The sequence below is a fragment of the Psychromonas aquimarina ATCC BAA-1526 genome, assembly GCF_000428725.1.
GTDB lineage: Bacteria > Pseudomonadota > Gammaproteobacteria > Enterobacterales > Psychromonadaceae > Psychromonas > Psychromonas aquimarina.
Map to the genome: position 1 here is coordinate 57,672 of NZ_AUAM01000009.1, position 57,671 is coordinate 115,342.

51 protein-coding genes and 1 riboswitch (2 of these 52 cut by a window edge) are annotated in these 57,671 nt (G+C 43.2%); of the genes, 31 read left to right on the forward strand and 20 right to left on the reverse strand.

The window, feature by feature from the left end:
- Both G337_RS0102285 and ribB read left to right on the forward strand, forming a co-directional pair.
- A protein-coding gene (locus G337_RS0102285) for a multidrug efflux RND transporter permease subunit (RefSeq protein ID WP_028862434.1) crosses the window boundary here: on the forward strand, positions 1-2,920 show its 3' portion. 194 nt of this gene lie to the left of the window's left edge; only the last 2,920 of its 3,114 coding nucleotides appear in the window; the start codon falls outside the window, past its left edge; its stop codon occupies positions 2,918-2,920.
- 118 nt (positions 2,921-3,038) lie between these two features.
- Positions 3,039-3,182: riboswitch (FMN riboswitch) on the forward strand.
- Between the two features lie 105 nt (positions 3,183-3,287).
- On the forward strand, positions 3,288-3,941 hold the full coding sequence (gene ribB, locus G337_RS0102290) for a 3,4-dihydroxy-2-butanone-4-phosphate synthase (protein WP_028862435.1): 654 nt from the start codon (positions 3,288-3,290) through the stop codon (positions 3,939-3,941).
- Positions 3,942-3,954: 13 nt separating this feature from the next.
- On the opposite strand, the gene G337_RS0102295 is transcribed toward ribB, so the two are convergent.
- The 5 genes from G337_RS0102295 to rsmC form a co-directional block, all read right to left on the reverse strand.
- The gene (locus G337_RS0102295; RefSeq protein WP_051302899.1) at positions 3,955-4,863 is read right to left on the reverse strand and encodes a M15 family metallopeptidase; all 909 of its coding nucleotides are present in this window, start codon (positions 4,861-4,863) and stop codon (positions 3,955-3,957) included.
- A 77-nt stretch (positions 4,864-4,940) separates the two neighbouring features.
- A complete protein-coding gene (gene glgA, locus G337_RS0102300) occupies positions 4,941-6,413 on the reverse strand; it encodes a glycogen synthase GlgA (RefSeq protein ID WP_028862437.1) in 1,473 nt (490 codons plus the stop codon).
- 279 nt (positions 6,414-6,692) lie between these two features.
- Positions 6,693-7,916, reverse strand: coding sequence for a glucose-1-phosphate adenylyltransferase (gene glgC / locus G337_RS0102305; RefSeq protein ID WP_028862438.1), 1,224 nt, complete (start codon positions 7,914-7,916; stop codon positions 6,693-6,695).
- Between the two features lie 33 nt (positions 7,917-7,949).
- Positions 7,950-9,230 carry a glucose-1-phosphate adenylyltransferase gene (gene glgC / locus G337_RS0102310; protein WP_028862439.1) on the reverse strand — a complete coding sequence of 427 codons (1,281 nt, stop codon included), beginning with the start codon at positions 9,228-9,230 and terminating at the stop codon, positions 7,950-7,952.
- 149 nt (positions 9,231-9,379) lie between these two features.
- A complete protein-coding gene (rsmC, locus tag G337_RS0102315; RefSeq protein ID WP_028862440.1) occupies positions 9,380-10,423 on the reverse strand; it encodes a 16S rRNA (guanine(1207)-N(2))-methyltransferase RsmC in 1,044 nt (347 codons plus the stop codon).
- A 137-nt stretch (positions 10,424-10,560) separates the two neighbouring features.
- Between rsmC and G337_RS0102320 the strand changes: the two genes are divergently transcribed.
- Positions 10,561-12,474 (forward strand): EAL domain-containing protein, encoded by a 1,914-nt coding sequence (locus G337_RS0102320; RefSeq protein ID WP_028862441.1) that lies wholly within the window; start codon positions 10,561-10,563, stop codon positions 12,472-12,474.
- 152 nt (positions 12,475-12,626) lie between these two features.
- Here G337_RS0102320 and G337_RS0102325 read toward each other — a convergent pair whose 3' ends face one another.
- Positions 12,627-13,601, reverse strand: coding sequence for a 1-aminocyclopropane-1-carboxylate deaminase/D-cysteine desulfhydrase (locus G337_RS0102325; protein WP_051302900.1), 975 nt, complete (start codon positions 13,599-13,601; stop codon positions 12,627-12,629).
- A 179-nt stretch (positions 13,602-13,780) separates the two neighbouring features.
- Between G337_RS0102325 and G337_RS0102330 the strand changes: the two genes are divergently transcribed.
- Genes G337_RS0102330 through G337_RS0102370 form a run of 9 tightly spaced genes read left to right on the forward strand, consistent with a single transcriptional unit; the run spans position 13,781 to position 22,957 of the window.
- A complete protein-coding gene (locus G337_RS0102330; protein WP_157619173.1) occupies positions 13,781-14,590 on the forward strand; it encodes a hypothetical protein in 810 nt (269 codons plus the stop codon).
- Entirely contained in the window at positions 14,587-15,195 is a 609-nt protein-coding gene (locus G337_RS0102335; protein ID WP_028862444.1) for a hypothetical protein, read from the forward strand. Before G337_RS0102330 ends, G337_RS0102335 begins: the two co-directional genes overlap by 4 nt.
- Positions 15,192-15,857, forward strand: coding sequence for a hypothetical protein (locus G337_RS0102340; protein WP_028862445.1), 666 nt, complete (start codon positions 15,192-15,194; stop codon positions 15,855-15,857). The genes G337_RS0102335 and G337_RS0102340 overlap by 4 nt, the downstream gene beginning before the upstream one ends.
- Complete coding sequence (locus tag G337_RS27520; RefSeq protein WP_051302901.1) at positions 15,850-16,176, forward strand: hypothetical protein; 327 nt, start codon at positions 15,850-15,852, stop codon at positions 16,174-16,176. Before G337_RS0102340 ends, G337_RS27520 begins: the two co-directional genes overlap by 8 nt.
- Before the next feature lie 32 nt (positions 16,177-16,208).
- Positions 16,209-17,882 (forward strand): pilus (MSHA type) biogenesis protein MshL, encoded by a 1,674-nt coding sequence (gene mshL / locus G337_RS0102350; protein WP_028862446.1) that lies wholly within the window; start codon positions 16,209-16,211, stop codon positions 17,880-17,882.
- Complete coding sequence (locus G337_RS0102355; RefSeq protein WP_084605264.1) at positions 17,879-18,784, forward strand: ExeA family protein; 906 nt, start codon at positions 17,879-17,881, stop codon at positions 18,782-18,784. Before mshL ends, G337_RS0102355 begins: the two co-directional genes overlap by 4 nt.
- Positions 18,781-19,887, forward strand: a complete 1,107-nt coding sequence (locus G337_RS0102360; protein WP_028862448.1) for a tetratricopeptide repeat protein — start codon at positions 18,781-18,783, stop codon at positions 19,885-19,887. The genes G337_RS0102355 and G337_RS0102360 overlap by 4 nt, the downstream gene beginning before the upstream one ends.
- 8 nt (positions 19,888-19,895) lie before the next feature.
- Positions 19,896-21,737 carry a GspE/PulE family protein gene (locus G337_RS0102365; protein WP_028862449.1) on the forward strand — a complete coding sequence of 614 codons (1,842 nt, stop codon included), beginning with the start codon at positions 19,896-19,898 and terminating at the stop codon, positions 21,735-21,737.
- Entirely contained in the window at positions 21,737-22,957 is a 1,221-nt protein-coding gene (locus G337_RS0102370) for a type II secretion system F family protein (protein WP_028862450.1), read from the forward strand. The genes G337_RS0102365 and G337_RS0102370 overlap by 1 nt, the downstream gene beginning before the upstream one ends.
- 34 nt (positions 22,958-22,991) lie before the next feature.
- Here the strand turns inward: G337_RS0102370 and G337_RS0102375 are convergent, their stop codons facing one another.
- From G337_RS0102375 to G337_RS0102420, 10 genes are all read right to left on the reverse strand, one after another.
- Positions 22,992-23,978, reverse strand: coding sequence for a homoserine kinase (locus tag G337_RS0102375; RefSeq protein WP_028862451.1), 987 nt, complete (start codon positions 23,976-23,978; stop codon positions 22,992-22,994).
- Positions 23,979-24,052: 74 nt separating this feature from the next.
- The gene (gene manA / locus G337_RS0102380) at positions 24,053-25,243 is read right to left on the reverse strand and encodes a mannose-6-phosphate isomerase, class I (protein ID WP_028862452.1); all 1,191 of its coding nucleotides are present in this window, start codon (positions 25,241-25,243) and stop codon (positions 24,053-24,055) included.
- Between the two features lie 171 nt (positions 25,244-25,414).
- Positions 25,415-26,695: a hypothetical protein gene (locus tag G337_RS28855; protein WP_028862453.1), complete on the reverse strand. Its 1,281-nt coding sequence runs from the start codon at positions 26,693-26,695 to the stop codon at positions 25,415-25,417.
- Positions 26,696-26,787: 92 nt separating this feature from the next.
- A complete protein-coding gene (locus G337_RS0102390; protein ID WP_028862454.1) occupies positions 26,788-27,927 on the reverse strand; it encodes a hypothetical protein in 1,140 nt (379 codons plus the stop codon).
- Between the two features lie 47 nt (positions 27,928-27,974).
- A complete protein-coding gene (locus G337_RS0102395) occupies positions 27,975-28,907 on the reverse strand; it encodes a DUF1861 family protein (RefSeq protein WP_028862455.1) in 933 nt (310 codons plus the stop codon).
- A gap of 9 nt (positions 28,908-28,916) precedes the next feature.
- Positions 28,917-29,981, reverse strand: a complete 1,065-nt coding sequence (locus G337_RS0102400; RefSeq protein ID WP_037026952.1) for a glycoside hydrolase family 130 protein — start codon at positions 29,979-29,981, stop codon at positions 28,917-28,919.
- Complete coding sequence (locus tag G337_RS0102405) at positions 29,978-31,549, reverse strand: alpha-glucosidase (RefSeq protein ID WP_028862457.1); 1,572 nt, start codon at positions 31,547-31,549, stop codon at positions 29,978-29,980. Before G337_RS0102405 ends, G337_RS0102400 begins: the two co-directional genes overlap by 4 nt.
- Before the next feature lie 9 nt (positions 31,550-31,558).
- Positions 31,559-32,386 (reverse strand): carbohydrate ABC transporter permease, encoded by an 828-nt coding sequence (locus tag G337_RS0102410; protein WP_028862458.1) that lies wholly within the window; start codon positions 32,384-32,386, stop codon positions 31,559-31,561.
- A 1-nt stretch (position 32,387) separates the two neighbouring features.
- Positions 32,388-33,266, reverse strand: coding sequence for a carbohydrate ABC transporter permease (locus tag G337_RS0102415; protein ID WP_028862459.1), 879 nt, complete (start codon positions 33,264-33,266; stop codon positions 32,388-32,390).
- Between the two features lies 1 nt (position 33,267).
- Positions 33,268-34,542 carry an ABC transporter substrate-binding protein gene (locus tag G337_RS0102420; RefSeq protein ID WP_028862460.1) on the reverse strand — a complete coding sequence of 425 codons (1,275 nt, stop codon included), beginning with the start codon at positions 34,540-34,542 and terminating at the stop codon, positions 33,268-33,270.
- A 347-nt stretch (positions 34,543-34,889) separates the two neighbouring features.
- Between G337_RS0102420 and G337_RS0102425 the strand changes: the two genes are divergently transcribed.
- The 3 genes from G337_RS0102425 to G337_RS0102435 are packed head-to-tail and all read left to right on the forward strand — an operon-like array spanning position 34,890 to position 38,401.
- Positions 34,890-35,924 carry a LacI family DNA-binding transcriptional regulator gene (locus G337_RS0102425; protein WP_028862461.1) on the forward strand — a complete coding sequence of 345 codons (1,035 nt, stop codon included), beginning with the start codon at positions 34,890-34,892 and terminating at the stop codon, positions 35,922-35,924.
- A gap of 15 nt (positions 35,925-35,939) precedes the next feature.
- Positions 35,940-37,304: a phosphohexomutase domain-containing protein gene (locus tag G337_RS0102430; RefSeq protein WP_028862462.1), complete on the forward strand. Its 1,365-nt coding sequence runs from the start codon at positions 35,940-35,942 to the stop codon at positions 37,302-37,304.
- 26 nt (positions 37,305-37,330) lie between these two features.
- Positions 37,331-38,401, forward strand: coding sequence for an ABC transporter ATP-binding protein (locus G337_RS0102435; protein ID WP_028862463.1), 1,071 nt, complete (start codon positions 37,331-37,333; stop codon positions 38,399-38,401).
- Between the two features lie 72 nt (positions 38,402-38,473).
- Here the strand turns inward: G337_RS0102435 and lipA are convergent, their stop codons facing one another.
- From lipA to G337_RS0102455, 4 genes are all read right to left on the reverse strand, one after another.
- Positions 38,474-39,442, reverse strand: coding sequence for a lipoyl synthase (gene lipA, locus G337_RS0102440; RefSeq protein WP_028862464.1), 969 nt, complete (start codon positions 39,440-39,442; stop codon positions 38,474-38,476).
- Positions 39,432-40,085 (reverse strand): lipoyl(octanoyl) transferase LipB, encoded by a 654-nt coding sequence (lipB, locus tag G337_RS0102445; protein WP_028862465.1) that lies wholly within the window; start codon positions 40,083-40,085, stop codon positions 39,432-39,434. Before lipB ends, lipA begins: the two co-directional genes overlap by 11 nt.
- Before the next feature lie 45 nt (positions 40,086-40,130).
- Entirely contained in the window at positions 40,131-40,400 is a 270-nt protein-coding gene (gene ybeD / locus G337_RS0102450) for a DUF493 family protein YbeD (RefSeq protein ID WP_028862466.1), read from the reverse strand.
- A 93-nt stretch (positions 40,401-40,493) separates the two neighbouring features.
- A complete protein-coding gene (locus tag G337_RS0102455; RefSeq protein ID WP_028862467.1) occupies positions 40,494-41,651 on the reverse strand; it encodes a D-alanyl-D-alanine carboxypeptidase family protein in 1,158 nt (385 codons plus the stop codon).
- Positions 41,652-42,033: 382 nt separating this feature from the next.
- On the opposite strand from G337_RS0102455, the gene G337_RS0102460 reads away from it, so the two are divergent.
- The 16 genes from G337_RS0102460 to fliP form a co-directional block, all read left to right on the forward strand.
- On the forward strand, positions 42,034-42,372 hold the full coding sequence (locus G337_RS0102460; RefSeq protein ID WP_028862468.1) for a P-II family nitrogen regulator: 339 nt from the start codon (positions 42,034-42,036) through the stop codon (positions 42,370-42,372).
- Positions 42,373-42,404: 32 nt separating this feature from the next.
- A complete protein-coding gene (locus G337_RS0102465; protein WP_028862469.1) occupies positions 42,405-43,622 on the forward strand; it encodes an ammonium transporter in 1,218 nt (405 codons plus the stop codon).
- A gap of 196 nt (positions 43,623-43,818) precedes the next feature.
- The gene (locus G337_RS28095; protein WP_169719602.1) at positions 43,819-46,623 is read left to right on the forward strand and encodes a bifunctional diguanylate cyclase/phosphodiesterase; all 2,805 of its coding nucleotides are present in this window, start codon (positions 43,819-43,821) and stop codon (positions 46,621-46,623) included.
- 105 nt (positions 46,624-46,728) lie between these two features.
- Complete coding sequence (locus G337_RS0102475) at positions 46,729-47,304, forward strand: LPP20 family lipoprotein (RefSeq protein WP_028862471.1); 576 nt, start codon at positions 46,729-46,731, stop codon at positions 47,302-47,304.
- 114 nt (positions 47,305-47,418) lie between these two features.
- Complete coding sequence (fliE, locus tag G337_RS0102480; RefSeq protein ID WP_028862472.1) at positions 47,419-47,748, forward strand: flagellar hook-basal body complex protein FliE; 330 nt, start codon at positions 47,419-47,421, stop codon at positions 47,746-47,748.
- A gap of 35 nt (positions 47,749-47,783) precedes the next feature.
- Positions 47,784-49,502, forward strand: a complete 1,719-nt coding sequence (gene fliF / locus G337_RS0102485) for a flagellar basal-body MS-ring/collar protein FliF (RefSeq protein ID WP_028862473.1) — start codon at positions 47,784-47,786, stop codon at positions 49,500-49,502.
- Positions 49,495-50,565: a flagellar motor switch protein FliG gene (fliG, locus tag G337_RS0102490; protein WP_028862474.1), complete on the forward strand. Its 1,071-nt coding sequence runs from the start codon at positions 49,495-49,497 to the stop codon at positions 50,563-50,565. The genes fliF and fliG overlap by 8 nt, the downstream gene beginning before the upstream one ends.
- A gap of 49 nt (positions 50,566-50,614) precedes the next feature.
- Positions 50,615-51,511 (forward strand): flagellar assembly protein FliH, encoded by an 897-nt coding sequence (fliH, locus tag G337_RS0102495; RefSeq protein ID WP_028862475.1) that lies wholly within the window; start codon positions 50,615-50,617, stop codon positions 51,509-51,511.
- Positions 51,504-52,835, forward strand: a complete 1,332-nt coding sequence (gene fliI, locus G337_RS0102500; protein ID WP_028862476.1) for a flagellar protein export ATPase FliI — start codon at positions 51,504-51,506, stop codon at positions 52,833-52,835. The genes fliH and fliI overlap by 8 nt, the downstream gene beginning before the upstream one ends.
- A 78-nt stretch (positions 52,836-52,913) precedes the next feature.
- Positions 52,914-53,360 (forward strand): flagellar export protein FliJ, encoded by a 447-nt coding sequence (gene fliJ / locus G337_RS0102505; protein WP_028862477.1) that lies wholly within the window; start codon positions 52,914-52,916, stop codon positions 53,358-53,360.
- Between the two features lie 158 nt (positions 53,361-53,518).
- Entirely contained in the window at positions 53,519-54,883 is a 1,365-nt protein-coding gene (locus tag G337_RS0102515; protein ID WP_028862479.1) for a flagellar hook-length control protein FliK, read from the forward strand.
- Between the two features lie 87 nt (positions 54,884-54,970).
- The gene (gene fliL / locus G337_RS0102520) at positions 54,971-55,498 is read left to right on the forward strand and encodes a flagellar basal body-associated protein FliL (protein ID WP_028862480.1); all 528 of its coding nucleotides are present in this window, start codon (positions 54,971-54,973) and stop codon (positions 55,496-55,498) included.
- A 141-nt stretch (positions 55,499-55,639) separates the two neighbouring features.
- Positions 55,640-56,668, forward strand: coding sequence for a flagellar motor switch protein FliM (gene fliM / locus G337_RS0102525; RefSeq protein ID WP_028862481.1), 1,029 nt, complete (start codon positions 55,640-55,642; stop codon positions 56,666-56,668).
- A gap of 62 nt (positions 56,669-56,730) precedes the next feature.
- Positions 56,731-57,129 carry a flagellar motor switch protein FliN gene (gene fliN / locus G337_RS0102530; protein WP_028862482.1) on the forward strand — a complete coding sequence of 133 codons (399 nt, stop codon included), beginning with the start codon at positions 56,731-56,733 and terminating at the stop codon, positions 57,127-57,129.
- Entirely contained in the window at positions 57,126-57,539 is a 414-nt protein-coding gene (gene fliO / locus G337_RS0102535) for a flagellar biosynthetic protein FliO (protein ID WP_028862483.1), read from the forward strand. Before fliN ends, fliO begins: the two co-directional genes overlap by 4 nt.
- Positions 57,532-57,671 carry the start of a flagellar type III secretion system pore protein FliP gene (fliP, locus tag G337_RS0102540; RefSeq protein WP_157619177.1) on the forward strand. The gene runs 604 nt beyond the window's last position, so only the first 140 of its 744 coding nucleotides appear in the window; it begins with the start codon at positions 57,532-57,534; its stop codon lies off the right edge, out of view. The genes fliO and fliP overlap by 8 nt, the downstream gene beginning before the upstream one ends.

A 57,671-nucleotide genomic window follows, 5' to 3' on the forward strand; every position in this document is an offset into this window, starting at 1 on the left:
CGTTATCGAGGAGCAGATCACCGGCATCAGCGGTATTGATGAAATCACTTCGGTAACCCGTAACGGTATGTCGCGTATTACAGTTACCTTTGATCTTGGCTGGAATTTAACCGAAGGGGTCAGTGATGTCCGTGATGCGGTTGCTAAAGCGCAGAGTTCCCTGCCGGATCAGGCCGACGATCCGGTTGTTGCCAAAGACAACGGCACAGGTGAACCGTCGCTTTATATTAACCTTAACTCCACTGAAATGGACCGCACGCAGCTGACCGATTATGCACAGCGTGTATTAGAAGACCGCTTCAGTCTTATTACCGGTGTCAGCTCGGTGAGTATCTCCGGCGGTTTGTATCAGGTTATGTATGTTAAACTTTACCCTGATTTGATGGCGGGCAGAGCGGTGACCACCAGCGATATTGTAGCTGCATTAAACGAGGAGAATGTTGAAAACCCAGGTGGTGAAGTGCGTAACGATACTACCGTAATGTCTGTGCGTACTGCGCGTTTGTATGCGCAGCCGCAGGATTTTGATTATCTGGTGGTACGAACCGCTAGTGACGGTACGCCTGTTTATCTAAAGGATGTTGCTAAGGTTTATGTCGGTGCAGAGAATGAAAATTCATCCTTTAAAAGTGACGGGGTGGTTAACTTAAGTCTAGGTATTATTACTCAGTCTGATGCTAATCCTTTAGAAGTCGCCGGTGCAGTACATAAAGAAGTAGAAAAAATTCAGAAATTCCTGCCCGAGGGCGCGCGCTTAGCGGTTGATTATGATTCAACGGTATTTATCGACCGTTCGATCAGCGAAGTATACAGCACTCTGTTTATCACCGGCGGCTTAGTGGTACTGGTATTATATATTTTTATCGGCCAGGTGAGGGCGACTATCATTCCGGCAGTGACTGTGCCTGTGTCGCTGATATCTTCATTTATTGCCGCTTATTATTTTGGTTTTTCGATCAACTTAATTACCTTAATGGCGCTGATCCTGTCGATTGGTCTGGTGGTCGATGATGCAATAGTGGTGGTGGAGAATATATTCCACCATATTGAAAAGGGTGAAAAACCGTTACTGGCTGCATATAAGGGAACGCGCGAAGTAGGTTTTGCGGTTGTTGCAACCACGCTGGTCTTAGTGATGGTCTTTTTACCTATTTCATTTATGGACGGTATGGTCGGCCTGTTATTTACGGAGTTTTCAGTGCTGCTAGCTATGTCGGTAATTTTTTCATCCATTATTGCATTGACACTGACACCTGTACTGGGCAGTAAAATATTAAAGGTAAATGTTAAACCCAACCGTTTTAATCTGGCAATGGAGGCTCTTTTTCTACGTTTAGAGGCATATTACCGCCGCGTACTGGTTAAAGCGGTTAAATTCAGGTTAGCCGCGCCGTTTGTTATATTAGCTTGTATCGCCGGTAGTTTCTGGCTGATGCAGCTGGTGCCTTCGCAGCTGGCTCCGAAGGAAGACCGCGGGGTGATCTTTGCCTTTATAAAAGGGGCGGAAGGCACCAGTTATAACCGTATGAATGCCAATATGGATATAGTGGAAGAACGTATTCTGCCTCTGGTTGGTCAAGGAGTTATTAAATCCTTCAGCACTCAGGCTCCGGCATTCGGCGGCATGGCTGGTGATCAGACTGGTTTTGTTATTATGGTGCTGGAAGACTGGGAAAGTCGAACGGTAAATGCGCAGCAGGCGCTGGTCATGGTAAGCAAGGCGCTGAAAGATATCCCCGATGTAATGGTTCGCCCTCTAACGCCCGGCTTTAGAGGCGGATCCAGCGATCCTGTACAGTATGTGCTGGGCGGTTCGGACTACAGCGAACTCCAGAAATGGGCTGAGCTTTTACGTCAGGAAGCAGAAACCGCCGGGATTTTAGTCGCAGGAGATCTTGATTATTCCGAAAAAACACCTGAGCTGGTGGTTACTATTGATAAAGAACGCTCAGCTGAACTTGGCATCAGTGTAAATGAAGTTTCAAGCACACTTGAGATCATGCTTGGCGGACGCAGTGAAACGACTTATATCGATCGCGGTGAAGAATATGACGTTTATCTTCGCGGTGATGAAAACCGTTTTAATAATGTGGCGGATTTAAGTCAGATTTATATGCGCAGCGCGGCTGGCGAGCTGGTCACCCTTGATACCATAACTCATATCGAAGAGGTCGCATCGGCGCAGCGTTTATCGCACAATAATAAGCAGAAATCTATTACCTTAAGCGGCAGTGTTGCGCCGGGTTATACACTTGGCGAGGCACTGGACTTTTTAGATGCCAAAGCGGTGGAGCTTCTGCCCAGTGATATTTCGGTTAATTACAGCGGCGAATCTAAAGATTATAAAGAGAATCAAAGCAGTGTGCTGGTTGTTTTTGCTCTGGCGCTGCTGGTTGCATATTTAGTACTGGCGGCTCAGTTTGAAAGCTTTATAAATCCGCTGGTGGTAATGCTGACCGTACCTATGGGAGTATTAGGCGGTTTCTTAGGTTTATATTTTATGGACCAGGGTCTTAATATCTACAGTCAGATTGGTATGATTATGCTGATTGGTATGGTAACCAAAAACGGCATATTAATTGTTGAGTTTGCTAATCAGCTGCGCGATCGGGGCATTGAGTTTGAACAGGCGATAATCGATGCATCTGCAAGACGCTTACGCCCGATCTTAATGACTGCATTTACCACGCTTGCCGGCGCAGTTCCTTTGATTCTGTCAACGGGAGCCGGCTCTGAAAGCCGTATTGCTGTGGGTACAGTCGTATTCTTCGGCATGGCTTTTGCGTCGCTGGTAACGCTGCTGGTGATCCCGGCGATGTACCGCTTAATTTCCAGCGTAACTCATTCACCGGGTTATGTGGAAGAGCTGTTAGAGGAGGAGCTTAAGAAGGATGTTAAAATTCGGGTGGCTCATCCTTAGCTGCAGTAGAGATTAAACTTTTAATCAAAGCCGACTTGCTTAAGCAGATCGGCTTTTTTTGTTTTAGTGTTTCCCAAGCTGCTGATTAACCGTTAATATATCTGCGCTAAATTAACTTAGCAATTCTCAGGGCGGGGTGAAATTCCCCACCGGCGGTAAGCCTTTGGCAAGCCCGCGAGCGCTCAGTATTTTTATATTGAGGTCAGCAGATCTGGTGTGACTCCAGAGCCGACGGTTAGAGTCCGGATGGAAGAGAATAAAAGCGTACTCTTGTTCGCTGCTTTTACGTATTCTAAAATCGCAAGATAAAGAAAACGCACTTCCCTATGCCCTGATTCTGGTAACTATTAAATATTAAGGAACTACCATGAGTCAGTCTCTATTAACACAATTCGGTGATGCGGCGCAGCGTGTTTGTAATGCCGTTGAATCTATCAAAAATGGTCAGGGAGTCTTAGTTGTAGACGATGAAGACAGAGAAAATGAAGGAGACTTTATTTTTGCCGCCGATTCTCTTACCACTGAGCAGATGGCGATGATGATCCGCGAAGGCAGCGGTATTGTCTGCCTGTGCTTGACGGAACAAACCACTAGACAGTTGGATCTGCCGCAGATGGTCAGCTGTAATACCAGTCAGAATAACACCGCCTATACGGTCAGTATTGAAGCTGCATCCGGGGTTACTACGGGCGTATCTGCTCAGGACAGGGTAACGACCATTAAAGCTGCTGTGAAACCGGGAGCGCAGGCGCAGGATCTCTCCCGGCCGGGACATGTTTTTCCGCTTAAAGCACATCGAGGCGGGGTTTTATCTCGTCGAGGTCATACTGAAGCCGCGGTTGAGCTGGCGAGACTTGGCGGAAGAATACCCGCAGGTGTTATCTGTGAGCTGACTAATCCAGACGGCACAATGGCACGTTTACCGGAAGTGGTAAAATTTGCAGCCGCTCATAATATGCCGGTTGTCAGCATTGATGATCTGGTCAATTACATTACACAGTTACAGAAACAGGCAAGTTAGCACTGAGCAGTGCTTATCCTGAACAATTTTCAGGAGAGCTGTTAAGCGGCTGCATGATTAAATTCAGCAGCTGCTGTTTATCTGTTTTAAAACTTTTATGCAGCGATTTAGTATTTAATCTCTTTTTCAGATATGACTCGTAATCAGTGACAGCAAACAGCTGCGGCTGTGTTGTTAGCCTGCTGGAACACTGGCGATACCAGTTTACATAGTTTCGAAAGAATAATCCGGCAGAAGCACTGTCTAAACTACTCATCAGGTAAGCTGTATCCCGGCTGGTCTGGAAGTGCTGAAAATCAATAGGTGTATCCCAGTAACCTCCCCAGTAGATAAAGCCGTTCTGTGCAAAGATTTGTAATACCTGTTCAGCAAAACCACGGCTGTTTTCTTTATTCAGGCGGCTGTGCATGCGGTTTAAATACTGATGCCCTTTGAGCGGTTTAAAAGTCGCAGTTCCCCATGAAGTGAAGGAGACAAACGGATTCTGCAGCGGGTTGATATCAATCGCCGCGCCGTAGGCATGCAGTGACAGACTTTTTTGGCCTGCTATCGCGCGGTAATTAAAGGCAGAGGTATTATTGACCTGCATTGATTTATCGTCGTCTCCGGAAAAATGCTCGATAGTCACAGCCTGATGAATAGGGAAGTTTCTGCTCTGCAGCTGCGCAAAAATATTTTCAACATAAGGTGCGAGAGCATCGATCACTACTACCTGTCCGGTTTTCTCCGCTCCTTGAAAATCAATATGAGTAAAAGTAACATTTCGTAAACGCCCGCACTGCACCGGAGCATGTGCATCCATCACTCCCGTTTCCGTCATTTTTCGGCACTGTGCTTCACTGATGCGGCCGATATCTGCAGCTGCAGATAACGGATAAAACAGAGTTACGATACAAATTAAGCAGCAGAAAAAATTTTTCATTTTAATCCTTATAAAAAAAAACCAATTTCATAATGAAATTGGTTTTATATTTTCAATGATTATAAAAATCAGTGCTTTTACCAGTTATGGTGGTGGTGCAGCGCATTGTAATAGAGGCGCTCATAATGCCTGACAGCATCAGACCAGTAGAAGTGTGAACGCATCGCCTGGGTTTTCAGACGATACATCTCTTCCGGGTGCTCAGTATAAAGCAGTACCACGCGCCGTAAGATATTCAGCAGCTGATTCGGGTTAGTATCATAGAAGACAAAGCCGTTAGCATGATCCGGATCCTGATCGTAATCCAGTACTGTATCTTTAAGTCCGCCTACCGCACGAACTATCGGCAGGGTGCCGTAAGCCAGGCTGTATAGCTGGTTTAAACCGCAAGGTTCAAAGAGTGACGGCATAACAAAAAAGTCAGAGCCGGCTTCAACCAGGTGCGCCAGATCTGTGTTATATGCATCAATAAACTTAAATTTATCCGGGAAGTGATTAGCAATGGCATTCAGCTGACCTGTAATGGAGGGATCACCTGATCCGACAATCACCAGCTGTACATTATGCTTTAAAAAACGCTCCAGCATTGGAACGATCAGACCAAAGCCTTTCTGCTCCGTCAGGCGGCAGACCATACCAAACATCGGGTCGTCATTTACCGGCAGTCCAACCTCTTTCTGCAGCGCTTTTTTACACACTTCTTTACCGCTGAGGTCATCTGCGCTGTAGTTAGCCGGAATATGTGTATCGGTTTCAGGGTTCCAGTCATCGTAGTCACAACCGTTTAAGATACCTTCGAAATCCTGAATACGTTCAATAAAGTGATGTGACATACCGTGAGAGCCGAGAATAGTAAGTAGCTCGCTTGCATAGTTTGGGCTTACGGTATTGATCTTATCACTGTAGGTTAAGCCGACTTTGAGATAGTTAATATAGCTGTAGTTTTCCAGTACACGCTCATCCATGCACGAGCTGACTTCAGGAATAAGGTTCAGCTGCGACTTATCGTGGATCCCCTGATAGCATGCATTATGCGTTGTTAATACAGTTTTTGTATGAGTAAAGCGGTTGTGCTCATGGTAACGGGTTTTAAGCAGATAAGGGATTAATCCGGTATGCCAGTCATTGCAGTGGATAATATCCGGTGTGAAATCTAATGCATCACAAGCCTGCAGCGCTGCCAGACTGAAAAAAGCAAAACGTTCGCCGTTATCCTGGTAGGCATGATTGTCTTCACCGTACAGACCTTCACGGTCAAAATAGTGTGTGTTATCAATGGCTAGAACAGGGATGCCGTCTAAACTTAATTCCTTTACCTGAAAGGTGACATCCGGACGGGAATGATCTGTATTGAGAGTTAGATTTAAACGGTGTTGTGCATGTTCACGATGCTTGATGGTGCGGTAAAAAGGGGTGACTATTTTAACTTCGTGACCACTGTTGCGCAGCTCGATCGGCAGGGCTTTGGCTACATCTGCCAAGCCTCCCGTTTTTGAGAATCCTTCGACTTCTGACGATACAAAAAGAATTTTTAGTTTTCTATTATCCAATGAAAGACTCCTGTGGCAGTTCTGCCCATGCTGTAAAAAGTTAGTTTAATAGTGCCGGACAGATCAAATAAGTGATTCGTCCCGCTGATTAAAATAAGCACTATCCGTGTGATAAGTACTGCCTGCAGATTAACTCTTTCCGAAGGCTGCTGTTCGTCAAGTGTTCCTTTTCTGCTGTGCAGTACAAGCTTATATAATTAATACATCTGATATAAGTAAAAAGCCACAAAAAACTGTGGCTTGTAAATATTATGCTGAGTGTAATATTGATATTACAGGTTAAAAACCGATTTTAGCACCTTTAGGGATAACCACGATACCGTCATCTGATACAGTAAAACGTTTTTTATCCGCTTCTAAATTAACACCAATCTGTACGTTATCTGCAATCATTACATCTTTATCAATGATCACCTTGGTTAAGATACAGTTTTTGCCGATTTTAGTGTCGCCTAATAATACCGATTCGAAAATTTCACTGTCCTGGCCGACAAAACATTTGAAGCCCAGTACTGATTTTTTAATTGATGCACCGCTGATATGACAGCCGTCGGAAACCAGAGATTTACGAATCGTACAGTTAGACTCATGACTGTTTTTAAAATGTGCAGCCGGTAGTGCCGGGTAATGGGTATGCATCGGCCATTTGCGGTTGTACAGTGAAATTGGAGGCTCAGACTTAATCAAGTCCATATTTGCTTCCCAGTATGATTCGATTGTACCTACATCACGCCAGTAGGCATTTCCCTGCTCGCCCGGGATGGTGTTTTTGGTAAAGTCATAAACGAAGACTTTGCCCTGCGGGTAAAGATGAGGAATAATATCTTTGCCGAAATCATGACTTGAATCTGCTAGTGCCGCATCACGAATCAGCTCTTCCTGCAGCTCTTTTGATTTAAATACGTAATTACCCATGGATGCTAAGACATGATCCGGATCACCCGGGATGGTTTTCGCATCTTCAACGGCTGGTTTTTCAGCAAAACCAATCATACGGCCTTCTTCATCTACTTCGATAATACCAAAGTGATAAGCCTGCTCTTTAGGCAGTTTGATGGCAGAAACCGTTAATACTGCGTCTTTTTCTTTATGGAATTCAATTTTCTGGCTGATATCCATTTTATAGATATGGTCGCTGCCGAAAATACAGATAGTGTCAGCTTCATCGGATTCGATAAACTGTAAATTCTGGTAAATCGCATCAGCGGTGCCGCTGTACCAGTGTTTACCAATACGCATCTGTGCTGGAATTGCATCAATAAAGGTATCGGTAATACTGTTTAATCCCCAGGCTTTATTAAGGTGCTCATTAAGAGACTGAGATTTAAACTGTGTTAAGACATAAATACGAAGCAGTGATGAGTTTACAAAATTGTTTAATACACAGTCTACCAGACGGTAACTGCCGCCGAACGGCACAGAAGGTTTAGTGCGAGACTGTGTTAGCGGGTAAAGGCGGGAACCTTCACCCCCCGCTAAAATCATAGAGAGAACTTTTGCCATGTTAGAAACCTATATATTTAGAATAAAAAATCGTTAAAGAACTGAGTCCGCTAATACTTTTTTGTCTTCAACAGCAGCTGCCGGCTCTTCAAAACCTACTCTGCTGTCTTTTGCTACTACAACAACGCCGTTATCGGAAACGGTAAATCGTTTACGGTCTTCTTCTAGATTTTCTCCAATGATGGTGCCTGGAGCGATTTCTACATTTTTATCAAGAATTACTTTTGTTAGTCGACAGCCTGCACCAACCTTTGCATTTCCTAGGAAAACAGAATCTTTTATAAGCACATTTTTACACACGTGGCTGCGGAAGCCGAGAATAGAATTGTCTATTTTAGCGCCGTTAATATAAGAGCCTGCACCGATAAGAGACTGAGCAATATCGCTGACGGAATCGCCGTGGTCACGGAATGTTGCCGGCGGCAGAGGCGGATGATAAGTGTGTAACGGCCAGTGTTTGTTATACAGGGAAAACGGCGTTTCATGCATCAGTAGATCCATATGCGCTTCCCAGTATGAATCAATTGTACCTACATCTCGCCAGTAAGCTGTTTTTGGTTCGCCGGGAATATAGTTATCACTTAATTTATAAATAAAGACATCACCTTTAGGGTAGAGTTTAGGAATGATGTCTTTGCCGAAGTCATGACTGGAGTTGTTATCCGGCGCATCTGCATATAACTCTTTAAGTAATACATCTGATTTAAAAATGTAGTTACCCATTGAAGCTAATACATGATCCGGATCACCTGGAATGGTTTTCGCGTCTTCAACGGCTGGTTTTTCAGCAAAACCAATCATACGGCCTTCTTCATCAACTTCGATAATTCCGAAATGATAAGCCTGCTCTTTAACAACTCGAATTGCCGCCACTGTCAGAGAACCGCCTTTGGCTTTATGGTGCTCAACCATCTGCTGAACATCCATTTTGTAGATGTGGTCACTGCCGAATATACAAACGTGCTCCGGTTCGCTTTTTTCAATAAAACGTGCATTTTGATAAATTGCATCAGCGGTGCCTGAATACCAGTTTTTATTAACTCGCTGCTGTGCTGGAACTGCTTCAATAAAGCGGTTGCCCATAACGCCTGATAAACGCCATGCTTTACGTAAGTGGATGTTTAATGACTGGGATTTAAACTGGGTTAATACGTAAATCTTCATTAAGTCTGCATTAACAAAATTGTTTAGTGCAAAATCAACTAGGCGGTAATTGCCGCCGAAGGGTACTGCGGGTTTTGTTCGAGATTGTGTTAAAGGGAAAAGACGAGAGCCTTCTCCCCCAGCAAGAATCATAGCGAGTATTCCAGCCATAAATGTCTCCAGATAAAAAAAGGGGGGGTGAATGTTATGATCTACCACATAACCTGTTTGCCGCTTAAAAACGAGTCAGCAGCTTAGTCCTTTTGTAGTCTGGAAACGTTATCAAAAAATATAAAAAATTAAAAGTGCTAATTTGATTATTACTTGAGGCACGTCAATACTTTGAATTTATTGTTTTCTTGAGGTTTTTGTGAACTAGTGAACACTTTTGCAATTAAAGGTTCATATCTCAAGAACTTGTTAGCAACAATAGACATTCTACCATTGTTTTTTAGATTCACAGGTGCTTGATTAATAAATGTTTCCGCTGCCACGTAATCAGTTTTTTGGCCTGAGTGAAACGGCGGGTTGGAAATAAGCAGGTCATATTTTTTGTTGACATCAGAAAAAACATCCGAAGGGTAAACGTTACCACTTAATTCGTTCTGCTGCAGTGATAGTTTTGCACTGGCCAAGGCGTACGCATTTATATCAATTAAATCTATCTCTGTATGCGGGTGTTTCTTTTGAATATAACAGGCTATAACACCGGCGCCGCAGCCGAAATCAAGCAGACTTCCGCTCAGGTTTTCCGGTAAATTCTGCAGCAGCAGTTCGCTGCCTTTATCTAACTCGCCGTAACTGAATACGCCGGGTAATGAGCAGATCTGCAGCTCGGTATTATTGATATTAATCGGGTAGGTTTTAATCCACTCTTCCTGGTTAAAGGTTTTTACTGTCTGGTTTAATTCGCAGAATAAAATGCTGCAGTGACGAGCAGAGTCAATTGTATTTACTGTTGATGAATAAGGTTTTAATAAAGAGTCTGCACTTTTGATACCGCATTTTTTTTCGCCGACTAGAATAATGGAAGCGCCCGGCTGCAGGTGCGGGGTAAGACTGGCCAGTAAATACTGTGTTTCCTGTTTGGCTTTAGGCAGAAATATCAGCAGCAGATCGAATTTCTTGTCACCCTGGTAGTTGTCGGTAAAGTGGACTTCTGACGAGGTTAATTTATTTTTCAAGCTTCTGTAATAGCGGTAGTCGCTAAAACAAAATGTTGCTGATGAAGCGATTTCCTGCAGATGCAGCGGATAATCATCATCTATATTGCCGGCAGCTAAAATGTGTTTATTGTTAAAAAGAGATTCATTACGCTGCAATACTTGACTTGGGTTTGAGTATGTTGTTTTCGTGAGTGACATTAGGCTTTCCTGTTATTAACATACACAGAACTTTCGGACAGGTTCTGTGAAATTGTTATAGCTGATGATGCATTATATTATTGTTTTAAGATTTTAAGCTGAATTATTTTCTAATTAAGCTGCGGTTAAGGGATTGAATGAAATTTACGGATAAATTTACCTATATAACAACATCAGTTGTACTGGTGTGTATTACTTTAGTGCTGGTCGGCGGCCTGTTTACTCTGCGCTCTTTGTCACTTAAATACCATCAGCAGCGTATGGATGCCATTATTGACGTTATTGAACGGCAGCTGGATAAAGGCATTGAAAAGCATGAGTTTGAGGTGTGGCTGCCGGATCTGCTTAATGCTTCCGGGGTGGTGCGTTTGCAGATAAAGCGTTCCGGTAAGGTTCTTTACCAGAGTTATTATGAAAACCGTCACTATTACCCCAAGAACCGGCAGCTCAGTTATCAGTATCAGTTAGAAAAATACCCCAAGATTTCTCTATTGTTAGATACCCGCCAGCCCTACGATGATATTAAGTTTTCCGTGAAGCCTCTGGCTGGTATTTCACTAGCCGTTTTATTCAGTCTTACTCTGCTGGTTTTTGCAATACGCTGGATTAAAAAACAGTTTAAAGGGGCTGAGCTGCTGGAAAGAAGAGCTAAATACCTGCTGCAGAATAACCCTACCGCTCGAATTCCCTATGAGGGGGAGTGGCCTAAGCTGGCCAGCAAAGCATTAGATGTGCTTACCATGGAGCTGGAGCAGAGTAAAAAAGAGCGCAGTTATTTTGACGCCCATATTCGCGGACAGGCATTTTTAGATGAAAGCACTGGACTGGGCAATAACCTCGCTTTTGAAAATCGTTTAGATGTTGTTGCAATGGAGCAGAACGTTTATTCAAGCGCACTGCTGCTGATAAAATTTAGTGAGCTAGATATGCTTAATCATCAGTTAGGCACAAATGCTTATCAGAAAATGCTGCAGCAGATCACAGAGCTGCTGTCGACATTTGCAGAGCGTTATGATGATCAGTTTCACGGCCGCATTGACGCTTCTGAGTTTGTTATTATCATTCCGCAGATGTCCTATCAGGAGACTGAAGTTATTGCTAAGCAGCTTTGTAAACGGCTTTTTCAGCTGCAGCTGCCGGAGCTCTTTGTGATTGACGAGTTCTTTCATATCGGAGTGGTGAATTTCCATTACGGTGTAAAAACAGTGTCGATTATGGATGATTTAAATCATGCCTTGTTAGTTGCGGTACATCAGAAAGTCAGTGGCTGGTTTTTAGCCGATCAGCAGGACCAGCCTGTGAGTCTGTCTAAGGGAACGGTAAGATGGCGGGCGCTGCTGGAAAACCGTTTACAGAATAACGGGTTATTATTATACAGCCAGCCGGTGATGCTTGCTGACGGTATTAATGAGCTTTACTGCGAGCTTTTTCCACGTATTAAAGACAGCAGTCAGGAGATTATCGCGGCCGCTGCTTTTTTACCTATGGCTGAAAAATGCGGGCTGCATGAAAAGTTTGATCTGCAGATGCTGAAAAAAATATTAGCATTACTTATTTCCCGCGGTCAGTCAGGCACACCTGTTGCAGTTAATCTGAGTGCGCGAATTTTAACGGATAAAAATACCCATAAATGGCTGATGTACGAGCTGATGCAGCTGCCTAAATATCTGCGTAATAATTTAGTGATAGAGGTTTGTGAGGATGCACTAACCCATAATTATTTTACCCTGCGTACGGCGCTGAATGCTGTTCAGAAAATCGGCTGTAAAGTAGCCGTTGATAATGTCGGCAAATCGATTGTTAATACTGAGTATATTCTGGATTTCAATATTGATTATTTAAAATTACACCCGGGGCTGGTACGCGATGTTAATCAGCGCGGCGCTAATCAAATTGCTCTGCAGAGTTTAATGGCCAGCTGCCTGAACAGCCGTACTAAAATCATTGCTGTCGGCATTGAAAACAGTGAAGAGTGGAGCTGCTTACTGAAACTTGGAATTTATGCCGGTCAGGGACATTTCTTTGCTGCAGCGCAGCCGGCGGGGTTTTAATAGATACCCGCTGCCATTCAAAATGCATTTATCAGGAGCACGCTCGGACATCGGAGCAAGGCGTAATATGATGACCTTTCGAGCGGTTAACTGCGTTAATCCTCTATCGCTAGGATTAAAATAAAGACTTTAATCTTCAAATGGCGCTCCCTTTAGGATTGCGGGTATAGCCCTCTTTGTTTTAAACCGTTTAATCCCTGCAGACCTCCGGTATGCAGGGCAACGATATGCTCGCCTTTCTTGAAATATCCCTGTTTGATTAACTGAAATAAAGCATAAAACATTTTTCCGGTATAAACAGGTTCAACAGGAATGCTGGTTTGTTCGCTAAACTGCCGGCAGAATGAAATCAACTGCTCGGAAACTTTTGCATAACCGCCGTGATGAAACTGGGTTTTCAATTCCCAGGGGGCGCCGCTTTTAACCGCAGCCTGCTGTAAAAGGCTGTGTACTGACTGATTCAGGTAATCAGCATTTTTTAAGACAGCGATTCCGGTAATTCTGGTTGTGCTTTTGTGATCCTTAAATGCTGAAATTAAACCCGCTAAAGTGCCGCCGCTGCCGGTCGCAGTTATAATATGCTCAACACTTGTCTCACTTTGTTCCTGTATCTCCTGCACGGCCTCCGCCAGACCTGCTAAGGCAAAAATATTACTGCCGCCTTCAGGAACAATGAAGGCATCGGGGTACTGTTTCTGCAGTTGATGTAAATATTCACTTTCGTTTCGTTGCCGGTATTCTTTGCGGGTAACAAATTGTAAGTTCATTCCCCAGGCGGCCGCCTGTTTTAATGTCGGATTGGAGACATAAGCTGCTTCACCGCGGATCACTGCGCTGGTTTTAAACCCCAGGTGAAAGCCTGCAGCTGCTAAAGCATGAATATGGTTGGAGTAGGCGCCTCCAAAACTAAGAATATGATTGATCTGAGAAGAGCGGGCTTCAATTAAATTAAATTTTAATTTACGCCATTTATTTCCAGAAATATCACCATGGAGCAGATCGTCTCTTTTTACTGATAAATGCACCTGATGCTGCTCCAGAAGCGGATGTCGGATCCGCTGTAAAGGAGAGGGATTTATTAAGGTCTGCAGCTTGAGATTAAGCTCTTTGAGTGATTTTTCCGACATTTTTCCGCCCCGTTTAATAAATATTGAAAATAAAAAGACATACTTTGAATTATTCGCTTATTATTCAATGTGAATTATCGATATTTGATGACAAGAGAAAATAATAATCAATGATTTTTAAAAATGTTTTTTGCAAAAAATCAAAAGCCCGGATCAGTCTGTATCTGGGCATTAAGCGAATGGCTGTCTGCCATATGCATGAAGGCCGAGTCTGCCTGCTTGCAGAAACATCAATCACCTCTGAATCTCACTGGGAAGAGGCTTTTGATGCTATTGTGCATGAGCATAAATTAAGCGCAGCAGAGGTTTCAGTAGTTTTAAGCCGGGATTTTTATCAAACCTTTGACATTGAAAAACCGAAAGTTGACAAAAGTGAGTTACCGGCAAGCCTGCCGTTCACTATCAAGGATCTTGTTGCCGACAGCATTTTTGATTTAGTTGTTGATTATTATGACATGCCTTTACAGCAGCATAAAGGCGAACAGATTACAGCAGTCTGTATTTTGAAAAAGCGCGTTATCAGAATACGCGATATGGTATTAAAACATGCGATGACGCTAAAAGAGATAACCATTGAAGAGCTGGCTGTTACACGTTTATTAGGTAACAAAGAAGAGGCTGATATTTTACTTTCACAGCAGAATAATGAATTAGTGCTGACAGTAGTAAAACAGGGGCAGCTGTACTTTTCACACCGTTTACGCGGCTTTAATGAATTATTAGGACAGCCTTTAGATGATGTTGAAGGTCTGCTGCTAGACAGTCTGAGTTTAGAGCTGCAGCGTGCACTTGATTATATTAATTCACAACTGCGGGTTGCCGCTATCGGACATTTATATTTAGCTGTTATCTGCCCTGATATTAATTTATTAGCAGAGAAGTTAGGCAGTTATTTAGCGCGTAATGTGGTGCCCTTTGGCGAGCCGGAGCAGTATGATTTTAATAACATCCTTACTTACGGGGTGTTAATGGAGGCTGAAGGTAAATGAAAAAGCAGATAAACCTTTATCAGCCAAGTTGTTATCCGGTACGAGCAAAAGCCACTTTTAAACAGTTTCTGCTGCTGCTGGGCGTCTGTGTATCGTCTGCACTAATACTGAATCTGTTTTTAGCTGACCAGTACGCTGAAAAACAGGCCGCCGCGCAGGCCCATAAAAAGGTATTGTCGGAAAAACAGAGTGAATTAAGTTTATTAATTACAGAAGTGCAGAAGAAACGTACACCAGCACATAAAACTCGAGAACTGCTGGCTCTGCAGGATGAAATCGATGCTAAACAGCGTTTATTAGGCAGCTTAGCCGGCATTGATATCGGGGTTGTGGTTAGTTTTTCTGAGTTGATGCGCGGTTTGTCGCTAGCGGATACCAATAATGTCAGCATTAATCATTTTTCTGTTATTAACGGCCGTTTGAATATTTCCGGGCTGGCGAAGCAGAGTGATTCAGTACCTTTGTGGTTAAGTAAAATTCAGAAAACCGATGAGCTGGCAGATATCGCATTTTCCGAACTGCAGATATTAGGTGAAGCCGGGCACTTTTCTTTCCAGTTAAGCAATGCTCAAGATAAAAACAGCAGTAAAGGGGGCGTCCAATGAAAAAGCTTAACTTTACTGAACTAGAAAAAGCTTTCAATCAAATGACCCTGCGTGAACGTGTCATTATGTTCGGCGCTTTAATTATCTGCACCGCCGCGCTTACTTATTACTGGATGTATGAACCCGCTATGCTCAGGCTGGCAAAGGCAGATAAAGCTCTGCAGGCAGGTTATCAGCAGGAAAAAGAGTTAAATCATGAAATTGTTGAAATTAAAGCGCGTTTATTAAAAGATCCGCTTCAGGAAGTTAATAATAAAATCGCTTTTTCGGAGCAGGTATTAGTCTCATTAGATAAGCAGCTGGATGAAAAATTAGTCCGCTTTATCCACTCGCAGAAAATGCCGGCAGCCCTGGCTAAAGTGTTGTCCTCAAGCCCGGGGGTAAAGGTGAAACTGCTGAAATCATTACCGACACAGTCATTCAGTTCGGCAGTCAAAGGGGCTGGGGCCGACGCTGCAGAAAATATCTTTTATAAGCATACATTGGAGATTCAGCTGACGGGGAATTACAATGCTGTTTATCGTTATCTGTTAAACCTTGAAACACTTCAGGAAAAGTTCTACTGGTCTTCACTGGATTATCAAGTGGCAAAGTATCCGCTTGCTGAAGTGACAATTCAAATTTATACATTAAGCAGTCAGCAGGATTTAGTCAGTGGTTAAATATATTCTTTTATTTTTTTTAATAATCAGTTTTAACGCGCTCGCGGATCTGGAATCGTTAACGGATCCTACCAGGCCGTTAAGTTATCAGACTAAGTCAGTCAAAAAAGCCGGCCGGGCTTCTTTACCGAGACTGCAGAGTATACTGGTTGAGGGAGACAGCCGTTCTGCCATTTTAAATAATAAATTATATAAAAAAGGGCAGCGGGTAAACGGATATCTGATAACACGTATTGATAAAAATGCTGTATTGATGCGTTATAAAACAAAATATTACAAATTAACCCTGTACACAGATCAAGAACGTTTTATTAATTAAATGACTCATTTTCTTTATGGAAACTATATAAAATGAAAAGAATTTTCGCTATAAGCTGCTGCCTCCTATTACTAACAGCTTGTCAGGTAACTAAAAAAAACACAGCTGAAAATCAGAAAGAGGCCCTGCGGGAAAAAAATGATAAGCAGGTGCAGGAGCTGATTCTGCCAGAGGATATTGAAGCGGAATTATACGCTGACTTAGAGGAGGAGGGCGGCGCTGTTGAGCAGGAAGAAAAACGTTTTAATATCTCAGCCAGGGATGTAAATGCTTCTGTTTTCTTTGCATCTCTGATTAATGACTCATCCTACAGTGTTGCAGTTCACCCCGATGTTGCAGGCTCTATTACACTTTCCTTAAAGCAGGTCACACTGAGTGAGGCGTTATCTGTTATCGAAGATATGTTTGGTTATGAAATTAAATTAAAAGGGCGTGTTTATCATATTTACCCTGCGGGTATGCGTATTGCGAGTTTTACTCTGGATTACCTGTTTATGAACCGCATGGGCGGATCCCGTACCAGTGTATTAGCCGGCCATTTAAGTCAGCAGAATGACGACGAAAATAATGACAGTGACAGCGACAGTTCGAGTTCATCAAGTTCATCGAGCTCTTCTCGTTCTTCGGACTCTTCAGGCTCCGAGAAACAGGAGTTCACCGGGGAGTTTTCATCAAACAGTCTGCAGGACGGTACGAAAATAACCACGGTTACCAGCACCAACTACTGGGCTTATTTAGAGATGAAAATAAATAAGCTTTTAAATAATAAAAATGATCGTGATGTCATTGTCAGCCCTATGTCCGGCCTGATTACCATTCGTGCTTACCCGGGAGAAATTCGTGCTGTACGGGAGTTTTTAGAAAAAGAGTCGGATAATCTCAACCGTCAGGTTATTTTAGAGATGCAGTTAATTGAAGTGGTGTTAAGTGATGAATATCAGCAGGGGGTCAGCTGGACGAATGCCGATACAACAATGGGCAGTACTTCTCTGGTCTATAACAGTGTGCATAAAATAGCCGACAGTGTCATACAGAGTACTATCGGCGGCGGCGGTGCATTAACCATTTCTAACGGCTCCTTTAATGCGGTTGTGTCGATGTTAGAAACACAGGGTGATGTTAATGTCTTGTCGAAACCCCGAATTACCGCGATGAATAATCAGAAAGCGGTGATTAAAGTCGGCGGCGATGAATATTTTGTGACTGATGTTTCAACCACAACGGTAACCGGTACATCTACAACTTCGACTCCTAATGTAGAGCTGACGCCGTTTTTCTCCGGTATCTCTGTTGATGTTACGCCTAAGGTTAATGACGATGACAGCGTGTTACTGCATATTCACCCGTCAATAATTGATATTGAAGAGCAGATTAAAACCATCAGCTTCGGTACGACTACTGGTGATCTGACTATTCCGGTTGCTAAAAGTGATGTGCGGGAATCGGATACCGTGGTGAAATCGCAGAATGGTGATGTGATTGTTATCGGCGGATTAATGAAGAGCGTCGAAAAAGATGTTGTTTCTAAAGTCCCTTTTCTTGGTGATGTACCCTGGTTAGGTGAACTGTTTACCAATCGTCAGAAAACGAATTACAAAACAGAGCTGGTTATTTTAGTGAAGCCGCAGGTTATTAAGAAAAATACCTGGAAGCAGGAGATTCAAAAATCATCGGATTTAATTGAAAAATGGTACCCGTCTGAATGATATATTTACAACACTTTGGATTAGAAGCCGCGCCCTTTTCATTAACGGCGGATCCGCGCTTTTATATCGATTTTACTCCTCATAAAGAAGCGTTAGAAGTTATTAGCACTGCGCTTTCTTTAGGAGAAAGTATTTTAAAAATAACCGGTGAAGTAGGGACCGGCAAAACCCTGTTATGTAATAAAGCACAGCTGGAACTTTCTGAGCAGTATCTGATCTGCAGTATTGATAATCCTTATCTGAACGCCCATGAGCTGCGCTGTGCATTAGCGGATAAAATAGGTTTGCAGAAAGAGACTTTTGAACAGGAGTTTTTATTAACCGGACTGATTAAAGAACGTTTATTAACTCTGCTGGCACAGGGCAGAAAAGTACTGGTGCTGGTTGATGAAGCACAGGCTCTGCCCGATTCAACGCTGGAAGCATTACGCTTGTTTTCTAATTTAGAAACCGAGTCACAAAAATTATTACAGGTAATTTTATTCGGTCAGCCGGAATTAGATCAGCGTTTAAGCGACACTAAACTTCGCCAGCTGCGGCAGCGCATTACCTTTTCATATCAGCTGCGCGCATTATCTGAGCAGGAGATTGAACATTATATTTCGCAGCGTTTAAACCAGGCCGGTTATCGGGGGGCATTACTGTTTGATCGTAACGTCTGTCGTCGAATCAGCCGGGCAAGCCGCGGCATACCGCGTTTAATTAATGTGTTATGCCATAAAGTGCTGATGCTCAGTTACGGCCGCCAGCATTATAATATCACCGCTAAATTAGTGAATGAGGCGGCTGCCGATACTGAAGATGCTTATCCGATTCAGAAATTAAGCCGCTGGTGGGCGGTGCTGTTTTCATTTGTGTTATTAAATGTGTTCCTATTGCTCTGGTGGAAGGGGGTAATATGAGTATTATCAATAAAATGCATCAGGATTTTGAGAAGGCTCGGCATGACTCGCCGGTTTTATCCGCCGTAGCTGCAAAAAAAACGACACAGAAAACACTGCTGTTTGTCTTTATCGCTATATTATCAGCCAGTGCCTTAGGACTTTCTTACCTTATCTTAACTCAAGAAAAAGTGCCTGAATCCAGGCTGGCGAAAGCTGCAGAACTGCCCGCTCCAACTGCTGATTCAGCTGCTGCGCCGCAGACGGCAGTAACAGTAAAGCAACCGCTGAAGCCGCCCGCAGTTATTGAGGTGAAACAATCTGTTTTACAGAAGCAGCCTGAACAGCGCAAAAAAGCGCCAGCGGCGGCTGATCGTCAAGCTGCGGATAAAAAGAAAAGTGATAAGCAGTTAAAGGCAAAGGTTACAACACTTGAAACGGCTGCAGAAACAGTGCCTGTAAAAGCTAAAAGCAAACCGGCAGTAGAGAAAAAAGTACCGCAGGTTAAAAAAACACCTCATTTAGAGATTAAAAAAGCGCAGTTAACTAACAGTCAACTGGCACAGATTCATCTTAAAGCGGCTGAAAAAGCGAAACTTAAAGGAGATCTGGATGGTGCGGCTGCTAAGCGGATCAGGGCGCTGAATTTGCAGCCGGATTTAAATGAAGTTCGTAAATCTGCCGCACTTTATTACTACGGGCAGGGGGAGACTGATAAAGCTGTTCGTTTACTTAAAAAAGGTGCACAGGTGTCACCGGATTATCCTGACTTTAATTTAATGCTGTCGCGTATCGCCTTAAAATCAGGGGATGAGCACAGAGCCTACCTGTATCTGCAGCAGCACCCTCCTAAAGTGGAAGGTAATTTAGACTATTACGTCAGCTACGCTATTCTGGCGCAGAAGTTTAATAAATTTGAGCAGTCTGAAGGTCTGTTTCAAAGTTTACTCTCACAACGCCCGGATAACGGCCGCTGGAGAATGTCCCTGGCGATTGCGCAGGATAAACAGGGGAAAACTGAGCTGGCTGTCAGCAGTTATAAATCGGCTTTACTACAAACCGATCTTTCCTCAAAAGCGAAAGCTTATATCAATCAGCGTTTAATCTATTTGGCTGAAAAGTAAGGAAGTTTATGAAACCGCAACTGAAAAAGCGTTTAGGTGATTTACTGGTTGAAGAAAAGCTCATCAGTGAAGCCCAGTTAGGAAATGCGCTCCAGGAACAGCGTAATTTAGGACTTAAATTAGGCGCGACTTTAATTCACCTGGGTTATATCAGTGAAGAGCAGATATTAACTTTCCTGTCCCGTCAGCTGAACATTGAAATTGTGGATCTGCTTAAAGTTAAAATTGACCATAATGCCGTGCAGTTAATTCCGGAGGTTCATGCCCGCCGCTTAAGAGCTCTGGCCATTCACGATAATGGTAAAACAGTGACTTTAGTGGTATCTGATCCGGCTGATCTGCACAGTTTAGATGTTTTAGCCAGCCTGTTAAAAGGGCGTCATTTTGAACTGATGATTGCACGTGAAGATCAGCTTATTGAGTCATTTGATCGTGTTTACCGCCGTACCAAAGAGATTGCTTCATTTGCGGTTAAATTGAGCGAAGAGCATGGTGAGACATCTGCCTTTGATGCAGCTGCTGTTGATATTGGCGGTGACGGCTCGGATGCGACTGTGGTTAAGTTATTACAGTCACTGTTTGAAGATGCGGTGCAGGTCGGCGCTTCAGATATTCATATTGAACCCGATGAAAATGTTCTCCGCTTGAGACAGCGTGTTGACGGTGTATTACAGGAAACGCTGCTGCCGGAAGGCGGTATTGCCAGCGCATTAGTCTCGCGGCTTAAATTAATGGCGCAGCTGGATATTTCCGAGAAGCGTTTACCGCAGGACGGACGTTTTAATATCAATGTAAAAGGGCGCAGTATTGATATTCGTGTTTCTACTATGCCGATTCAGGCTGGTGAATCCGTGGTAATGCGTCTGCTGGATCAGTCTTCCGGGGTTTTATCTTTTGAGGAAATCGGCATTCCTGCCCACCTGCAGGAGCGTTTAGAGCTGCAGCTTAAGCGTCCCAACGGGCTTATTCTGGTAACCGGGCCGACGGGCAGCGGTAAAACAACTACTCTGTACACATCTCTTGATACGCTTAACTCGCCGGGCAGTAAAATTATTACCGTAGAAGATCCGGTAGAGTACCGTTTACCGCGTATTAACCAGGTACAGGTTAACAGCAAAATCGGTTTAAATTTTTCCAATGTACTGCGTACTGCACTGCGTCAGGATCCCGATATTTTACTGGTGGGGGAGATGCGTGACAGTGAAACAATGGAAATCGGTATACGCGGCGCGTTAACCGGGCATCTAGTGTTATCCACTCTGCATACCAATGACGCGATCAGCAGTACCCTGCGTTTATTAGATATGGGGGCACCCGGTTATCTTGTTGCCAGTGCATTAAGGGCCGTTATCGCACAGCGCCTGGTCCGCCGTTTATGTGAAAACTGTAAAAGCAGCGGGCCGGCCGAATTTTCACAACAAGTACTGCTTGAGCAGTTAAGTGATGAAAACCTGCAGCATACTCACTTTCACTCCGCTCCCGGCTGTCAGCGCTGCCAGTTTACCGGTTACCGCGGCCGTATCGGTGTATTTGAGTTATTAGAGATTGATGACGGTATGGTGACGGCATTACGTTTGGATGATCCTGAAGCCTTTGCTCAGGCTGCTAAAAAAGCTAAATACTTCAAACCGTTAGCATTAGCCGCCCTGGAATATGCGAAGCAGGGTATTACTTCTCTCGAGGAGGTCTTTAAGCTGGTGGATCGTTTTGAAAAAATAAAAAAACATCATGACGAAGTAGAGGTCAGCCTGCCTGAAAGCGCCAAGCTTGAGCAGTCGGGCTTATCGCTGGCACCGCGTGATGACGAAAAGACTCCGGCAGATTCATCACCTTTAGGTTTTTCTGAATAATGGCGCTGTTTAAATACACTGGACGCGACAGTCAGGGCTCTACAGTAAAAGGAGAGCTTGAAGCTGCTTCTAAAGAAGGTGCCGTTGATCTGGTAATGCAGAAAGGCATTTTACCCACTGAGATAAAGGAGAAAGCCGCCGGCGGGCAGGAGTTTGATCTCTCTGCTGTTTTTGCTTCACAGATAAAACTGACTGATTTAATCGTATTTACCCGGCAGCTGTACTCGTTAACCAAAGCGGGTATCCCGATTCTGCGTGCGTTAAACGGCCTGGCTGATTCAACTCATTCAAAATTATTAAGTGACGCATTATATGATGTTTTAGACCGTATGCGTAATGGTTACTCACTTTCGGCCGCCATGACTTTACACCCGCGGGTTTTTTCACAGTTATATGTCTCTTTAGTTCAGGTGGGAGAAAATACCGGTCAGCTGGATCGTATCTTTTTACAGCTTGCACAGTATCTTGAACAGGAAGCCGAAACTATAAAGCGTGTTAAAGGGGCAATGCGTTACCCAAGTTTTGTATTAATGTTTCTGGCCGCCGCTATGGTTATCCTCAATATTAAAGTGATTCCGGTTTTTGCTAATATGTTTAACAAGTTTAATGCAGAGCTGCCCTGGACAACTCAAGTTCTGCTCGGTACGTCTTCATTTTTTGTTAATTACTGGGGTTATATGCTGGCCGCTTTAATTCTGGTGGTGGTGGCTGTTAAGGTCTGGTTAAGTACGGATAAAGGTGCCTGGTTATGGGATAAGTGGAAACTGAGGATCCCTATTGTCGGTTCAGTGATTGAGCGCTCATTATTGGCGCGTTTTTCACGCAGCTTTGCAATGATGCTTAGTGCCGGTGTACCTTTGAATAACTCTCTGTATCTAATCGCTTTTGCAGTGGATAACAACTACCTGAAAGATAAAATGTTAGCGATGCGCAGCGGTATCGAAGCAGGTGAAACCCTGTTGAAGACAGCATCTGCCGCGGAGCTGTTTACCCCGCTTGTTCTGCAGATGATTGCGGTTGGTGAAGAAACCGGTCAGGTTGACGAGCTGCTCAATGAAGCAGCTGATTTTTATGAGCGTGAAGTTGATTATGAGCTTAAGAATATGACTGCCAGAATTGAACCTGTCTTAATATCCATTGTTGCGGGCATGGTACTGATTTTGGCGTTGGGGATATTTACCCCTATGTGGGATATGATGAGTGCTATGAAAGGGCGCTAGAGAAGAATTGGGCGGCTTTTAAAACGCTCAATTTTTAGTGCATATTTTCTGCAAATAAAGCCTCATAAAATCCCTCTCTTCCAAGTGAGTTAATTATGTTAATTTTTTCTTTTTCATAAAAGCTGTTTACATCACCTCTAGCAAAATACCAGATACAGTCAAATAGAATGCTGAGTTTATATATATCAAACAGGTGCTGTTTTTCATTGTTATCTAAGGGCCTATAGCGGTTATATTTAGCGACAGTCTCTCTTGCCTCTTTAAAGTCCAGCTGGCTGTTGTCTATGCTGCAGTTATACCAGTTATCAAAACTAAAAGCTGCTTTAAAAGGATTAATTAACCAGATCAGATCAAATGCCAGAAAGGTGTAGTTAGCATCATCAAAATCAATTAACGCATTGAACTTACCATGATGGTAAAGCACATTGCTGAAATGAAAGTCAGTGTGACAGATCCCCTTGGCTAAATTGTCGGGCAGCCGCAGCTCTGCCAGTTCTTTTTCAACCCACTCTAATTTTAGTGCCGCATTGATGGTGCTGATCTCGGCTGCCTGCTCCTGCGCTTTTTCCCGGCAGCTGTCTATATTGTAATTAAATCTATGCTCCAGTGCGCAGGGCTGGTAGTTTCGGGTAATAATCTGCAGCTCAGCGGCTTTTTGAATAAGCTGATCTTTCTGCTGCTGATCGGGGTTTTCAATATGCTCTCCCTGCATAAACTCAAAAATAATATAGGGCTTATTGTTGTGCACTCCGATGTACTCTCCCCGGCGGTTTTTCAAAGGTGCCGGACAGGGATATTGATGTTGACTAAGATAGGCGCACAGGTGGCTTTCAAACTGTACCGAATCAGCTGAGCGGTTTTGATAATATCTTAAAACAAAGGATCCTCTACTGGTGTGTAGAAAGATATTAGTCTGCACTGTTCCGGTTAAAAAAGGCTGCGAATTTATCAGTTCACCTAAATTATAATTGTGCAGAATGCTAATGAGCTGGTTTTGCGAAAAATGGGTTTTAGCTCTCATCTGTTATTCCTGGATACTGCTAAGTAAAAAGCGCAGCGCCTGCGCTTTTTATTTAAGACTAAAATTATACTGGATTAATTAAAGGCTCTGACAAACTGCCCTTCTCCACGGCACTGATAGGTGTGAGCCGCTGCGCAGATAAAAACGGATTCGCCGCGCTGCAGTTCGATACTCTGCTGTGCTGTTGAGATAGTGATATTACCTTCAAGGCAAAGCAGTATTTCCGGGCTTCTGACAAACTCGCTATGTCCTTGAGAGCTGACGCTGTGTACTTCAAAATTAAAGTCGTCCACAGGAACATGAAATACTTTTTTATGGTCAATACATTGTGCTTTTAATTTCAGTTCAGTAAACGTACTGGGCTGGAATTTTGTGTTTTTAATTAATTCATCAACATCAATATGTTTCGGTGTTAATCCTGCGCGCAGCACATTATCTGAGCTGGCCATAATTTCAATGCCGGTACCGTGGATATAAGCATGCGGCGTCTGCGCATCTAAAAACATTGCTTCACCCGGTGCTAGTTCGATGATATTGAGCAGCAGTGGTGAAAACAGGCCGATATCATCCGGGTAGTCCAGATAAAACTGAGCTATTAGCTGAAATGCTTCTTTGCCTTTATGTGTGCGGGCTTTTTTATCCAGATTCTCAATAAGCTCATGTACTGCCATGGCCTTTTGTGCAGCATTCATATTCATTATCGCGGCAAAGAAGTTCTGCAGCTGCTCTGCACCTGGCTCTGCTTTCAACTGCTCTAGGAGGCCGCTGAGGGTTTGGCAGTCTGCTTGTTCAAACAGACTGATAATTTCCTCTATCTCACGAAAACCATTCATAGCCTGATAAAAAGTTACTGCGTATACCAGCTCAGGTTTATGATTTGCATCTTTATAGTTTCTAGAAGGCGCATCTACAGGGATATTCTGCGCATTTTCTAATTTAAATCCCTGCTCTGCCATAGTTTTACTTGGGTGAACCTGAATTGATAATGGTTTTTCCGCAGCTAAAATTTTTAACAGAAAGGGCAGTCCGGCATATCTTTTTTGTGTATAGGCGCCTAAGGCAGTTGCTGGATCCTGGTCAATAATCTGACTAAGCAGGGTCCCCTGCTGATTTTTAGAGCAGCCGCTGGGGTGAGCGCCCATCCATAATTCTGCCTGCGGAAGCTGATCCGGATTGGGGATATTAAATAAATAATGGATAGATGAATCGCTTCCCCAGACATAGTTTTGTATTACATTGTTTAATTTGAATAAATGGTCGGTCATGATATTGGGTCTCTGATAAGCAGGCTGATTGTTCAGCCTGTATGATATTTATTCAGTCCGTTGAAAGTTATAGGGGTTGAGCGTTTGTTACGGTTAATATTAATAATCGGGACTGAAGACAGATAAATATCTCAGTCCCGATTTTTTATAACAACAAAGAAAGGTAAAGAATTATTCTGCTTTAACTTTTACGGCTTTTAATTTTTCCTGCAGTAGTTTTTTGGCTTGAGGAGATTTCTCAATAGCCGCCAATGAGAGCAGCGCTTCAATGGTAGACTCAGCACCAGAGTTACGGTTGTATTCTGTTGCTGAATTTAAGCCGTCAAAGCCGCGCCCTGTTTCCAGAGAGTACATCTGAATAGAAGCTGCATTATCCTTAAAGAACCACATTGCCAGTTTTACTGCCTGATCAATATAGCGGCTGTCACGGGAAATCTCAAAAGCTCTTAAACTAGCAAAGATCATTGGACGGAAGCCGTAAGCTATCTGGGCAAACTGATCTTTTTCTAGGAACTTAATCTCTTTACCTTTCTGCTCAGCACTGAACCAGTTCAGGTGGCCCTGTTCAATAAGGTATGGATAGAAATGATCCAGCTCTTCAAAAGCCGCTTTAACCATATCCCGATCTTCCAGTACCATACCGGCTTCTAATAATGCATATGACTGACTGTTCCCGTAAGCATGCCAGATGTTTTTCCAGCTCAGCATCGCGCCGTATATTGGTGATTCGACATTCTTGACCTGCATCAGCATTATACCGTCTGCTAATGATTTCATCAGTTCAGCAATTTTTTCACTTGGGGCTATCTGGTAAGCTTTAGTCAGGCCTAAAAGTAAAACAGAAGCCTGATCTGCACCGTTACTTGGTAACCATTCAGGTACATCAAAGCCGTTCTGCTTAGTTACTGTCTGCTCAAAATTAAATCCTTCGTAGGTGGTATCGATGCTTTTAAACAATACCGAGTGCATCTTCTCTGCTAACTCTTTATTGTCGGCAAGTACCTGCTCATAGGTGTATGAAAGCGCCCAGATGGCACGCCAGGTCCACCAGTTTGCATTTGCTAAGCTGGTTTTATAAGTTGTATTAACCGTGTTGTCAGGATAGATAAAGTTATTGAAATAACCGTTATCAGAATGCAGGAAGAGAATCGAGTTAATCAGGCTGCTCATTTTCTCAAAATGTGCTTTTTCCTTTGTCTGCTGGTAGGCATCAGAGTAAACCACAATTGCTCTAGCTATATCATCCAGAGCTGATACCCCTTCAAGGGGATCTTTTACCCATTCATAATCAGGGTATTCGCTGTAGATATGAATAAGCCCGAGTTTATCTCCATTCTCCAGAGTGCGCTCCTCGTATAAATGATCAAGGTGCTGCAGGTTAACCAGGCTGGCGCTGGCCATAAATGAAACGGTTAGTGCCGCAACTGCAAATAAACTTTTAAAAATTTTCATATTAGTTCCTGTTGTCTTTTTAACTACAGTTTAACGATTAAAAGCAGTGAATAATCACCTGTTTATCGTTAAACATAGGAGTGGTAAAAAAATTAGAAGACGAAGTTAAGGCCAATTTTACCGAAATTGGTTTCACCGTCCGGACCTGTATATGCGGCCCCGTCAACCTTTTTATCTGTTTCTGTGCGGTAAAAATACTCTGCGACAAAGTAGACATAAGAGGTTATTGGATAGCTGTAATTAACAATATATTTCGCCGCGTTTGATTCATAAGAAACGCGTCCGTCAGCTTCGGTAATAGTTTTCTTCTGCGGCTCAAGTTTGAAGAAAAAGTTATGCTGATCTAAGCGCCACGATACCCATGGACGGATTTCAGTTTCAGTAAGATTTGAGCCTTTGACACCGTCATTATCGTAGTTGTCTCCGTCTTTGTGGAAAAATTCAACACCGGCGGTCAGGTTATCTAAGATATTATAGCGGACATTAAACAGCGCTTCGTAAAACACAAATTTACCCGCATCAGCGCCGTCGGCACTTTTATCTTCGGTTAGCCATTTCAGATCGGTATTTATGCCGAAGTCATCGTTGAATTGATAGCTGTAGTAAGGGCGGATACCATAACCGTCACCACCGATCAGGTAGCTGTCATCACCATTACCTTTCTTTTCATAACCCGATTTACCCAGATAGGTGGCTTCAATCATAAACCAGTGTTTACCTATGCTTTTCGCATAAGCAGGACGAAGTTCCATCTCATTCATACGAAAATCATTAACATCGCCGCTGCCGTCTCTTAAGTCATTTTCAAAGGATACTTTCTTTAAGATATAACCTAAGTTAAAACCGCTGTCGCCAAAATTAACACGGCCGTCTGCAAAAACCCATTCATGTACAGGACGAGAGCTGGTGCTGGTGCCTTCGTTTTTAAAATGCTCAACTTTGTATTCTGTTAACCAGTTGCCATGCAGCTTGAATTTCTTATCTTCCTCGATGCGCACTTTGTCATAATCTACACGCATGTACTTATCATCGCCTAAGCTGATAACGCCCTCTGATAAATTAGCGTTAAGTACTTCTCCGTCCTCCTCTTTTACTTTAATGCGGCTGCCCGAATATACATTATTTTTGGCAAGAAGCTGATCGTCAGTTTCACTGATGCTGAGATCTTCGGCCCACACGGTCGGCGCCAGGGACAGACATAAGCAAGATAATAAAATATTTTTAGTCTTCATGTTTTTTCCTGTTTACTGTGTTGATTTAAAAATAACTGCTGTATTTTTTACTGCTGTAAAAAAGGTTGATTAATTTCAATCCACTGGGCTTCACAATCACTGGTACCGACATATAAGCGGTACAGATCATCTTTAATGTGGACAAGGCCGCCGGAAAACACTACATCGACCAGATCTGCGCGTTTACTTTCACCTGCTTTAAACTGGCTCCGCTCGGCAATAATTCTCATGCTGGAATAACTGTTATCCGCAGGATCAAATAGAAAAGTAGAGGGGTAATAATGACGGCCGCCGTTGTCATCAAAAGAGGCAACGTGGGCTAATAGAGCAATTTTTCCGTCGTCCTGCAGATAACCGGCATTAACACCTCCCCAGTCCTGCTCTTCAAAGTGCTCTGCCAGCAGCTCAGCGTTATTAATGACTTCAATAGACAGATCCTCAAGGGAGTCAATCTGTGTTACACCAATAGTGCCTCGGCCGCCGATTTCACCCTGCGGACGGGTAAACACCATAATTTTGTTATCGACAGTCGCGCATAAACGGATATCTTTCATGCGTGCCGGGCCGTCAACAAAATGAGTTAATGAATAAATATCCGGGCCGCGGTAGAAACATGTTTTCCAGATCAGGGCATCTGCATTATCAGGATCCGGGCTTATTTCCACACCACCGAAAATAAATTCGCCGTTGATATAGGTATAGAAAGGGTCCTGCAGTTCAAATGTCGGTGCATCGCTGAGCAGAGTAAACTGGTTTTCAGCTGTCTGCTCAAAAAACATCACCGTGGAATGCTCAGAGTCCCGTGCTTCAACGCGGCCGGCAATAACCTGTTTACCGTTAAGCTCAAAGGGGGCCGCTATATTGTAAACATCATTGTCCTGTGCGCCGATAAACTCAATTTTTTCAGCCTTGGGCGCAGGGCTGCCGGCCGCTTTGAATTCTGAATATAATGTCTGTACTGATTTTTTGATTGCTGACATAACTAAGCCTTAATTAAGTTGTAGGTGGTTCCAAAGTTCATTTACGCTGATCTGGGCAAGTGCCATATGCTCGTCAGCCGCGCCGTAATAAATATTTAAAATGTCTTCATCGATATAAGCACCACAGGTAAATACAACATTACCGAAGAAACCTTCAACTTCGTAAGGGGCCTGCGGTTCGAGCAGCGGCGTGGCTGATTTTGCTAATATTTTAGTCGGCTCCTTAAGATCCAGCAGCAGTGCGCCCAGGCAGTAACGCTGCTGTGCATCAACGCCGTGATAAATCTGCAGCCAGCCTTTAGCGGTTTTTATCATAGGTGCGCCGCCGCCGAGTTTAAGGCTGTCCCAGTCATCTTCTGAGCTGCCGAGCAGGTGCTGATGTGCTCCCCAGTGAACCATATCCGGTGATTCGGTTATCCAGATTTCCGGTTTACCAAAATGTTTCGGCGCAGGGCGGTGCAGTGCCATATATTTTCCGTCTATCTTTTCAGGAAACAGGCATACGTCACGATTATCCGGGCTGAATAAAATGCCGTGTTTAGTTACGTTGTTAAAATCAGTGGTAGAAGCCAGCGCAGTAGTGATACCAAAAGGAGAAACTGCCGAGTAGTTAATATAATAATGGCAGCCGATCTGGGTAATACGCGCATCTTCACAGCCGAACTGTTCATATTTGTTGTCCGGTGCAATAAACGCACTGTCGGAAATATTGAAGTTAATACCGTCGCTGCTTCGTGCGATACGCAGGTGTGACATGGATGTTAGAAAAACCACACTCGGATCGGCAACAAGTTTGATCTCGCGGGGATCATCAAAATTATATAGCGGATCGTTAAGATCAAATACTTTAATCTGCTGCAGCCAGCGGCCGTTGTCTTCGATTAAAAGTGGTACTTTTATCTGCTCACTTGAGTCGGAAATAATACTTTCAGCAATACGCAGCAGCAGTATAACTTCAGTGTCTGTTTTAATAACACCGGCATTAAATACACAGTCCACTTTAAAGCCGGGCTGCGAAGGTTTTACATCTTCAGGTGAAATAATCGGGTTGTTAATATTACGTGTAATTTTCATTTTGAGCCTTTTTTAATTAAAATTTCGTTTTTTTCAATATACTGCTGGTCTGTGCCGAACAAGGTGCGGCCGCTGTCTGCAAATGTCGGATTAACAGCTGTTTCACCAAAGTTGATTACAACCTCTATATACTGATTATTAAGACTTCTTTGAAAGTGTATAATCTCGCCGTTTTTCTCAAAGAATTCATATTTACCCTGCCATAAGACGGGTTCACTGTTTCGAATTAAGATCAGCTTCTTATACGCCGCTAGAATCGAGCTGCTGTCAGACAGCTGTTTTTCTACATTAACGTCCCTGTAATTTTTATTTATATTCATCCAGGGTAAAACGGATGAAAAACCTGCATGTCGGCTGCTGTTCCATTGCATCGGCGAACGAGAATTGTCGCGTGTTTCTTTAATTGCGGTCAGCAGTGCCTGCTCATCACTATGATTTTTTTCTTTTGCCGTTTTATAGGCATTTTTTCCCTGAATATCACTAATCTCCAGCAGTGTTTCCGGGATAAAATCAGTCATGCCTATTTCTTCACCGTTATAAATAAACGGTACGCCCCGGGCGGTAAGCTGCAGTGCAGATACTGCCGTCGCCCGTTTAATATCCCGCTCAGATTCGCCGAAACGACTGATCATTCTCGGCATATCATGACTTGAAAAAAACAGTGTCGGCACACCTGACATATCTGCGTTCATTTTTCTCATTTCAGTGTAAATTTTTGTTAAATCAAACTTCTCCTGGCTGCCTAGATTAAAATTAAAAACAACATCTAAATGCTGCGCTGACTGATATTGACTGAGCAGAGTCAGATCTTCACTGCCCACTTCTCCTATTAAAAAATAATCCCCTTGTGCGCGTATATGCTGAGCAATACGTGCTACTGCATCTAAAACACCGGGCTGGTTTATATCGTATTTGTGCTCCTGTTCCTCTTTTTTGAACGGGTTGTCTAAACCAATTCCATCGGTAGTCAGAAAATTAATGACATCAAAACGGAAACCGTCAACACCCTGCTCAATCCAGAAATCAATCACATTGAGGATCTCTTTCTCTACCTGGGGATTTGCCCAGTTAAGATCGATCTGCTCAGTTGAAAACTGATGGTAATAATAGTATTCAGTGTGCTCCTCTTTTTCCCAGGCAGAGCCGGAGAAAAAGGAGTGCCAGTTATTCGGATTTTTAGAAAAAATAAAGTAATCCCGATAAGGGCTGTCGACATTATTTAACGCATCCTGAAACCAGGCATGCTGTTTTGATACATGGTTTACCACCAGATCAATAATGACTTTTATGCCTCGTTCATGACAGACATCAACAAATTTCTTAAATAAGTCCAGATCACCGAATCTCGGATCAACATCGCAGTAGTTACTGATGTCATAACCGTTATCAACCAGAGGTGAAGGGTAGAAAGGAGTTACCCAGATACCCTTCACGCCGAGTGATGCAATATGATCCAGATGTTCAATCAAGCCTGCAAAATCACCCGTACCGTCGTTGTTTCCGTCTGCAAACGAAGGCAGGTAAACCTGATAAAAAACACTGCTTCGCCACCAGGGTAGTTGTTTCATACTGCGCTCCTATTTGAGAGAGAGTGACATTCCCTGCAGGAAGTACTTTCTGAATGCAATAAACAGGACCACAATCGGCAGCGTCTGTACTACTGAGCCTGCTAGAACTGGACCGACATATACGCCGTATGATTTGCTGAAGTTGGCCAGCAGTACTGATAAAGGCATTTTCTCTACTTCCTGCATAACGATTAACGGCCATAGGAAGTTGTCCCAGACACCGGTAAAGGTAAACAGGGCAACAATCGCTAAAATTGATTTATTCAGCGGCATCATCACATGCACCAGTATTTTCCACATATTTGCATGATCTAATTTAGCTGCGTGAATATAGTCATTCGGCGTACCTTTAAAGCTTTGCGACACCATAAATATGCCCCAGCCGCTCATTAGGAAAGGAATGATCAAGGCACTGTAGGTGTTGATTAAATTAAATTCTCTAATAAGCAGAAACTGCGGAATAATGAACATAAACGCCGGGAAAACCATCTGAATAATCAGAAAGTTTTTAAACAGTCCCTGACCTCTGAACTTCATCTTCGCCAGCGCATAACCGATAAAAGCAGAACTTATTGTTACGCTTAAGGTAACGCTGATAGAGATAAAGAATGAATTAAATAACGTTCTTAAAAACGGTCTTTCTACACGTTCTGAACCGTCAAAAAGAAAGATATAATTATCAAATGAAAACGGCCCTTCAAATAAACCTGTCGAATAGATATCGGCAGTATCTTTGAGTGAAGAGAGCACCATCCAGATGTATGGATATAACCATGATAGAGCTAACAGCAGCATGACTGCATGAATAGCAATACTTGAAAGTGACATCTTTTTCATATTAAACAATCTCTATATTTTTTTCGAAAAGCTTTCTTAATAGCCAGATAAGGCCAAAGCTGATGATCGCAACGAAGATAGACATGGTTGCCGCCCAGCTTGGTTCCATACGCTGGAACGCCGCTTCATACATTACTACCATCGGGGTGGTGGTACTTTCTAAGGGACCGCCGCCGGTTATCAAATATGGTTCGGTAAATATCCCGAACGCAACTGTGATTGCCAGAACGACCACCATAATTATCTGCGCGTTCATCAGCGGCAGGGTGATTTTGAACAGACGTTTAACCGGCCCTGTCTGGTCGAGTTCAGCCGCGTCATAAATTTCTTTAGGTATAGAGACCAGACCGGAATAGAAGATCAGGCCGTAATAACCGACAAACTTCCAGGTGATAACAATGGCGATAGAGAACATTGCAAAATCAGGGTTGGTAAACCAGGGAATGGTAAAACCAAACACAGAATTCATAAAATCATTGATCGGTCCTGTATCACTGAACAGCTTGGAAAACACAATTGAATAAGCCACGCCGGATGACACGTTCGCTAATAAGAAACTTAGTGCGATAAAACTTTTGCCGTATTTAATTTTCTTTAACCCTAAAGCAAAAAACAGGGAGGCAAAAATAACCATCGGCAGGTAGTACATTAGAAAACGAAATACATTTTTCATCGATTTCCAGAACAGCGGATCCTGAATAACATTAAAAAAGTTATCCAGGCCGCTAAAACTTGGTGTACCGATAAACTGCCAGTCGGAAAAAGTTAGTATCAGCAGCCAGACAAAAGGGAAGATCCAGAAAACTAAGGAGTAACCCATATATGTCGAGGCAATCAGCCCTCCCTGTGCTGATTCTTTTATATTGAGTCCTTTAATCATGTTATTTACCTAATATCTTGTTAACTTCTTGAACCGATTTATCTGCTGAGCTTTTAACTTCGCTGTCAGTAAAGATAATACGCTCCAGCATCTGGGTCATGCTGCGCTGTACTGCAACCGTCTCTGAAGTGGAGGCAGAAGGGATAGCTACATCAACATATTCTGCAAAACCTTTTGCTAAGGGATTGTTTTTATAATAATCACTAAAGATCGGATTGCTTGTTAAATCACCGCGGGCTGGAGGCTGGCTGGTTGCTTTTATCCACTCTAAATCAAATTTAGGATTAGAATATACCCAGTTGATAAACTTCCAGGCATCATCCTGCATATCAGATGATTTAAATAAAACCAGGCCTTTACTGTCTGCAAAAGTGGCTGTTTTCTTATCTGAAACCCCGTCTTTAGTCGGGATTGGTCCTAATTTGATTGTTTTTAATATTTCCGGATGCTGCTGCTCATAACGTGAGATGTCCCAAGGTCCTCTTACTGCACCGATTAACTCACCTGTGGTCAGCGGATCGTTGGCACCAAAGTCATAGTTTGCCCATTTGTTAGCAAACATATGATCGATAAAGCCTAATACTTCTAAACCAGCTTCATTGTCATAGGCCGCCTGGTTGTTTTCAACATACTGCATACCGTCAGACTGAGCGTAATAGAAAGTGACAAAATCAAACCAGCGGTCCCACCAGTTTTTGCCGGCTGCCACCTGAACTGCATACTGTTTATTAGGGATAGTAAACTTTTCTGAAAGTGCATAAATTTCATCATAAGAGGTCGGGATTTTATCAAAGCCGTTTTCTTTGAGGATATCTGTACGCCACCAGTACATTACCGGGTTTACATAGATTGGAATAACCGGTTTTGCGCCGTCATAATCCCAGGAGGTCATGATATTATCCATTTGACGCTTGTCGATAAGTTCGCTGTAACCTTCAAGTTTTGAGAAATCAACAATCTGGTTCAGGCCGTGCAGCTGAGCTGCAAAACCGCTGAATATATTAGTGGTAATATCCGGTTCAGTACCCGATGCCAGTGCGCTCATTACCGCTTCTTCAGAGCTGCCTGTTGCCGGGATAGTGGTGAATTCAACGGGTTTATTACCAGGAATTGCATTCCATTCATTAATAACCGAAGTCCAGAAGACTTCCTGTGCGGCATTAGGTGCGACCCACATTTTCAGTGAAGCATTTTCTTCTTTTTCAGAGCCGCAGCCTGCGACCAGTGCCAGCGAAAATAAACCGGCAATTGTTACTTTTACCTTGCTAAGCTTCATGACTGTAATCCTCTTAAAATTTAATATCTATATAGTAGACAGGGGGAACTCATATCTCTTGTATTTTTAATCTAACACGAAAGAGTTATTGTTTATCGTTAAACACGTCACAAAAAGTGTACTTTTGTTTATCGTTAAACAGAGGTCGGGCAAATATTTTGTTTATCGTTAAACACGTCACAAAAAACAGTTTTGATTTTCGTTAAAGATAGTAATGTAAACATTTTCTGTTTACCGTTAAACAAGGTGGTAATACAGCGTGTTTAACGATAAACTCTGGTTGGTCTTTATAAAAAAATAAATCACAAGAACGTAATTTTACGATCATAACATTGGACGATATAAAAATGACGAAAGTAAAAAAAGTAACGTTGAAGTCGATAGCCAAAGACTTGGGAGTCACGCATACCACCGTTTCTAACGCTTATAACCGCCCTGAAAAATTATCGGTTAGTCTTAAAAAACGTATTTTTGAATATGCGGAATCGGTTAACTTCCATGGCCCTAATAATATCGGACGTAGTTTAAGAACCGGAAAGTCTGGAGCAGTAGGGGTCATTTTTAATGACTCGCTTAGTTATGTTTTCACTGACCAGCACGATCTGCAGTTAATGGCCGGTATTGCCTCAGAGTGTGAGAAAGCGGCGGTTAATATTGTACTTATTCCGTTAAAAAATGAACAGGAATCTAAATCTAATGCGTTAAACGCACTAGTTGACGGTTATATTTTAAATGCCACTCACAATCAGGACATGGTTATTAAAAAAGCAATCGGCAAAGGTGTACCGATTGTGACTACCGACTTTATTACAGAGCAGCATTCCAGTGTTTCAATTGATAATTTTAAAGCGATGCAGAGTGTCTGTGAGCACCTGCTTGACAAAGGACATAAGCAGTTCGGCATTATCTCTTTCCCGTCGCAGCAGGGCAGCTGCGGTCTGAGCAGTTTAAGTAAGCCGGTAAACGGCGATAATGATGTGATGATGACCCGTTTTGCGGGATGTTTAAAGAGCTTTTCGCAGGCCGGTATTATTCTTGAAAACAGCTGCCTGTATGAAATAGAGCATGATGAAGAGCACGGCAGATTAGCCGCTGAAGCTATTTTAAAGCATAACCCGGATATTAGCGCATTAGTCTGTTTCTCGGATCGTTTTGCCTACGGCGCTGCTGAATATTGTCTGGCTCAGGGAATGAAAATTCCTGAAGATATTGCGATTACCGGTTTTGATGATATTTCAGTTATTCAGCCGGTTATTCCCTTAACCACTGTATCTCAAAACCCGAAACAGAAAGGAGAAGTTGCTATTCAGCTGCTTCTTGAGCATGAATCAGTCGTTCATCATGATCTGGACTTCGAACTTATTGTTAGAGAATCAACTTAAAAGAAGAGGAAAATAATGACAAATTTGACATGTTTTAAAGCTTACGATATTCGCGGTGAAATAGGTGAAAATCTCGATGAAGATATCGCTTATCGTATCGGGCGTGCGTACTGCGAATGGTTAAAACCTAAAACCGCAGCAGTAGGTGGCGATATTCGCGCGACTTCTGAGCTTTTTAAGCAGGCATTAGCAAAAGGTTTAATGGACGGCGGCTGCGATGTTATTGATATCGGTATGGTGGGGACCGAAGAGATTTATTACGCGACACGATCATTAAAGTTAGACGGCGGCATTGAAGTGACTGCCAGCCATAACCCGATTAATTTTAACGGTATGAAGCTGGTACGTGAAGATGCTAAACCAATCAGCGGTGATACCGGTTTAAACGCGATCAAAGCACTGGCAGAAGAAAATAATTTTGCAGAAGTAGAAAACAGAGGTCAGTACAAGCTTATTTCTAACCGTGATTCCTATGTCAGTCATCTGCTGAGTTACATTAATACTGCTCAGTTAAAACCGCTTAAAATTGTTGTTAATGCCGGTAACGGCGCCGCCGGGCCGACCATTGATGCGGTTGAAGAAAAGTTTAAACAGGCTGGTATAGCGGTTGAGTTTATTAAAGTAAATCATCAGCCGGACAGCAGTTTCCCGAACGGCATTCCTAACCCTATGTTATTAGAAAACAGGGCTGATACACAGCAGGCTATTTTAAGCCATGGTGCCGATTTAGGCATCGCCTGGGACGGGGATTTTGACCGCTGCTTCTTTTTCGATGAGAAAGCGAATTTTATTGAAGGTTATTATATTGTTGGTCTGCTGGCGAATACTTTTCTGCTGCAGCACGCCGGTGAAAAAATAATTCATGATCCTAGGCTTACCTGGAATACTCAGGATCTGGTTGCATCTCTTTCCGGTACTGCCGTTGAATCTAAAACCGGGCATGCTTTTATTAAAGAAAGAATGCGTAAAGAAAATGCCGTTTACGGCGGTGAAATGAGCGCGCATCACTACTTTCGTGATTTTGGATACTGCGACAGCGGCATGATCCCGTGGCTTCTGGTTATTGAATTAATCAGCAAGAAGAACATGCCGCTATCCAGACTTGTGGAGCAGAGGATGGCGCTTTACCCAATTTCCGGCGAGATCAATACCCTGGTCACTGATCCGCAGGAGACGATTCAGGCAATTCGCGATGCTTATCAGGCATCAGCATTATCGGTGACATTTGTAGATGGATTAAGCATGGAGTTTGCTGACTGGCGCTTTAATCTCAGAAGTTCAAATACAGAAGCGGTGATCCGCTTAAATGTCGAAGCACGAGGCTCGCAGGCTATTGTCGAGCAGAAAACACAAGATCTTTTAGCCGTTATCAACTCATAATTTACTTGTTATAGGATTCAGTCAGCATGTGTGATTTAAAATTAAGCAATATAAAAAAATACTACGATAAAACCGCAACCATTGAAGATTTAAGTTTAGAAATTAACTCCGGTGAATTTCTGGTACTGGTCGGTCCGTCCGGCTGCGGCAAGTCTACTCTGCTGCGTATGATCGCTGGTTTAGAAGAGATGACGTCGGGTACTATTTCTATTGCCGGAGAGGACATTACTCACCTGCCGGCGAGTAAGCGCGGACTGTCCATGGTTTTTCAGTCTTATGCACTTTATCCACATATGACAGTAAGAGAAAATCTTGAGTTTGGTTTAAAGAATATAAAAACACCGCCGCAGGAGATAAACAAACGTGTTGCTAATGCAACTAAGATCCTGCAGCTTGACAGTATGCTGGAGCGTTTACCTCAGAACTTATCCGGCGGTCAGAGACAGCGGGTGGCAATCGGCCGTTCTATCGTTCAGCAGCCGAAAGTATTTCTGTTTGATGAGCCGCTTTCTAACCTTGATGCATCGCTGCGTGTGCAGATGCGTCAGGAAATCAGCCAGCTTCACGATAAATTAGACAGCACTATGATTTATGTTACCCATGATCAGGTTGAGGCTATGACGCTGGCGGATCGTATTGTGGTATTAAATAAAGGTAATATTGAGCAGGTCGGTACACCGATTGAGCTGTATAACTCCCCTAAAAATATTTTTGTGGCTGAGTTTATCGGTACACCAACGATTAATATTATCCCGGCAAAATACAGTAAAGGCGGTATTATTAATATTGCCGGACAGGAGCCGATCCAGCTGAAGCAGGAGCATGCTGCTCTTTCTGACGGTGATCAGCTGTTTATCGGTTTACGTCCCGAGCACCTTAGATTAAATGAGAAGAATGACTTTACCTTAACAGTAGATGCGACGCTGAGCGAGCTGCAGGGGGATTCCACTCTGATTTATGCGGATCTGTCTGAAACCGCGGTTAATATAAAACTCAAATCATCAAAGCAGTTAAAGTTTCGTAAAGGAGATCCTTTAAGTGTTGGTTTTAACGAGGCTAATATTCTTATTTTTAATGAAGCAGGCGACGCAGTTTAAGCCTGCTGAAGCGTACATACAAAAAGACCGCATGCTGCGGTCTTTTTGGTTTCTGAACAATTAAGGTGAAACTTATTTAACTTCCTGACCCGACGCTTGTAAATCCGCGTGGTATGAAGAGCGTACAAAGGGGCCGCATGCGGCATGGTCAAAACCAATTGCTTTGGCTTTTTCCCCAAGCGCGTCAAATTCTGCCGGCGGTACGTAGCGTTCAACAGCCAGGTGCTGCAGGCTCGGCTGCAGATACTGACCTAAAGTCAGCATAGTTACGCCATGGTCGCCAAGATCTTGAATAACCTGCTCAATCTCTTGGTTAGTTTCACCCAGCCCCATCATTAATCCGGATTTTGTCGGGATCTCCGGATGCTGTTCTTTGAACTTTTTAAGCAGCTGCAGTGACCATTTGTAGTCTGCACCGGGACGTACCTGTTTGTACAGGTGCGGTGCAGTTTCTAAGTTGTGGTTGAAAACATCCGGTACATGATCTGCAAAACAGGCTAATGCTTTATCCATTCTGCCTTTAAAGTCAGGTACTAAAATTTCAATTTTGATCGAAGGGTTGAGCAGACGGATTTCGCGGATACAGTCAGCAAAGTGCTGTGCGCCGCCGTCACGCAGGTCATCCCTGTCCACCGAGGTGATAACCACATATTTAAGCTTCATATCCCTGATGGTTTCAGCTAATTTTTTAGGCTCATCGACATCCGGTGCCAGTGGTTTACCGTGGCCGACATCGCAGAACGGGCAGCGGCGGGTACAAATATCACCCAGGATCATAAAGGTGGCCGTGCCGTGATTAAAACATTCATTAAGGTTAGGACATGATGCTTCTTCACAAACAGAGTGCAGTTTGTTTTTCCGCAGAGCTGCTTTAATTTCACTGACACGGGTATTGTCAGAAGATAGTTTTATTTTCATCCATGCTGGTTTTTTCAGCATAGTGGTTTTATCGGACGGAATAACTTTAATCGGAATATGAGAAAGTTTATCGGCATCACGCAGTTTTGTACCTGCAGTTAATTGACTTGGTTTATTGCTCATGAAAAAAACTCTCTATCTGTGAATAATTTAATTGTTGATTCATTTTTTCAATTAATAACGGTGCTAATTGAGAGACTGAAAGAGTCAGTCCCTCTGCTTTACACTGAGTCATTTCTAACCCGGCATAACCACAGGGATTAATCTGCAGGAAAGGGGATAAATCCATATCTACATTTAATGCCAGTCCGTGAAATGAACAGCCTTTTCGTATTTTCAGTCCAAGTGATGCGATTTTTTTCCCTTTAACATAAACTCCCGGTGCATCTGCTTTGGCTGCCGCATGAATATTATAATCGGCTAATAAATTAATAATACTTTCTTCGATAATGGTAACTAAGCTTCTCACATTAAAATCTTTACGGCGAATATTAATTAATAAATAAACAATCAGCTGTCCGGGGGCATGGAAGGTTATCTGCCCGCCGCGATCACTTTGTACAACTGGAATATCCGTCTGCTGGAGCAGATGTTCCGCTTTTCCGGCACTGCCTTGAGTAAATACCGGCGGATGCTCAACCAGCCAGATTTCATCAACCGTGGATGCATCCCGCTGCTTAGTAAAATCACTCATCGCCTGCCAGGTAGTGAGGTAGTCCTGTAAGCCCAGATAGCGTATTTTCAGCTGTTTATCTAATTCATTCATCTGTTCGCTATATTCCAACTTGTGTGATTTTTTAACTGCTGAGGATTAAAGGATATAACGAACCAGTTCAAGGTTATTTAAATCCGTGTAGATAGCTTCAATATGCTCTTTGCTGGTGACTGAAACCGGAATAGTTAAGGAGTGATAAGTTCCTTTTGAGCTGGGTTTTACTTTCGGCGAGTAATCACCCGGTGCATGTTTTTGAATAACAGCAATTACGTCCAGCATCATTTTAGGATCGGCAACGCCCATTACTTTAAATGCAAAGGTACAGGGGAACTCTAACAGTTCATCAAATTTGGTGTTTAATGCCATGGTTAACTCCAGGGGCTATAATATAATTTTGCTAATAATAAAAAAGTGAGACAAAAGCCTCACTTTCATTTTACCTGTTATATGGGGATAGAATTAACCAAACCAACCAATAAATAATAATTTGATGTAATCAATCAGACGGCTGAATAAACCGCCTTCTTCAACTGTTTCCAGTGCAACTAAATCATAGGTTGCAACGGTTTCATCATCAACTGAATAATGTACTTCACCGACTTTATCACCTTTCTGCACAGGAGCGCGCAGCTCACCTTCAATAACAAAATCAGCCTGTAAGTTTTTAGCCTGACCGCGAGGCAGTGTGATTGGAGTGCTCTGGCCTACACCTAAGCGGATATTTTCCTGCGAACCCATCCAGATGCGTTCGTTAGCCAGCTGATCTCCGGCATTGTAAGGAGTCAGTGTTTCAAAAAAGCGGAAACCCCAGTTAAGCAGTTTTTTGCTTTCAACATTACGTGATGTTTCAGATTTTGTTCCCATCATAACGCTGATCAGGCGCATACCGTCTTTGGTTGCTGATGAAACCAGGCTGTAACCTGCCGCTTTAGTATGGCCGGTTTTCATTCCGTCAACATTTAAGCTTTTATCCCATAGCAGACCGTTACGGTTATACTGCTTAATACCATTATACTCGAATGATTTTTCACTGTAGATTTTGTATTCATCCGGCACATCGCGGATTAATGCTTTGGCGAGAATAGCCATATCCTGTGCCGTCGTGTAATGATCTTCAGCAGTTAAGCCGTGGCTGTTTACAAAATGGGTATTCATCATACCCAGCTGCAGTGCCCAGGAGTTCATCAGATCAGCAAACGCACTTTCACTACCGGCAATATGTTCAGCCATTGCTACACAAGCATCATTACCTGACTGGATGATAATACCGCGGTTAAGGTCTTCTACGCTTACTTCTTTACCCACTTCAATAAACATTTTTGATGAATCAGGGAAATTCTTAGACCAGGCTTTCTCTGAAATGGTTACTTTGTCCGTTGTTTTTAAGTTACCGGATTTAATTTCATGCCCGATGATATAACTGGTCATCATTTTAGTCAGGCTTGCAGGGTTCAGTGACTGCTCACTGTTATTTTCAGCAATTACTTTTCCTGAATCAAAATCTATTAACAGGTAGCCTTTTGCCGCAATTGCCGGCGCATTGGGAATGACTCGGGGAGCTGCAAGCACATTGAAACTTAAAAAGAAAGTGATAAGCAGCAGGCTTATTTTTTTCATGGGAGATACCTTTGAGTTATTAGAACAAAAATTTTGATACGCACTATAGCAGATGTCCCCTTGTTTGCTAGAGGCGTACATGTATTTATCCGCAACAGCGCTTACCAGCAGAGTAATCTGATTAGTCTTAATCCCCCGCTGAAAGTTCTAAGTATTTTTTATTTATTGGTTTGTTTCGGTGCATAAAAGGGGGAATTGGCGCACTGCATTGGTGCGTTATAACAGTGTTTTCTCTAAGGTTTGCTTGTAACCGATTGTATTTTAAGTGTTTGTTTAATTGGCATGTTACTTGTAAACATAGTGTTAAAAGAGATGCTCCGGGGAAGTGTTTTGTTTATTAAAAAAATGCATGACATTAATTTACAACATAAGAGGAATTGCCATGAAAATGTTAACCGCCATCATTAAACCATTTAAGTTAGATGAAGTAAGAGAGGCGATTACCGATGCCGGCATTGCCGGGGTAACCGTTTCCGAAGTTAAAGGGTTCGGCAGACAGAAAGGCCATACCGAGCTTTATCGCGGAGCTGAGTATCAGGTTGATTTTCTGCCGAAAGTGCAGCTGGAAATTGCACTGAAAAATGAAGACGTGGATCGTTTAGTTGAAGCTATTACTAGCGCTGCTAGAACAGGCAAGGTCGGCGACGGGAAAATATTTATTCGTCCTCTTGAGCAGGTGGTACGTATTCGTACTGGTGAGCTTGATGAAGAAGCACTTTAAAGCAGTCATAAATTTGTAATGAGGATCATATTATGGAAAACACAGTAACGGAACTTAGGTTTGCTCTCGATACCTTTTATTTTTTAATGTCAGGCGTGCTGGTGATGTGGATGGCGGCCGGATTTGCCATGTTAGAAGCAGGTTTAGTGCGCTCTAAAAATACCACTGAAATTTTAACCAAGAACGTAGTTTTATATGCGGTTGCCTGCACCATGTTTTTATTAGTCGGTTATAACATTATGTATGTTGATAATGCAGCCGGCGGCTGGCTGCCTTCATTTGGAGGATTAATCGGTACTCAGGCTGAAGGTGCGAGTCACTCTCTTGAGTCGGATTTCTTCTTCCAGGTGGTATTTGTTGCAACTGCAATGTCGATTGTATCCGGCGCGGTGGCTGAACGTATGAAACTTTGGTCGTTTTTGATCTTTACTGTGTTTTTAACTGCATTTATCTATCCGTTAGAAGGTTACTGGACCTGGGGCGGCGGTTTTCTGTCTGAAGCTGGTTTTAGTGATTTTGCTGGTTCAGGTATTGTGCATCTGGCTGGTGCCGCCGCAGCATTAGCCGCGGTTATTTTACTGGGCGCCCGTAAAGGTAAATACGGTAAAGACGGTTCAGTTCACCCGATTCCTGGTTCTAATATGCCGCTGGCAACATTAGGGGCATTTATTTTATGGATGGGCTGGTTTGGTTTTAACGGTGGTTCACAGTTAATGATCTCTGATGCTGATAACGCAAGTGCTGTCGGCCTGATTTTTGTTAATACCAATGCTTCAGCCGCAACAGGTGCCATTGCCGCTCTGCTGGTGAGTAAGTTTAAATGGGGTAAAGCGGATTTAACTATGATTTTAAACGGCGCCTTAGCCGGTCTGGTTGCTATTACTGCAGATCCGTTATCACCTTCGCCTCTGTTTGCCGCCGGTATTGGTGCCGCTGCCGGGGTGATTGTTGTCTACAGTATTATTACTTTTGATAAATTAAAGTTAGACGATCCTGTTGGGGCATTATCAGTACATGGTGTGTGCGGGCTGTTTGGTCTGCTGGTTGTACCTATGAATAATAGTGATGCTTCGTTTATTACTCAATTATACGGAGCCGCTGTTATCTTCGGTTTTGTGTTTACCGCGTCATTGATTGTCTGGGCTGTTATCAAGGCTGTTATGGGAATTCGTGTTACTGCGGAAGAGGAAGAAACCGGTATGGATTTACATGACTGTGGTTTAGAAGCCTACCCGGAATTTACTGATTAATATTTTGTTTAATTAAAAGAGATAAACCCTGTCTCTGCAGCCCCTGACTAACCGTTTAGTCAGGGGCTTTTTTATAATAAGAGCAGCTGAAAGCTTGTAAATCCGTTCAAGTTTACTATAAACGTCTATTATTTATAAAAAATAAAATATAAATAGCCATATAAGGATGTTAATGCCTGAGCCAGGAACTAACAGCATGTTTTTAAGGTTTTTATCCAGCAGTGTTATACCAGCTGTGATTCTGTTTGTTCTATTTTTGATCGGTACTTACGGCCAGTATCTGCTGTTTCATTTTTTTGCCGAGTTTTTTGCTGTTTTTGTCGCATTAAGTGTTGGTGTTATTGTTTATTACAGCTATCCGTTTACCAGTAACCATTACCTGCAGTTTTTAGGTCTAGGCTATTTTTCTATTGCATTTTTAGATCTGCTCCATGTATTAACCTTTCCCGGAATGCCGTTTATTACCTCCAATGCATTGAATACCACCCTGTCTGTGTGGATCTTTACCCGTCTTTTTGAAGCCCTTATTTTATTTACGGCTGTATTTTTGTTTGAACATAAACTGAGGCAGTCCGTGATTATTGTTCTCTGTGCTTTCGTGGTAGTCATTATTAGCTCAGTTTCTTTATTCAGACCGTTATCATTATACACTTCTGTGGACGGATTAAGTTTGTTAAAAACCGTGCTGGAATATGTGGTTATGCTTATTCTTCTATTTGCTCTGCTGGTTAATCACAGGAAAAAAAAATGCTTTAATAACTCTGTGTACTGGAAAATCCAGGCCGCTGTTTTACTGACTGTTTTTTCTGAATTTTGTTTTACTTTATATGTAGATGTTCACGGTTTTTTTAGCCTTGTAGGGCACTTAAGTAAATTTTTATCCTTCTGGTTTATTTTTATTGCTGTCGTAAAAAGCGCATTAGAAAAACCTTTGGAAATGATGAAGGAGGGGGTCAGCAGCTATAACGCAATTCCTATTCCGGTTATTATCCTTACTGGAAACGGCAAAGTAAGTCAGATTAACCGGGCTGCTGAAAAATTCATCACTAGTCCCGCATCTGCTGTTATAGGGAAAGATAATCATGACTTCTTTCATCCCTCTGATCTTGAAGCGGATGAATGTCCTCTCTGCCTTGCTCTTAAAGAACACCGTACGCTGAAAAACTTTATTGCCGCCGATAAAATTAAAGAGCGAAGTATTCGTTATTCTCTTAGCCCGATAGGAGAAAACAGAGCATTGGGCATGATACTGGTGTGCAGGGACATTACTGAGGAGTTAGCAAATAATGAAAAACTGAGCAGTCAGAATGCAGTTTTAAATTCAGTATTAAACGGCACGCCGGATTTGATTTATTATAAAGATTACCTACATACGGACGGCAGCTATTTAGGCTGTAATAAAGCCTTTGAACAGTTTATCGGTAAGCCGCAGAAAGAGATTATAGGGCGGACTGATATTGAAATATTCGGCGAAGAACTGGGCGCTTTTTTTCAGGACAAAGATAAGAGTGTCCTTACAAAAAATCGTAATGTCATTAATGATGAATGGGTTACCTATCCGGACGGTCAGCGTGTATTGTTAAGTACATCAAAGTCTCCCCTGTATAAAAATGCACAGCATACCTTAGGCATACTGGCTATTTCGCGTGATATCAGCCAGTACATGCAGTTGAAAAGTGAAGTGCAGGAGCAGAAAGAAACGCTGGAGTATCAGGCTTCTTACGATCTTCTGACCAGTCTGCCTAACCGGACATTGTTATTAGACAGGATTAAGCAGGCGATTAAGTTATCATTAAGAGTGAAAAACTCACTGGCGATATTATTAATAGATTTAGACCATTTTAAAGAGATTAATGATTCCCTGGGCCATCAGATCGGCGATCAGGTCATTAAAACGGTTGCCGAACGTTTAACTGAAAATGTCCGCAGTACAGATACCGTCGCCCGTTTAGGCGGGGACGAGTTTGCCATTGTATTAGGTGAATTATATAACACTGAAATGGTGATCGATATTGTTGATAAGCTGCAGAAAGCTATGCACCAGGCTATCTGTATATCAGGACAGAGCTTATACAGTACATTGAGTATAGGTATTGCGGTTTATCCCGAAGATGGAAAAAATGCCGATGAATTATTAAAAAATGCCGATGCCGCTATGTATAAAGCCAAAGATGAAGGACGCAATACCTCGCGTTTTTATACGGAGGAGATGACTGAAAAAGCCTTTGAACGCATTGTGATGGAAAGCAGCCTGCGCAGTGCGGTGAGTAAAGAAGAGTTTATTGTTTATTATCAGCCTCAGGTTGACGCCAGAAACGAAAAACTGGTGGGAATGGAGGCATTAGTCCGCTGGATGCATCCGGTTATGGGCATGGTCTCTCCGGCTAAATTTATGACTCTTGCGGAGGAAACCGGTCTTATTATTGAACTGGATCAGTGGACCATGCGCAAAGCGATGAGGCAGTTAGTTGCCTGGCATGAAACGGGCTTGAATCCTGGAGTCTTAGCGCTGAATCTTGCTATGAAGCAGCTGCAGAAAGATGATTTTATAGAAATGCTCAGTAATATGCTTAAAGATACAAACTGTAAAGCAGAGTGGTTAGCATTAGAGGTGACGGAGGGGCAGATTATGATTAACCCCGAGAATGCAATTCTGGTATTAAAGCAGATTAGTGCAATGGGCATTGAACTTGCGATAGATGATTTTGGCACCGGTTATTCATCACTCTCTTACTTGAAACGTCTGCCCATTAATAAATTAAAAATAGATCAGTCTTTTGTTCGAGGTTTACCTGAGGACGAGGATGATGCCGCTATTACTATGTCGGTTATTTCCCTGGCAAAAAACCTGCATCTTGATGTTATCGCAGAGGGAGTCGAAAGTGTTAAGCAGGTTAACTTTTTAGCAGACAACGGCTGTTTTAATATTCAGGGGTATTATTACGGCAAACCTATGCCTGCGCCGGATATGACTGAATACTTAAAAAAGCAGATTAATTAAATCATTGACATATCCTTATCAGTTAGCATCTTACAGTCGAAAGGGTATATACTCTTTGACAGTCTTTTAGTACTTCAGCCGCCTTTTAATTTCAGGGAAAATTTTATGTCATTTAAATTAAATATATTAAGTCTATCTGCCATTGCTTTGTTAGCAGCATGTTCGTCGGGCACCCCTGAGGAAGAAACTTCAGTCGGTGCAATCCCAAGCTGGATTTTAAACCCTCAAGTTGAAGATGGAATTGCTGTTTCAGAGTGCGTTTTATTTTCAGGTAATATGTCCATAGACAAGCAGCAGGCACTTGCAAATGCACGTACATCATTAGCTCAGCGTATTGAAACCCGCGTGAGTGCGATGGATAAAACCTACCGCGATAAAATTGAAGTAGCATCTGGTGTCGAGTCTGGTTCAACCTTCTCAAGTGTTTCTAAACAGGTTACGCAGCAGACACTTACCGGCACTAATCCGATTAAAACAGATGTTGTTAAAATTGCAGATAAAGATAACTTATGTGTACTTGTTGCAGTCGGACAGGACTCCACCAAAGATATCTTTGAAAGTTTGATCAATGCGGCCAAACGTCCGATGTCTGCGCAGCAGAAAGATGTTTTATACCAGGAGTTCAAAGCACAGCGTGCAGAACAGCAGTTAGATGCGGAGTTAGAGAAGCTCAAAGGGTAATTTTTAAAGGTTCATTATCTATTGTGATTACTAAGGGCGCTGAATAATCAGCGCCTTTTTTATGGCATAAATATTGCAATAAGCTATGTATGTGTCAATAAACGGATAAACATTATGAATCTTAATAATACCTCTTCTTTATTTAATGAACTGCAGATGCAGGGGCTGCAGACTAAAGGTTTAGATAGTGAGCTTTCTGGTCAGTCTGTTAATTCTTCACATTCTGATTTTTCGAAAATGCTCAAACAGGCTATCGATAATGTGAACGGCCTGCAGCAAAATACCTCGGAATTACGTAATCGTTTTGAAATGGGCGATAAAGAGGTTAGTTTAGGTGAAGTGATGATTGCCGCCAACAAATCAAGTCTGGCGTTTGAAGCAACAGTGCAAGTTCGTAATAAAGTGGTTGAAGCCTATAAATCAGTGATGAGCATGCCGGTTTAGTATATTGGAAGTATGAGTAATTAAAGGGAAAGACAGTGGCTGAGTTAGATAACAATCAAGATATGCTAATGAGCAATTCAGGCTTTGAAGGCGATGAGACACTTGCTCCGCCGGAAAAAAGTGCATTAGCTTCATTTTTCTCCAATGTTGATGTACTGCGTCAGATCAGCATGATTATCGGTTTGTTAATTGTTTTAGCAATTGTGGTGATTATCTGGTCATGGGGAAAAGAGGCTGATTACCGCCCGCTCGGCACTTATCAGACCGATGAATTAATCGGCACTCTGGATTTCCTTGATAAGCAGAAAATTCAATACAAGCTCGAAGGTAATTCAGTGCTTGTTGTTTCCGATCAGTATCAGAAAATTAAACTGCTGATGACACGTGCCGGTTTAGTGAGCGATGACAGCGAAGACGGCGATGATATTTTACTGCAGGATATGGGCTTCGGGGTTAGTCAGCGGGTAGAAAAAGAGCGATTAAAGTTAAGTCGAGAGCGTCAGCTGGCCCTGGCCATTAAAGAGATGAAAAATATTACTAATGCGCAGGTATTATTAGCCATTCCTAAAGAGAGTGTATTTGCCCGCAAAGAGCGTCAGGCAAGTGCAACCGTTGTGGTTACAACCAGCCGTTCCTATAGCCTCTCCCCTCAGGAAATTGATTCTATTGTTGATATCGTTGCATCCGCAGTGCAGGGATTATCACCTAATAATGTTACGGTCAGCGATCAGCGCGGCCGTTTATTACATTCCGGCAGTAAAAGCGGACTTTCTGCACAGTCGAGTAAAGAGTTTGCTTTAGAGCGTGAACGTGAAGAGGAGTATAAAGCGAAAATTGATGCGATTTTGATCCCCGTTTTAGGCTTAGCAAATTATACCTCTGAAGTTGATTTAGCAATGGACTTCACCGTTGTTGAAGAGACGAAAAAAACCTTTAACCCGTCAAATCAGGCTGTTAGAAGTGAAATGCTGGTGGAGACAAAATCATCCAGTTCAGTTGCCGGTTCCATCCCCGGAGCGTTAAGCAACCAGCCTCCAGCCAATTCAGCCGCTCCTGAAGAGCTCAAAGAGGGCGGCGAGTTTTCAGATTCATCTGACGGTACATCACATAATGAATCCACCCGGAATTATGAAGTTGATACCACGGTTACTCATATTAAACATAAAGTGGGTAAAGTAGACCGTCTGGCGGTATCAGTTGCGTTAGACTATAAAGCCAGCACCAATGCCGCCGGTGAAGTATCATACGCGCCGCGAACGCAGGAAGAAGTGGACAGTATCCAGCGGTTACTGGCAGGCGGCTTAGGTATTAATAAAGAGCGCGGCGATATTCTGGAAATTGCATCAGTAAGATTTAATCGTCCTGACCTTGCCGCTGTTGCTGAAGAGGAGTTCTGGAAAACGGAAACTTTTCAAGGTTATGTTCGTTTCGGCGGCAGTATGTTAGTGATACTGCTGACCCTGTTATTAATTGTCCGCCCTATTATGAAAAAACTGCTTTATCCTGAAACAATTGAACAGGTTGATGAATACGATTTAGGTGGTGCAATCGGTTCAGTCGGTAGTGACAACCTGCAGTTATTATCTGATGATGATGAAAATGCCGGGGTTGAGTTTGGTATTAGTAACGGGCAGATTACACTGCCGGATCTGCATAAAGATGAAGATCTTCTTAAAGCCGTGCGTGCATTAGTTGCTAATGAACCGGGGTTATCTGCACAAGTAATTAAAGAGTGGTTATTGGCTGATGAATGATAAAAATAAAAAAGACCCTAAAGCGGCAGAGGCTAAAGGTACCGAAGTAGCTGCCGAGTTTGATATTTCCTCTTTATCGGGGGTTGAAAAGTCTGCACTGCTGATGCTCAGTCTTACACCTGAAGATGCTGCTCAGATTTTTCGTAATTTGGAGCCGAAACAGGTTCAGAAATTAGGTATGCAGATGGCGGCTTTAGAAGATTCCTCACAAACTAAAGTCACCGGTGTGCACCGTGCATTTATTGAAGATATTCAAAAGTACAGTAATATCGGTTTAGACAGTGAAGATTTTGTCAGAGCGTCATTAATTGAAGCGCTCGGTGAAGATAAAGCAGGTAATCTGGTGGATCAGATTATTCTCGGCAGCGGCTCAAAAGGTCTCGATTCACTGAAATGGATGGATGCACGACAAGTGGCGTCGATTATTCAGAATGAGCATCCGCAAATTCAGACTATCGTTTTATCTTATTTAGATCCCGAACAGTCCGCGGAGATATTAACTCAGTTCCCGGAGAAAAATCGTCTGGATCTGATGATGCGTATTGCGGATCTGGAAGAGGTTCAGCCGGCCGCTTTACAGGAATTAAATGAGATTATGGAGAAACAGTTTGCCGGTCAGGCCGGTGCTCAGGCCGCTAAAATGGGCGGTACTAAAGCCGCCGCTGATATTATGAACTATCTCGATACAGGTATTGAAGGGCCGTTAATGGACTCTTTACGTGAAACTGATGAAGATATGAGCCAGCAGATTCAGGATCTGATGTTTGTCTTTGATAACCTTATTGATCTTGATGATCGTGGTACACAGGCACTGCTACGTGAAGTACCCGGCGAGCAGCTGCAGCGTGCCATGAAAGGTGCCGATGAACAGCTCAAAGAAAAAATATTTAAGAATATGTCTAAACGTGCCGCTGAAATGCTTCAGGATGATCTGGAAGCAATGGGGCCTATTCGTATCAGCGAAGTTGAAGCCGCGCAGAAAGAGATACTCACCATTGCCCGCCGCCTATCCGATGCCGGTGAAATTATGCTTGGCGGCGGCGGCGGTGACGAGTTCTTATAGAGTGGCTAAATACTTTTAATATTCAAACTGGTAAAAGGACATACAGTGCATGATAGACAAAAACAGCGATTACAGACACTGGTCTTTGCCTGAACTTGATGGAAGTGAAGCAGAGGAAACGCAGGAGACGACTTTATTCGGTAAACCGGCAAACTGGTATCACCGCGAGAAAGAGACCGTTGAACAAGAGGTTGAAGAACAACCCCTGCCTTTAACTCTGGATGATATTGAAGCTGTTCGTCAGTCTGCCTATGAAGACGGCTTTAAAGAGGGTAAAGATGCCGGTTTTGCGCAGGGGATGGAAGAAGGCAAAGTTCAAGGTTTAAGTGAAGGCCTGCAGCAGGGGATTGAACAGGGAACGGTACAGGGGCTGAGCGAAGGGCAGGCACAGATCGAGAAACAGATCAGCAGCTGGCAGCTGTTAATTGAGCGTCTGCATAACCCTCTGGAAAAATTAGATGATAATGTTGAATACCAGCTTATCCGTCTGGCAACTATGCTTGCTGAGCAGATTACCCGTTGTGAGGTACAAAGCAATCCGCAGATAATTCTGCAGGCTTTAAAACAGGGAGTTGAAGCCCTGCCCGTTTCTGAGCAGACACTAAAAATATTATTGCATCCCGATGATCTTGCCTTTGTGCAGGATGCCTTTTCACCAGAGGTTTGTTTACAGCGCGGCTGGGATCTGCAGTCTGAGCCTGCTTTAGCACGTGGTGACTGTCAGATACATACCCAGACATCCAGTGTCGATTATGCCTTTTCAACACGTATTGAACAGGTACTGAAACATTTTTTTCAAGAAAACCATACGCAGCTCCCGCAGAAAAATGATGATTCAAATCTACTTAATGATCACCCTCTGGAAAATATAACAGCTGTTTCTAAGCAGGAAAATCCGGCAGCTGCAGAAGCCGCTGGTTCAGATAAAGAAGTCATAAATGAATAAACTCGCCCAGCGTCTTGCGCAATATCAGACTGGTGAGTCAATAACTCATCCAACCGTATCGGGGAAACTGGTGCGTGTGGTGGGCTTAACGCTGGAGGCGACAGGCTGCAGTGCCGCGGTTGGTAGTCTTTGTCATGTCGAAACCAATGACGGATTTATTGATGCCGAGGTGGTGGGATTTTCTGGTGAGCGCCTGTTTTTAATGCCGAGTGAGCGTTTAACCGGGGTGCTGCCCGGTGCGCGGGTCATTCCACAGCTTAAAGCACAGGGGATCCCTGTTGGCATGGAGCTGTTAGGGCGTGTTGTTGACGGCCTTGGAAGTCCGCTGGACGGCAAAGGTGAAATAATTACCGCTCACACCAGCCAGTATAATAACCCGCGCATTAACCCCTTAAGCCGTAAAGCAATCAAAGATCCGCTTGATGTTGGAATTAAAGCAATAAATGCACTGCTGACCGTTGGTCAGGGGCAGCGTATGGGGCTTTTTGCTGGTTCCGGTGTCGGTAAAAGTGTATTACTGGGCATGATGACCCGAGGCACGAATGCCGATGTTGTTGTTGTCGGCTTGATAGGTGAGCGAGGCCGGGAAGTTAAAGAGTTTATTGAAGAGATATTAGGAGAAGAGGGGCGTAAGCGGGCTGTTGTGATTGCCGCACCTGCGGATGCATCTCCGTTAATGCGTTTAAAGGGCTGTGAAACGGCCTTAACGATTGCTGAATATTTTCGTGATCAAGGTCTGAATGTTTTATTGTTAATGGACTCATTAACCCGTTTTGCGCAGGCGCAGCGTGAAATAGCGTTAGCAATCGGCGAGCCGCCGGCGACAAAAGGTTATCCGCCGTCGGTGTTTGCAAAATTACCCGCTTTAGTTGAACGTGCCGGTAACGGTAACGAAAATCAGGGGTCGATCAGCGCCTTTTTTACTGTCTTAACTGAAGGAGATGATCTGCAGGATCCGATTGCAGATGCATCCCGAGCAATATTAGACGGGCATATTGTTTTATCGCGGGAACTGGCGGATTCCGGACACTTTCCTGCCATTGATGTCGGCAAATCTATCAGCCGGGTTATGCCTATGGTGACATCCGATGAGCACCAGACATTAGCGCGGGTGTTAAAGCAGGCCTACTCCTTATATCAGGAAAATAAAGAACTGATCACCATCGGCGCCTACGCCAGAGGAAGTGATCCGCGAATTGATAAAGCGATTGTTATCAGACCAAGACTGGATCATTTCTTGCAACAGGGAATGAAAGAAAGTATCAGTTATAACGATTGTTTGACGCAGCTTGCGACGTTAACGCAGGAATTTGTAAACAGTTAACAGCTGTTTAAGTAATATTCCTCTGCCGCAGAGAGAATCCGGCGTATAACGGTCACCTGAATATAAAAGGAATTTGAGATGTCAGAAAATGCACTGCAGCTTGTCTATGAACAACGTGAAAAACAGGTAGAGCAAGCATTACAGGCATATCAAAAAGCGCAGCAGTGCCTCTTTGAATGCCGTCAGCAGTCACAAAATCTACAGCAGTATCGCCGTCAGTATATTACCCAGTTAAGCGAAAAAGGCTCTCAAGGGTTATCTATATCAGCACTTGGAAAATATCAGCAGTTTATTGTGCAGATAGATCAAGGTTTAACTAAGCAGCAGCAGGCAGTGGTTAAATTGGAATATGATGTGCATGCGGCCAAAAAGCAGTGGCTGGATAGTCAGGTGAGCTGCAAAGCGATGGCGATGCTTCTGGAAAAAAAAGCGTTACAAAAAGCAAAAGCAGCCGACCGCAAAGAACAGCAGCTCCTTGATGAATTTGCTACTTTTCAGTTTTTCCAAAAAAGATCCAGCATTTGATTTTCGGATTACAGAACTGGTCTGCAAATTGCTTATTATTAATATAGATACTTTCGATTTAAATATCGGCTGTTTTCAGCCGCAAAAACGGCATAAATGTCCATTTTTTATTCTGCGTTACAAAACTGTACCTGGTTTTGTTTAAAGAGAGCTAATTTATGATGCAATCAATATTATTAAGCGGCCCCTCCGCCGCACCGTCGAATGAAAGTTCATCGGCGGCTTCCGTTGAGAGCGAAGTCGAGGGCGAACTGCAGTCGACAGAGAAAGATAAATCGGGCGGGGTTTTCTCTTCGCTGCTGGACTCGGTAATCGAAGGACAGGGCAGTAATGATGAGCAAATTGACCCTGAACTTTCTGCGGATGAATTATCAGAAGAGTTACAGGCCGGTGAAGAACTGTCATCTGATGATATGGAAGAAATCAGCAGTGAAGAGCTATTAGCTGAAGAGCTGTCGGAGTTAAGCGCTGCCGTGGAACCTGAGCAGAGCGAAATCTCCGGCAATGAGCTGCTGCAGAACAGTGATTTAGAAATCGATAACCCGGCGGCTGTTTCTGCCGAAAATAAAACAATTCACAGTGCTGACATGAAGGATTCTGCAGACGGCTTAGAAGCGGACCAGAGGGAAAGTGCTGCTCTTTTAGCCGGCGCAGGGGTCAATCCATCGGAGAAAAATAGTAATCCTATTCTCGCACAGATTGAAGCTGCTCAAAAAATAGATACAAAAATAACAGAAGCGCAGAAAGGACAGCAGGTCGGAGCTGAAAGTGCTGAGCTGTTGAACGAGGTGAAAAAAGGGGCCGGGAAAGAGGATAAAGAGCAGTTGAAAGCTGTATTTTCGAGTGCCGATAATTCCATAAAAGGCACGCAGAAAAGCTCAGCTGATGATTTGTTAAATGCGGAGGTCTCTGCCCGCTCAATAGATAAAAGCGAACAGTTTTCATTTATAAATAAAAATGACGGCGAGCGAAATACCATAGTCAACCCGGGTGATAACAGTTTCTTACGAGCAGCCGGCAGTAATGTTTCGAATCTTGATAAGTTAATAAATCTGAATACTCAAGCAGCGCAGCCCGCCCTGCATCAGCCTTTAGAACTGCAGTCTAAACATGCTTCTGCTCTATTAGGGGAACGCATTATGATGATGATCGGACAGGGTAAGCAGGAAATTCAAATTCGTCTGGATCCGGCCGAACTAGGCTCAATGCATATTAAACTGCACGTGCAGCAGGAGCAGGTGCAGCTGCATATTCAGACTCAAGTCGGACAAAGCCGTGATCTTATCGAACAGAACTTGCCCAGATTACGTGAACAGCTTGCGCAGCAGGGGATAAGTCTTGGGGATACCAGTGTAGAGCAGCACAATCAGCAGCAGGGCCAAAATCAACAGGCGAAAAACGGCGTGTTTAATACAGGCGGATCTGGCGGCGGTGATCTTCTGGCGCAGGAAACTAGTGATAACAGCCAGTGGATTTCTTCAAAAATACCGCTTCCAGCTCAAGGAATTGATTATTATGCCTAAAGGTGACTAATTGTTACTGGATTCGTAGAAAAGATGCATTAAAATCAGCGCAGACATTGGCGAATAAAAATAACAGGGAATAAACATATGGCTGAAGAAGAAAATGAAGAGCTTTCATTAGAAGAAGGGGCTTCCGCGGGAGGCAATAAAAAAAAGCTGATAATCATTGCCGCTGCTGTTGTTTTATTGTTAGCCGCGGGCGGGGCCGCATATTTTTTTCTGTTTAGCGGTGAGGAAGAGACCGCGGCGGAGCAGGTTGAAGGAGATGGTTCAGAAGAACAAGCTGTTGAAAGTTTAGCCGCAACCTATGTCGCGATGCCCAGACCTTTTGTTTTTAATGTTATGGACGGCAAGCGTGATCGTCTAGTGCAGATTAAGGTGCAGCTGATGGTACGAGGCAGTGCCAATGAAGCCTTAGCTAAAAAACATATTCCTTTATTAGAAGGTGCGCTGGTGCGGGTCTTCGGTGCGGCGACTGTTCAGCAGCTGCGGGATCCGGCAGGCAAAGAGCTTCTGCGGGTTTATGCATTAAAAGCATTAAATGAAGCAACTTCTAAGCTGGAAAATAAAGAATTAATAGATTCGGTATTATTCACCGGTTTTGTTTTACAGTAATTGTCTGCCGCCGCTGGATATAATCCTGATAAACGGCAGAGATTTAATCAAGTAAAGATCAGATATAACAATAAAGCCGCAGATTATTCCTTATTTTTCAGTCGCTTTTTACAGTAATTTTTTACAGCAGCAGGATTTTTCATGGCAGATTTATTATCTCAAGACGAGATTGACGCGCTTCTTCATGGTGTTGATGATGTTGAAGAGGACGTCGTTGAGGCCGGTGATGAGGGGGATGATTCCCTTGTCCACTTTGATTTTTCATCGCAGGACCGGATCGTTCGTGGGCGGATGCCGACACTTGAACTGGTTAATGAGCGTTTTGCCCGCCATTTAAGAATCAGTTTATTTAATATGTTACGCCATACTGCGGAAGTCTCCATTAACGGAGTACAAATGCTTAAGTTTGGCGAATATGTACACACCTTATTTGTTCCAACCAGTTTAAACATGGTACGTTTTCGCCCGTTAAAAGGCACTGCATTAGTCACCATGGAAGCGCGTTTAGTCTTTATTTTAGTGGAAAATTTTTTTGGCGGGGACGGGCGTTACCATGCCAAAATTGAAGGACGCGAGTTTACTCCTACTGAGCGCCGTATTATTCAAATGCTCTTGAAAATAATATTTGAAGATTATCATGATGCCTGGGCGCCGGTAATGGATGCTGAGTTTGAATATTTAGACTCGGAAGTAAACCCGGCGATGGCGAATATTGTCAGTCCGACAGAAGTGATTGTGGTTAATTCGTTCCATATTGAACTTGACGGAGGGGGAGGCGATTTTCACATCGCTATGCCGTATTCAATGCTGGAGCCGATCCGGGAACTGCTGGATGCCGGTGTACAGAGTGATAAAGAGGATACCGACCAGCGCTGGAGCCAGGCTCTGGAAGATGAAATTATGGATGTAGGTGTTGATTTTACAGCTAAGCTCCTGGAAACAGTGCTGCCGCTGCGCGAGATGATGGATTTTAAAGTCGGGGATATTATTCCCGTTGATATGCCCGAGTCTCTGCTTGTTTCCGTTGAAGGTTTACCGACATTCAGGGCTAAGTTAGGCAAGTCAAATGAGAATTTAGCATTGAAAATCACCGAGCGTATTGATCGGCCTGAAATTCAGAATACCCAGCTGCAGCTGGGTAGTTTAAAAGATATGAAAGATGCAGAGTAAGGCTTAAATTACTCACAATTTCATTGAATATTATTAAAAAAGAAACAGATAGGGAAAAAGTTATGAGCACTGAACAAGATATGGCTGATGAGTGGGCCGCTGCACTTGAGGAATCTGGTGATGCGGGGCAGGGGGATAATGTCAATAATGTTGAGCTCGATGAACTTCAGGATACATCTTCTTCGTTAAGCGCAGAAGAGCATGCCCGGTTAGACAGTATTTTAGATATTCCTGTCACTATTTCCATGGAAGTCGGGCGTAGTAAAATCAATATTCGAAATCTGCTGCAGTTAAATCAGGGCTCGGTTGTGGAGCTGGATCGTATTGCCGGTGAACCGCTGGATGTTCTGGTGAACGGTACATTGATTGCGCACGGCGAGGTGGTGGTGGTAAATGATAAGTTCGGTATTCGTTTAACGGATGTTATCAGCCAGACGGAACGGATTAAAAAGCTTAAATGATACGTTTTTTTATACTTGCAGCTGCTTTTTTTCCTGTGCTTAGTTTCGGGGCACAGGAAACACCCGGCCGTCCTGATTTAGCACTCGGCAGTATGCTGGCGTCATTATTATTAGTGATCGCCTGCATTTTTGTTTTTGCTTATCTGATGAAAAAAACCAATCTGTTAAAAAATGGACAGGGAAAATCGGCAATTAAAGTTGTGGCAACACAGCCTCTGACCAGTAAAGGCCGGGTACAGATGATTGAAATAAACGGTCAGCATTATCTGCTGGGCGTCACTGAGCAGAATATCACTTTACTTGATAAGTTTGAAAAACCTGTAATAACAGAAAATGAGCCGGATAACGCGGCTCTGGTTAACCCGTTTGCCGTTTTATTATCTAAAATAAGTAATAAAAATCATGAATAGAATATTTCTGGCTATTGGCGCTGTTTTACTGTTTGTCTCGCCGCATCTTTTTGCCGAGTCAGGCGCTTTGTCTGCTGTTACAGTGACAACCAACGCTGGCGGTGATCAGGAATACAGTGTGACGCTGCAGGT

What these genes read in the sequence shown, in the direction of transcription:
- glgC (WP_028862439.1), bottom strand. Translation starts at nt 9,230, where the DNA reads ATGGCTGGAATACTCGCTATGATTCTTGCTGGGGGAGAAGGCTCTCGT.
- G337_RS0102320 (WP_028862441.1), top strand. Translation starts at nt 10,561, where the DNA reads ATGAAATTTACGGATAAATTTACCTATATAACAACATCAGTTGTACTG.
- G337_RS0102515 (WP_028862479.1), top strand. Translation starts at nt 53,519, where the DNA reads ATGATGCAATCAATATTATTAAGCGGCCCCTCCGCCGCACCGTCGAAT.
- G337_RS0102325 (WP_051302900.1), bottom strand. Translation starts at nt 13,601, where the DNA reads ATGTCGGAAAAATCACTCAAAGAGCTTAATCTCAAGCTGCAGACCTTA.
- G337_RS0102395 (WP_028862455.1), bottom strand. Translation starts at nt 28,907, where the DNA reads ATGTCAGCAATCAAAAAATCAGTACAGACATTATATTCAGAATTCAAA.
- G337_RS0102420 (WP_028862460.1), bottom strand. Translation starts at nt 34,542, where the DNA reads ATGAAGCTTAGCAAGGTAAAAGTAACAATTGCCGGTTTATTTTCGCTG.
- fliI (WP_028862476.1), top strand. Translation starts at nt 51,504, where the DNA reads ATGAATAAACTCGCCCAGCGTCTTGCGCAATATCAGACTGGTGAGTCA.
- G337_RS0102295 (WP_051302899.1), bottom strand. Translation starts at nt 4,863, where the DNA reads ATGAAAAATTTTTTCTGCTGCTTAATTTGTATCGTAACTCTGTTTTAT.
- G337_RS0102370 (WP_028862450.1), top strand. Translation starts at nt 21,737, where the DNA reads ATGGCGCTGTTTAAATACACTGGACGCGACAGTCAGGGCTCTACAGTA.
- fliE (WP_028862472.1), top strand. Translation starts at nt 47,419, where the DNA reads ATGAATCTTAATAATACCTCTTCTTTATTTAATGAACTGCAGATGCAG.
- fliL (WP_028862480.1), top strand. Translation starts at nt 54,971, where the DNA reads ATGGCTGAAGAAGAAAATGAAGAGCTTTCATTAGAAGAAGGGGCTTCC.
- G337_RS0102410 (WP_028862458.1), bottom strand. Translation starts at nt 32,386, where the DNA reads ATGAAAAAGATGTCACTTTCAAGTATTGCTATTCATGCAGTCATGCTG.
- G337_RS0102335 (WP_028862444.1), top strand. Translation starts at nt 14,587, where the DNA reads ATGAAAAAGCAGATAAACCTTTATCAGCCAAGTTGTTATCCGGTACGA.
- G337_RS0102375 (WP_028862451.1), bottom strand. Translation starts at nt 23,978, where the DNA reads ATGAGAGCTAAAACCCATTTTTCGCAAAACCAGCTCATTAGCATTCTG.
- G337_RS28095 (WP_169719602.1), top strand. Translation starts at nt 43,819, where the DNA reads ATGTTTTTAAGGTTTTTATCCAGCAGTGTTATACCAGCTGTGATTCTG.
- ybeD (WP_028862466.1), bottom strand. Translation starts at nt 40,400, where the DNA reads ATGGCATTAAACACCAAATTTGATGAACTGTTAGAGTTCCCCTGTACC.
- G337_RS0102435 (WP_028862463.1), top strand. Translation starts at nt 37,331, where the DNA reads ATGTGTGATTTAAAATTAAGCAATATAAAAAAATACTACGATAAAACC.
- G337_RS28855 (WP_028862453.1), bottom strand. Translation starts at nt 26,695, where the DNA reads ATGAAAATTTTTAAAAGTTTATTTGCAGTTGCGGCACTAACCGTTTCA.
- fliO (WP_028862483.1), top strand. Translation starts at nt 57,126, where the DNA reads ATGATACGTTTTTTTATACTTGCAGCTGCTTTTTTTCCTGTGCTTAGT.
- G337_RS0102465 (WP_028862469.1), top strand. Translation starts at nt 42,405, where the DNA reads ATGGAAAACACAGTAACGGAACTTAGGTTTGCTCTCGATACCTTTTAT.
- fliM (WP_028862481.1), top strand. Translation starts at nt 55,640, where the DNA reads ATGGCAGATTTATTATCTCAAGACGAGATTGACGCGCTTCTTCATGGT.
- fliN (WP_028862482.1), top strand. Translation starts at nt 56,731, where the DNA reads ATGAGCACTGAACAAGATATGGCTGATGAGTGGGCCGCTGCACTTGAG.
- G337_RS0102365 (WP_028862449.1), top strand. Translation starts at nt 19,896, where the DNA reads ATGAAACCGCAACTGAAAAAGCGTTTAGGTGATTTACTGGTTGAAGAA.
- G337_RS0102415 (WP_028862459.1), bottom strand. Translation starts at nt 33,266, where the DNA reads ATGATTAAAGGACTCAATATAAAAGAATCAGCACAGGGAGGGCTGATT.
- G337_RS0102340 (WP_028862445.1), top strand. Translation starts at nt 15,192, where the DNA reads ATGAAAAAGCTTAACTTTACTGAACTAGAAAAAGCTTTCAATCAAATG.
- rsmC (WP_028862440.1), bottom strand. Translation starts at nt 10,423, where the DNA reads ATGTCACTCACGAAAACAACATACTCAAACCCAAGTCAAGTATTGCAG.
- G337_RS0102430 (WP_028862462.1), top strand. Translation starts at nt 35,940, where the DNA reads ATGACAAATTTGACATGTTTTAAAGCTTACGATATTCGCGGTGAAATA.
- G337_RS0102460 (WP_028862468.1), top strand. Translation starts at nt 42,034, where the DNA reads ATGAAAATGTTAACCGCCATCATTAAACCATTTAAGTTAGATGAAGTA.
- G337_RS0102405 (WP_028862457.1), bottom strand. Translation starts at nt 31,549, where the DNA reads ATGAAACAACTACCCTGGTGGCGAAGCAGTGTTTTTTATCAGGTTTAC.
- glgC (WP_028862438.1), bottom strand. Translation starts at nt 7,916, where the DNA reads ATGGCAAAAGTTCTCTCTATGATTTTAGCGGGGGGTGAAGGTTCCCGC.
- ribB (WP_028862435.1), top strand. Translation starts at nt 3,288, where the DNA reads ATGAGTCAGTCTCTATTAACACAATTCGGTGATGCGGCGCAGCGTGTT.
- G337_RS0102330 (WP_157619173.1), top strand. Translation starts at nt 13,781, where the DNA reads ATGGCTGTCTGCCATATGCATGAAGGCCGAGTCTGCCTGCTTGCAGAA.
- manA (WP_028862452.1), bottom strand. Translation starts at nt 25,243, where the DNA reads ATGACCGACCATTTATTCAAATTAAACAATGTAATACAAAACTATGTC.
- G337_RS0102425 (WP_028862461.1), top strand. Translation starts at nt 34,890, where the DNA reads ATGACGAAAGTAAAAAAAGTAACGTTGAAGTCGATAGCCAAAGACTTG.
- lipA (WP_028862464.1), bottom strand. Translation starts at nt 39,442, where the DNA reads ATGAGCAATAAACCAAGTCAATTAACTGCAGGTACAAAACTGCGTGAT.
- fliG (WP_028862474.1), top strand. Translation starts at nt 49,495, where the DNA reads ATGAATGATAAAAATAAAAAAGACCCTAAAGCGGCAGAGGCTAAAGGT.
- fliJ (WP_028862477.1), top strand. Translation starts at nt 52,914, where the DNA reads ATGTCAGAAAATGCACTGCAGCTTGTCTATGAACAACGTGAAAAACAG.
- G337_RS0102355 (WP_084605264.1), top strand. Translation starts at nt 17,879, where the DNA reads ATGATATATTTACAACACTTTGGATTAGAAGCCGCGCCCTTTTCATTA.
- lipB (WP_028862465.1), bottom strand. Translation starts at nt 40,085, where the DNA reads ATGAATGAATTAGATAAACAGCTGAAAATACGCTATCTGGGCTTACAG.
- G337_RS0102360 (WP_028862448.1), top strand. Translation starts at nt 18,781, where the DNA reads ATGAGTATTATCAATAAAATGCATCAGGATTTTGAGAAGGCTCGGCAT.
- G337_RS0102475 (WP_028862471.1), top strand. Translation starts at nt 46,729, where the DNA reads ATGTCATTTAAATTAAATATATTAAGTCTATCTGCCATTGCTTTGTTA.
- mshL (WP_028862446.1), top strand. Translation starts at nt 16,209, where the DNA reads ATGAAAAGAATTTTCGCTATAAGCTGCTGCCTCCTATTACTAACAGCT.
- G337_RS0102455 (WP_028862467.1), bottom strand. Translation starts at nt 41,651, where the DNA reads ATGAAAAAAATAAGCCTGCTGCTTATCACTTTCTTTTTAAGTTTCAAT.
- fliH (WP_028862475.1), top strand. Translation starts at nt 50,615, where the DNA reads ATGATAGACAAAAACAGCGATTACAGACACTGGTCTTTGCCTGAACTT.
- G337_RS0102400 (WP_037026952.1), bottom strand. Translation starts at nt 29,981, where the DNA reads ATGAAAATTACACGTAATATTAACAACCCGATTATTTCACCTGAAGAT.
- G337_RS0102390 (WP_028862454.1), bottom strand. Translation starts at nt 27,927, where the DNA reads ATGAAGACTAAAAATATTTTATTATCTTGCTTATGTCTGTCCCTGGCG.